The organism is Croceicoccus bisphenolivorans, assembly GCF_001634625.1.
Classification (GTDB): domain Bacteria; phylum Pseudomonadota; class Alphaproteobacteria; order Sphingomonadales; family Sphingomonadaceae; genus Croceicoccus; species Croceicoccus bisphenolivorans.
The window spans coordinates 1-55277 of the sequence record NZ_LRSE01000016.1; the positions used below are offsets into that span (position 1 = coordinate 1).

Consider the following 55277-nt stretch of genomic DNA (forward strand, 5'->3'; position numbering starts at 1 on the left):
CAATTATTCAGAGACCATCGCCTTCGACCAGAATGGCCCCGGCCAGATATGCAGGGGAATTGACGTTGATCTGCTGGTACCGACCACCATCGGCGTGCAACGCTGTCCGGTACGAATGATCAGCAAAGTTCCCGAAAGCGAATGACGTTCGTCGCGGCCTACTGGTGGCGGGTCAAGCCGGGAAAGGAAGAGCAGTTCCGAAAGGCCTGGTGTCGCGGAACCGAACATATCAGGCAGCGCTATGGCTCGCTAGGTTCACGCCTTCACCGAGACGATATGGGCCGCTTTATCGGTGTTGCCGAATGGCCCGACAGAGACACCTGGCAGCGGGCATACGACGCCAAGATGAAATACGATGACGCGGCAACGCGGGCGGCCTTCGTCGAGGCTCTCGAGGAGTGGGCCGATGAGCCCATTCTATTGATGGAAGTCACAGATGACCTGCTCGACCGCATCCGCAATGATCCGATCACATAATGGAGAGTCCTGGATGTCATTGCAGGTGAAGCCCGGCGAATTGTCTAATTTCGCCAACAGAGCCGACTTTTCCCGCTCTGCGGCTGATCCTCGAAATCTACCATTGATCCATCAAGCTGGCGAGCCAACCTCTACTTGCCTAGCCGCCAACAATGGCTAAGCGGGGGCATGACTGCCTCCGACCTCGAGCATCTGCTTATCACCCGCCTGATCCGGGAGAGAGGCGGCACTTCGCAGACATGGCGGCGGGCGCTTGGCAAGGTGATCGTACGCGACACGGAGACGCACGCCCACTGCAATTGGGATTTTATACTTAGTGGCAGCCAGGCGCAGCGCGCAGCGATCGAGCAGCTGCTCGACGATGTGCGCCTTGAACATTCGATCGTAACAGCCGGTTAACCCGACGGCAGGCAACTGCTGCCGACATTGTAGTCATTGCAGAGCTTTGAGACTTCGCTGAAAAGCTGACATTCAAATGCCCAGACCGGACACCTATTTTTCCGCAAACGCACGCTCGATCACGTAATCGCCAAGCTCGCCCGTGCCCGGAGAGATTTCGAAGCCCAGTTCGTCGAGTACGCCGGACATTTCACGCAGCATGGCTGCGCTGCCGCAGATCATCGCCCTGTCCAGCCGCGGATCGATCGCGGGCAGGCCAAGGTCGGCGACGAGCTTGCCGGTTTCGACTAGCTGTGTCAGCCGCCCAGTGTTGCGAAACGGCTCGCGCGTGACGGTGGGGTAGTAGTGCAATTTTCGGGAGACGAGTTCGCCAAGTAACGGGTGCTCGGGAAGTTCCCGGCTCAGGAAGTCCGAGTAGGCCAGTTCGCCGACCGTGCGCACGCCATGAGCGACCACCACGTTCTCGAACTTCTCGTAGGTGTCTGGATCCTGGACAATGCTGAGGAACGGCGCGAGCCCGGTTCCAGTCGCGAACAGGTACAGCGTCCGGCCGGGCCGAAGATCACGGATGACGAGCGTGCCGACCGGCTTGTTGCTGACGATGATGTCCTGACCCGGCTCGATATGCTGTAGCTGGGATGTCAGCGGGCCATCGGGCACCTTGATGCTGAAAAATTCCAGTTCGTCCGCATAGTGGGGGCTGGCTATGCTGAATGCGCGCATGAGGGGCTTGCCGCTCAGGTGCATGCCGAGCATCACGAAGTGGCCGCTCTCGAACCGGAACGAGGGATCACGCGTTGTTCGGAAGCTGAAAAGCCGGTCGTTCCAGTGGTTGACGCTCAGGACGCTTTCGGTGCGCAGACTTGCCATCTCATTTCTCCATGCGGGGCGCCCTCGCCCTAGGCCATCCTCCATTATCCAAAAAGCTGGTAATACTGATCGATTACATCTAAAAAATGGATATGCGGTTCAGCCTCCGACATCTCGAGATATTCGTCGCCGTCGCCCGCGCCGGGAGCATCTCGGTCGCCGCCACCAAACTTTCCATGTCGCAATCCGCGGCGAGCACGGCGCTCATCGAACTGGAACGGCGCTATGGCCGCTCACTGTTTGACCGTGCCGGAAAGCGATTGAAGATCAACGAAACGGGCCGTTCGCTTCTCGTGCCCGCCCTCGAATTGCTGGCGCGCGCCGAGGAGATCGACGGGCTCCTGTCGGGCCGGTCCGGTCCGGGGCCCCTGCATCTCGGCGCCACGCAGACGATCGGCAACTATATCGCCCCGGCTCTGATCAATGCCTACTCCGAGCGGTACAAGGGATGCGCGATCACGCTTGAAATCAGAAACACGGCGGAGATCGCAAGCAGGATCGCCGAATTCTCACTCGATCTGGCGTTGGTGGAAGGCGCCTATGTCCACCCCGACCTTGTCGTGAAGGAATGGCTTCATGACGAGCTGATCCTGATCTGCGGCGTGTCGCACCCACTTGCCGGACGACAAGCGTGGGGCATCGAAGATGTTCTGGCCGAGCGTTGGGTTGTCAGGGAAAAGGGATCGGGTACCCGGCAGACTCTCGACACTGCTATGCAACCTTACCTGAGCCGCTGGCGGATCGGTATGGAACTCCAGCAGATAGAGGCCATCCTTGAAATGGTGGCAGTCAGTCCGCTGATCGGGTGTGTCCCTCGCGTGGCAGCGCAGCATTTCATTTCGCAAGGCCGGCTCGTCGAAATCAAAGTCCCCGAGCTCGAATTGCAGCGTCGCTTCTACGTCATCACTCACAAGGCGAAGTACTTCACTGCCGGCATCCGCGCCTTTCTCGATATATGTGAACGCGCGTGATGGAGAGGCCCGGAATCCATTGCCGGTGAAGTCGAGCCAACTGTCTTAATTCGCCGACAAAGCGGCCGTTCTCTGCCACAATTTTGTTCGACGAAAGCTGCCATAAACTAGAGACTTGCGGACGACGACATTGGGCCGTGAGACGACCATCATCCGTATAGCTGGTGAACAACCGCCACTTGGCCAGCCTCTCTGCAGCCCATTACGTTTGATTTCCTCCTTCGCCGTCCATACGCTTCACCCGTAAACGACAGGGAGATCTCATGGCAGCGCATTACGCCCGGCTGAAACGCTTTGGGCCAGCGCTTGCGGGCGTTGCAACTCTCGCTTTCATCGTACTTTTGCAGTTTGCCGATCCCGCTCCGCTGCAGCGTGTGCGGATGCAGGTGTTCGATTTCTACCAGATTGCATCACCGCGTCTCGCTGCAGAAGATCGCGTGACGATCGTCGATATCGATGAGGATTCGATTGCACGGCTCGGCCAATGGCCCTGGCCCAGAACCGATCTTGCCGAACTCACGCGCCGGCTCGGCAATGCCGGCGCTGTGGTGATCGCCTACGATATCGTGTTCTCGGAGCCGGATCGGACTTCGATTTCGCAAGTTGCCACACGCTACGAACGATTGGGATATGGCAATACTCTTGCCGATCTTGCCGCCAAGGTCCCCGACAACGATGCGCTATTGGCGGAAAGTTTCGCCAAGGCGCCAGTGGTGACAGGCTTTTTCCTCGACCGGAACAAACGCGGGCGCAATTTCGAACCAAAGACCGGCTTCACGTTGCATGGGTCGCTGCCGACCGCGAAGGTCAACAGCTACGAGGGGGCATTGCTGCCGCTTCCCGGGTTGGAGGCTGCTGCGACAGGTAACGGTTTCGTCAGCCTTGAAGGCGACGCAGATGGATTGGTCCGCCGCGTCCCGCTCGTGGCGATTCACAGGGACAAGCTGATCCCTGCCCTCTCTCTGGAGGCCGTTCGTATCGCCCGCAGCGCCGGATCGCCCAGCCTGATGACAAGCGACGGCAGCGGAGAAACTGCCTCCGCACCCGGTTCGGCAGTTGCCGTTCGAATTGGCGGCGTCGAAGTCCCTGTGACCGACCGTGGGGAAATGTGGGTGCATTTTCCACCGCCAGAATCCCAGCGCATGCTTCCGGCATGGCCGATCATCACCGGCGCGATGTCGGACGACGATCTCGCGAAGGCGGTCAGGGGGAAAATCGTCTTCGTCGGTGGCAGCGCGGCAGGGTTGCAGGACCTGGTGTCTACCCCCACGCAAAAGCTGATCGCTGGCGTGACCGTTCACGCCGCGGCAGCGGAGCAAATGCTCGGCGGCGATTTTCTCGAACGACCCGATTGGGCATTCGGCCTTGAACTCGTGCTTACGCTCCTGCTTGGTGGCAGTCTGGCGCTGGTTCTTCCCAGGCTTGGCGCAGCATGGGGTGCGTTGTCTGCCTTGCTTGGCATTGCAGCAGTCGCTGCCGGAAGCTGGGCGGCGTTCACGCAGGCCAGCTACCTGCTCGATCCGACTTATCCGATCCTATCGCTGGTGATGGTGTACATCGTCCAGACCGTTGCGGTATTCTATCGCGAGGAACGCCAGCGCCGCTACATCCATTCCGCATTCGACCGCTACCTCTCGCCCGAAATGGTACGCAGGATCGCAGCCGATCCCGACAAGCTCGAACTCGGTGGCGAAGAGCGCGAGATGACCGTTCTGATGTGTGACATTCGTGGTTTTTCAAGAATTTCGGAAGGCTATTCACCGAAGGCGCTGATCTCGTTCCTCATCGATTTCCTGACGCCGCTCAGCGACATCCTGCTCGCCCGCAAGGCCACCATCGACAAATATATCGGCGATGCGGTGCTGGCGTTCTGGAATGCACCGCTTGATGACCCCGACCAGCATGAGAATGCCGCGCGAGCCGCGCTGGAGATGATTGCGAATACCGCTGAACTGAACCGCACGATGCCCGCCGTCGAAGGGGCGGCATGGCCTGGAAACGTGCGGATCGGCATCGGCCTCAACTCAGGAGTGTGCTGCGTCGGCAACATGGGCTCCCGGCAGCGGTTGTCCTATACGCTGATTGGGGACACCGTAAATCTGGCCTCCCGTCTTGAAGGCCTGACCAAGCAATACGGCGTACCCATCATTGCAGGCTACGCACTGGCCGAGCACCTGACCGAATTCGCATTGCTTGAGATTGATTACGTGCGTGTCGTGGGCCGCGATGCGCCAGAGCGGATCTTTGCACTGCTAGGAGACGAACTCGTCCGCGGACAGCCGGATTTCGAACGTCTGGCCAGGGTGCATGGCAGCATAATCGCGGCCTACCGTGAACAGCGCTGGGACGATGGGCTCGCGGCAATCAATCGCAGTGCAGCCGACTACGCTGCGTTCGAGATCGGTGGCCTGCGCAATCTCTATCTCGACCGCATCACCGCGCTTCGCACCGATCCGCCGGCCGATGATTGGGACGGCATATTCGTGGCAACCCTGAAATAGCGCCCACCGCGCCGATTAATTACCCGTACCATTCTGGTTGTTTGCCGTACCCGGGATTCCGTTCGCATCCTGGGCAGGCTGAGTCCGCACCGGCGCTTCGTCGTCACCACTCAGTATGGCACCTATGGCGACGGCCCCGACAACGGCGGGAATCAGCTTTTCGAGCAGCCCCCCGCCCTTCGCAGCACGTGCGACTTCGGGTGCAAGCTCGTCCTGCACCTGGGAAAGCGCCTTGTCCGAAATGGCAAACGGTCCGATCGGCGGGGCGCCGTTACGCGGAATATAGGCGGCGAGTCCCGGTCGATCGAGCAGGACGGTCACGCCTGCACCCGAGACTTCAGCTTGCCCCACCGTCAGTCCGCCTGCAGTTTGCGCGCCCGGACCACGCAGGATCACCAGCGTCGCCTCATCCTTCTTGCTGTCAACTTTTCCGACGAATTCCTCGCTCTCGGCGATGGTCTGGGCCTGCTTGCCGACCAGCAGGTCCAGCGCCGTACCGCGAATGCCGATGCGTCCGGCAGGGGTTCGGATTTCGGCGTTGTTCCCGTCCGCCTGACGACCGGAGAAGAACCGCAGGGCTCCCTTGATGAACGATGCGAAAACCGAACGCCCCGCATTCGGATCGTAGACGAACTTATCGATCTGCACGCGTGATTGCGCGCCGATCCCGAATGTCGAGCGATCCAGAAGCAGGATCTGCAATTGCGAGCGCTTGCCTGTGTCGATCAGGTCCCCCCAGGCGATGCGCTGCTTGCGCTCGATCTCTCGCGGCTTCTTGATCTGCGCGTTGCTCATCCGCACGTCGCCAACGACGGTCGCGGCATTACCAACCTCGACCGACTGAGCCACTGCAGGGTATGCAACACAAACCGACGAAAGTGCGGTACCGACTGCGAGCGACATCCAAAGCTTGTGCGATCGGCCCATCGTTCAGCCCTTCTCCGCCGGTTCGCACATGGCACGGGCTTCGTCGAGAAGACCGTCGCTGTAATATTTCTTCTTGAGCTTGGCGAGTTCGACACGGCCACCCTGCCGGTCGTCGATCCGGCAGAGATAGACAGCATGGATCAGGCGGGCTTCATGTGACTTCGGGTTGGCGGCAAGCACCCGTTCAAGCGTGGCCAGAGCGTCGAGATATTCCCCACGCTTCGCTTGCTCTTGCGCCATCGAAATGCCGGATGGCGCATCGGCCGATTGATCCGACAGTGCGTCGAGTTCTTCCAGTGTCTCGGCGCTTACGGGGAGCGAGACAAATAACCCGCAGAGAAGCAATGCGGGAGCCAAACCCCTTACGATGCGCGGACGGGCCATCTTCCTCTCCTCGCTGTCACCTGGGAAAAATTGTGCCACATGGGCGGCCAAAGTAGCAAGCACACGAGATAGCAGGAACGACACCCGAATTTTCCAACTCACTCATCGGGACTGGACCCATCGGCTGCAGCCACTGCCTTTCCAACCGAAAGTGGTCGGGGAAAAGGCAACTGCGGAAAAGTCGCACGACTGTTGAACTGGTGTTCAGCAGCCGCCGACAAGGCAGCCATTCGAGGCGCATTGGAGCCTCCTCGAAAGCGGTCCTACGTTCAACCGTCTCGCGCGCCGCGCCCGGGACACGGCGGTTTGGTGCCTGAAATGTCGGATTCCAGGCGAGATCGGAAACAAAAGACTTCGTGATTGTCGTCTACGCTCGGGCCGCAACGGTCAATGCTTTGGGAGACACGGACGGAAAGCCGGTCGCGGAAGTGCCGGCGGCCCGGGCCCGATCCGACTAAGTCATTGAATTCAGATTCATCTTAACATTTGAATCACAACGATTTTTCCAGTACCGTCGAGAGGACGAGCTACGCCGGAAACACCTTTCGCCTAAACGCCGCGCGTGGGAGGGCAGCTTCTGAGACGGTCGCCCGAAGGATGGCCACCTATCGCTCAGTTGAACGGAAGGCCGGGGCTCGTCACCCTTTCTCAAATTTATATCCGAAGTGCTCGAAGATGGGGCGATCTTCGAGAGGGATCGTGCCCTGATGCGCGAAAGGCAGGCGCAGCAGACTGAAATCGGCAATCCGCTTTGTCCTCGCGCACTTCGGGAAGACTGGCTTCAAGTTCTGAGCGGGCTTTAGGCAGTGCTTATTGCCGACTGAGCAAGCGGCCTGAAAGACTGCGCTTGCCGCGATATCTGCCAATTGCAGACCAGCAACGTCCGCATGGGGCCGCACTTGGCAATGGCTGCTAAAAATGATGCCAGGCGCCAGACCTCGCTTCTTCAGGACCAGCGTCTTGGTCAACGTCTGCGCCTCTAATCTGGTGAGGTAGTCGCGGAGCTCCTGGTAGTCGTGACCGCCGCGTTCCGAGAACATGATCTTTGCCGGCGCGACTGGCTCGTTGTCAGCGAGGCACTTACGATAGCACCATTCGGTCACGCGCTCTAGCAGCAGACGTAGACACCAGTTGTAGAATTCCTTGTCGTTCGCGCGGCCGAGCACGGGATTGTAATGGTCGCGCATAGTATCCTTGAGGGATGCTAACGCGAATATCCTGACTGGCTTGCGGCCAAGCATCCTGGTCACTCGTTCGCGATTGGACTCGCTGAGCGTCCTATAGTGAAGACCTTTGGTTCCATGGCTGCGAACAGCCTCGCGCATGTCCGCCACCCAATCGACAACTTCCAAATCTCGGGTGGCACGAACAACGACGGCGGAAAGCGAGAACCAGTCAGTCCAGAGCCTCTCGGCGGTCGATTTCGGCTTCACGCCCGGATCGCCGGCTTCATCGATATAAACGAGGAACTTAGGGTCCATCCCCATTTACTGCCCCGAAATCCCGAAATAATCGAGTCCGGCTTCCCACACCGCAGTTTCCGCCGACATAGCGGTCGTACGGCTTGTAAAGTCTGCCTTTCAAAACGAGCCGTCCGTTCATCACTGAAGGGCGTTCTGGAATTGGAATGAATTGAGTCCTTTACGGTCCGGCAGTTCCGACGGAGCCCTATCAATCCCAAAACTGGCTTTCGCCTCCCTAGCGGCAATGAAGTGATTATGACTTCCTCTAAATGATTGCCTATGGCATGTTCCCTATATGTTTTCAGAAATTCAACGGGAACTCTTGCGCATGCCCCAGCGCGCCGACTTCGTGATGGAGGCAGTCGATGTCGGTGAGGAAGGGCGCATCACCACAAAGATGCTGCCCGATCCACGCCGTTACGAGATAACGGAGAAGGACGGCGAGGTCCTTTATATCGACAAGTATCTCGGACATGCGTTTTCGTTGGACGCTATGGTCGCAGGGTTTGCCGGCGTCCCGATCTACGCGCTTTCTCCTCGCATCGATTCAACGCTGGAATACACGCAGTCCCGGCATGATGCGCTCAACAGCGAAATTGGTTCGGGTGAATATACGCCTCCCGCAGAAAGCCCGAATTTGCACCGCGAGCTGGATACGAGCGGCGAAGAAAGGCTTATCGGGTTTGTGTCAGTCGATATTTGCGGGGCAACCGCCATGCGCAGGCGCAACGCTGCTGCGTTCGACCGGGCATACGAGCTGTTCACGCGTGAGCTTGGCACCGTCGTCGGACAATTCAACGGGTCGATCCTCAAGACCAAAGGCGATGGCTTTATTGCCTTTATCGATCATCCATCCTTCACAAGGGTGTCCGACAACGTGGTGGATATGGGCCTCAGCCTTCTTGCGGTCCTGCATCGTTCGCTCAATCCCGCATTGGAGAAGGCGGGGATTGAGCCACTCAGCATTCGCGTCGGCGCCGACTTCGGAGAAGCCAAGATCAAGACGATATCCGTCCCCGCGACGGGCTTTGTCTGCCAAGAAGTTGTGAGCGATGCGCTCAACCGCGCCGTCAAGATCGAGGAAGCGTGCCAGCCCAACGAATTGCTAATCGGACGATGCCTCTATCAGCTCATCCATGTCGGGTGGTTAGAGCGCGCGACAGAGGTGAAATTTGACGGCGCACAGGTCGGCATGCCCGGCTATCAAACCTACCGGATCGTGTAATGCCCAACCCATCATCCAATGACCTCACTGCGACCTATTATCGCGCTCAGATCGATAGGATCGTAGCGACGCTCAACAAGATCACGGCTCGCCCTGCCGGTGTTGGGGCAGGCTATGTGGTCCCGAGCGCGGACAATATCGCGATCCATGATGGACGGCGAATCGAAGCGACGGTGATGTTTCTCGACATTTGCAAATTCTCGCAGCGCCCGTCCGAGAGTGCCGAAGAGCAAGCTTCTATTATGCAGGTGATCTCGCTCTTTTTCACCGAGATGATCCATATCATCGAGGACCATGGCGGCGTCGTCGAGAAGAACACGGGCGATGGCCTCATGGCCTATTTTGCCCGCAACGATCTCGCGGACATATCTATTCAACATCGCGCCGTGGCCTGCGCTCTGACGATGTTCGCAGCGGCGGACCTGATTAATCCGGTGCTACAACGTGCCGGGATTCCGCCCCTCGATTTTCGCATCTGTATGGATCACGGCTTCATCACGGTGGCTAAAGTCGGCGCGGCGCGCCGCTTCAATGGTATCGTAGCCGTCGGCACAACGGCCAACATCGCATCCAAGATGCTCTCCGTTGCAAAGGCGAACACCATTTTGCTCGGAGATCAGATGCTGAGCGGCCTTCCGACCTATTGGCTACAAAATTGGGTCAAGCTGGAAACCAAAGATACCGGCTGGCACTATCAGCAATCACAAACCCCATATCCATTTTGGCGTTACATCGGACGCTGGAAAGCGCCAATCCTATGAGCACCCAACGAGCCGAAGAACATGAAACCCCGGTCCTGTTGCCGCCCGAGATTGAGAACGCACCGGGAATGGCGGCCCCACCGACTGCGGCAGCAACAATAGAACCTGTACCGATGCTTGCGTTGGAGGGGTACCACAGTGAATTCGCGACGTTCCACGAGGGCTATGTTCGACATTATATTCAACTGGCCGATGCCAAAGCCGGTGTGGGCTTCGGTATTATCGCGGGGGTCCTAGCATACCTGCTTGGCAAAGATGCTGTCCGGAACATTTTGTTGCATCCGGCGCTCTCGGCAAGGTTCGGGTTCACTTTTGCAGCCATTTTCTTTCTGATCGCTTCGGCGACGTGCGCGTTTCTGGTGATCGCGCCCCGCCTGCGCTCATCGCCTGGAGAAGCAGGGTTAATATTTTTTGGTGATGTTGCAGAGCGAGCCTCGGACGATGAATATGTCAGCGATATTGCCTCCCGGTCACAATCCAACCTGACAGTGGCTCGGCTTCGCCATTGCTATGATGTGGCGAGCGTATGCTCGCGAAAATACGCCTTGCTGAAAAAGTCGATCTGGCTTGCACTTCCTGGGCTGGCGCTTGCGATGGCGATGTTCCTATTATTGTAGGATAGGGCTTGATGAACTGAGTCAGCCCGCTACGCGGCCCGATTGTGAACGAACTTAGGGAGCGGGCAGCTCTTCATTACTAGTATCGGCTGGCTCCAGCTTTTTATCGATGATCAGCCCGAGCAGGGTGTAAGGCACCTTGCTTCCAGTGCGCAGGGCTTCTTCATATTCCATGATCCGGGCAACGCCCGGCATCGCGCCCACAGCACGATCAGCGGCTTTAAGGGCCTCGTCGATTTGACCGGATTCTTCCAGCCGTTCGGCCACAAACATGGCCATTCCCGCTTCGACCTCCGGCGGGAAGCGAAGCGCGTTCTTCTGCTTACACGTCCGCCAATAGTCGCTTTCGACGGCCAGTACCGTTTCCAATGGCCAGTTTATTTTCCGTTCCATCAAGATCAGAAGAGCAAGGCTGACAGCGTGAGGCTCCGAGATGAACGCTTCATGCTTGCGCATGAAGGCTTCAGCGCCATCGAGCCTATGCGTGGATGAGGTGACATGGTGCCATAGATAATAAAGCCCGAGCATCGAGCGCTTCTCTTTGCTCGATGTGCCCGCCACAGACTTTTCGTAGAGTTCGAGAAGCGGTCTTAGGTCGGTCAACTCGGCATCTGGACGTCCGGCAAGAACTGGTAATAGCTGTTCTATGAACGCTGCAAGTCGTCCATGCGCCTGAACAGGCTGAAATCCGTCCGTTCGCCAAATCCAGTATTGCGGTGCGAGCCGCCCACGGATGATGCCGGGCAGTGCCTTCCGATAATTAAAGTCCTCATTCGTGCCCGGTTCCGCCCGGTCAAGCGCGGTCAAAATGACATGGCGGGTGAGGCGATGAAGGCCGGCGATGGTCAGGAGCGTCTTTCCCTCCACCCAAGCCGTCTCGTAGAACTTCCCAAGTGACGACATTTCCGGCGCCAGCGTGTGAAGCTGATGCATGGTACGGGAGCGGATCGCATAGGCTTCCGCCAGAGCGGGCGGGATGTCGATGGCTTTGATCGGCAACTGACCCTGCGTCGCGTCCTCACGATAAAATGATGGCTGGATATGGCCGAGCGTGAAATCGATAAATTTTCGGCTCAGCCCAAGATGCTCGTTCTGTAGGATCGCCGCGTGCACCGCGTCTTTTATAGGCTCCGATGCATCGGCCAACGCCTCGTCCACCCGGAGGCGCTTGTCCGCTGGATAATCTGCCCATTCCGCTGGCTTGGGCTCGGTCAGGTGGGCAAGTGACTCCAACGCGGCGACCATGAGCGTGTACGCTAGGCTGATATCGTCCGCCACGCGATGCGTAGCGATTACGCATCGCCTGATCGCCCGCATGAACCGCTCATAGGTGTTCCTGTCGAGCCCGACCAGTTTTGTAATGAGGTCATTTAAGACCTGCTCGTCGCCATCTTGCATGATGACCGATGAGTTGAAAGTCCTGGGAAGCTGGCGATCGCGCATCCGGCCAGCGTTGGCACTTACGCCCGGCGAAATGATTAGACGGTTGGCAAGATCATGGTTGGGGCTGCAAATCACATCGAATGCGAAGGCGAAGACATCCGCCACGTCGGCAATCAGGTCTTCGCCTGCGGTCGAGATGAGGACTTCCGGCTGGTTCGCCTCGGTGACGCTTTCAAGCTGCTCCAAGATTTCGGCGGTGATCGTGGCGAGGCCAGCGCTTGAAGTCGAGAAACGCAGTGTGCCGACAGGAATGGTCCAGACCGTATCCCGGAATATCCGATAATTGGTGTAGAGCGCGCGGCGATGCAGGGTCTCGTAAAGTTTTACGGGACGAAAGTATTTACCGGTGACGATCTGAAGCATAGCCCGCTCGAATTGCCATAAACGCTTGCGGAGTATCGGCATCTCAGAACAAACTGTCGATAGGCGCCATTGGGCAGAATTGCTGCGATGCCGCCAGCGGATTGGACGCGGAGGGGCGGTTGGATGAAGGCTTGATACATGGTCGGCAGCTTTGCCTAGCCCATGCAGCGGAGTTGATCGCCGCTGCCGCAAAGCTGCTCGAAGACAATGCGTACCCGCATCTATCCTATCACCTAAGCCTATTGGCCTTGGAGGAAATAGGGAAAGGGACGATGATCGCGGCCAAAGCGGTCGTCGGGAATGATCGTGACAACGGCTTGATGGACAAGTGGCTTTCGAGCCATAAGCGCAAGCTTCAATGGGCGGTGTGGTCGCCCATGCGGCAGATTGATCCTGCCGATTTCGAGGAGGCGCGGAAGTTTGCCGAAAGCGTCCATGCCCGGCGGCTAGCCTCGCTCTATGTCGATCCGAACGCGGATATGACCGATCTTCCGCCTCGGGAGAATGTGACGGTTGAAGATGCGGTGTCGGTGCTTGGGCTGGCGCGCACGCGGCTTGAACTTGAGCAAACGACTGGCGGCCCAATTGGCGAGACAGACGAAATCCTAGAATGGTTCCTAGAAACCGTTGATGACCCTGAGGCGGTCAAACGACTGTTCAGCAAGTCCTTTCTTGAGAAATATGCGGCGCTCGGCGATACGAGAGCGTGGGCTTTATGGGCGAAAGAGGAGTTCGCCAGGATTGCGGCGGAATCCTCGACCTTGCTCGCACAGGAACTGAGAAAGGGGGGCGGATCTGTCGAGACGGCGAAGCCGCGCTGGCAGGCGCAATCCATCATCTACACCCCGTCGCATTCGCTTAAGCCCAAAATCCTGAACTATTGGAACGACAGGATTGATATCCTGAAATTGCTGTGGACGGGGAAGAAGGACCAGCTCCTGCTGGAAATCACACTTCCTGATTCCGTGGGCATACAGGAAGTGCATGGCAAGGCCGTATCGCTGGCAAAGCTGGTATTGGCCTGCCTCAATATGGGCAGCATAGGCTATTTCTGGTTCGAGCCGCCCGGCTTTGAGGCAGAGTTGTTCCGCCAGTTCAAGGATTTCGAAAACCCCAAGTCCACCCTTCAAATCGGTCGCGCCGGAAGCTTTTGGGGGACGGGGCGTGCGGTGGCACTGGAGCCCCTGCACATGCAGCACGCGGTCGACTGCATGATGGCTTATGCGCCGCTTTCCGGAGAGGAGGCCGAGCCGATCTTCCGTCCCTATTTTGACGGACTGGCCTTCATTGCGAAATCGGACATCTATTATTCGTTCGATGAACTCGCCCGCCACGCTTTCGTACACGCGCTGGCGGGTGCCTTGCGCAAATATGGCGGGTGGGACGGTGACCCCCATACGTTCGAGCTGACGCTGCACAAGGCGTTCAAACCCTTCATGCCCGAACGCGAACACCGCGACACCGTCTTCGACGCTTTGAAGGCAAGCCCGGGCGAGGAGGACGCATCACTGCACAACCTCCGCAACGCAAAACAATTGGCTGACCTTTACCTTGTCCATGTCGCAAAGACGCGGTGGCGAGACATTTTGGAGAAAGCTCCGCGCCACAAAAGTGGATAGCTATTTACCTCCCGGAAACAGTCAGTCGACGCTGTCCAATGAAACTGCACGCAACACTCTACTCCCAAAGCAGATGCGCTACCGGAGTGAACGAATGGCCGTTTCAAGCTCCTGGGCTTCGGAACTTGCCGTTCCGGATCGTCCGACATAGCGGGCGATCCGGTCTAGTCAGTTCCACGTCACCTGTTGATCCTTCGGACGTTGATGGAAGTCTCCAAAGCCGGTGTGATGGAGGTTCATCGGAGCGGCCGAGATAAGGTGCCAACCATTTCTGAGAGTAGAGGGTGCAGAAAATCGGCGAACCTTCAAGGGCCGAATTTCCCCCTCCCAATCCCATTCTGTTTCCGCTATGTTCCAAGGAGTAGCCGGATGAACGCCCTGATGCCCAACTTCGATCTCGACCCCAGAAACAAGCCTCACGGCGAGGAATGGCAGGGCTTTGCCGAGGTCGACGAGGCCATCCGCGAAAATCGCCTCGTGGAATATCGTTTCCGCAAGTCCTGGGCCGATCCTTGGGGGCGCAAGATCACAATTCTTGCCGTTGGGCTGGTTGTCCTGACTTTTGCATTCCTTGCCGGTGCATCGTTCGGTCTTTGGTGAACCGCCGCTCCGTTACCACTTCTTCACATCATCGGCCGCGTCAGCGCTAGCTCCGCGAGCCTCTTTTGTGGACTGCCGTAGCGCATCGCGAACCTTGTCGACACGTTCGTCCCCGTTAGATTGCACGCGGCTGACTTCGTTTTGGATAGGCTCGAGGTTCGGAGCGTTCGGCACAGAACCACCGATAGTGCCGCCAACCGCTGATCGACGGCGTACATCAACCGGACCGGATATGTTCGGTTGGGCAACGGCTGAACCGGAGTTCAGCACGAGTTGATCCTCGATATTGTCGCGCAGGATATCGGCGTAGCTGTCGATAAAGCGGGTCTGCAGTGCCCGGCCTTCGGCGCCGAGCTGGAACGCAACATCATCGAAGCGTGCGTTGCCATAGAAGTCGCGGTTGCGGTCGATTTCCGCCATCCCCCATTCGCGATAGGCCTGCGACAGGTTGAGCGTGCCCGAGGCGCTGTTGCTGTCGAAGAGCGAGGCCTGCTGTTCGAGCCGATGGGCGATCTCTTCGGATCGCCGTGCTTCCCTCGTGTAGCTCTGGGCTTCAGTCAGCGATGCATTCATCCCGCTTGCGGACGTGGAAACGGATGAACTCGATTCCGTTCCGACGGTGCGAACAAAACCGTCGCGCGTGCTGATCCAGTTCCGGCTATCGGATATCTGCCGCAGGCTACCCAAAATTCGCGACCGGTCTTCTGACGCTATGCCGATATCGCTGTCGGTCCACGTTCGCGTGCCGCCAGCTTTCCCTCCACCTTTGATGCTCCCAATGCCGCTCGTAGCAGCGGCCTGCGCCCCAATCTCCCCACCGACAAACCACGCTGTCGTGATATCGTCGGCCGCCCGCCGCGACAGCCCGTACTGCCGCTGCAGGGCGAGTGATGCCTGGTCGACCTCGGAAAAGGCGGTCTGGATGCTGTCGGAATTCGACTGCCCAGTGGCGGTCTCGAAGGCGCGGCCCTGGCTGTACTGGTCGCGCAGTTCACGAAAGCGCGAGACGGCGCTGCTGGTCGACTGCGCGGCTATATTGGCAAGGCTTTCGGAATTCGCGCGGGCTTCGCTCGCCATGGTGGCAAGCCGGCTCGAGACTTCCTGGCCGACCGAGGGCGTGAACGGATAGCTCGAATTCGGGAGCTGGTCGTAGCTGGCTTCGGGATAGCTGGTCTCGACCGAACCTGTGGCACTGACGGTGCGGGTCTGCGCCGCGCCATAGGCAAACGAGGGTGCGACGGTGCCTTGCGCGAACTGGCGGGTGAGCACGTTCGAGTTCTCGAAGCTGGTATTGCCCAAGGCAACATTGCCGGTGCTGGCTTCGCGCGCGGCTTCCTCGGCCGCGTTCTGGCTGGGGTTCAGATAACTCGTGGCATGATGCGAGATCGCCATGGCGCCGCGCGCGACCCCGCCGGCGAGGAACGGCACCGAGGCGATAAGGTAACCGGCCAGAATTCCGATATCGCTGTTGACATCGGCCATGCCGGTAAAGCTCGCCAGCGTCAGGCCGCTGCCGCCTGCAACCGCGCTCATGTCGGCCGCGCCCTTGGCCATCAGCATCATGTGGAGGATGACGAAAAGCGGCCCCCAGGCCGCAAGGTAGAAGAAGCCGGTGACATAGCCTTTCAGGGCAACCGGTCCCGAACGCGGCATCAGGAACAGCGGGAAGAGCACGGGGAAAAGCGCGTAGAACAGGACAGTCAGCGCCACATTAAGCAGTGGCACCCATTTCATGGCATTGCTGGCGATCGAGGAATAGGTGCGCTCGGTCTGGATATCGGCGCGGGTCTGGGCATAGACATCGACGCTGCCGGCCCCGCTCGCCCCCGACATCGAATGCATGGCGCTTTCCATCGCGTTGATGGTCAGCGTCTGCTGGAAGATTTGGGTCGCATTGGCCGATACCCCGGCGAGATACTGGTAGGCGATGGGGAGGTCGGCAAAGAGCTTGGCCTTGGCGAGTGCTGCGGTCTGGTTGGGGTAGAGCTGGCGGCCGAAGACGGTGCCCATGTCGTCGACCAGGCCAGCCCATTGCGTGGAAAGCGTATTATAGGCATCGCGGCAGGTGACGATGTCCGAAGTGACCATGCCACTGCCGCTGTCGCGCACGAGAAAGCGCTGCGCACGTGCCTGGCTGCCCGGCGCGATCGTCGCCCAGATATCGCTGCTTTCAGAGAGGTCCTTCATCGACATGCGGCCGAGCAGTACGTCGTAGAACACGCATTGCTTGAAATGCTCGTCGAGATTGGCGGCAAATTCGGGATCGGAAATGCGCAGGGACCGCGTCGCATCGTAAAGCCGCGCGCCATAGATCATGCCGTTCTTCGAATAGTCGAGATCGCCGGGAAGGCCGAAGACGACTTCGGCGGAACCTGTCAGATAATCGCCGACCTGGCTGGTAAAACTCGCCATGAGCGCTAGACCCAGCGGCACATTGGCGACCTCTGCCGGCGCAAGGCCCGGATTGAGCCGGTCGGTGACATGGACGTCGATCCGCGGCACCATCAGGCAGGAATAGATGAGCGTGGCGCCCAGGAACCAGTTGATCCAGGCACGCCAGTCCTGGTTGAAGGCGAGGGTGAGGGCCGACAAACCCAGCCCCATGACCATGACAACCTGGATCAGGCTCTTGTAACCGCCGTTCCCGGTCCATGCGGCAACGGCCTGGAAGGTGCCGACGAGATAGTCGCCGCCGCCGATGGTGAAGATCTCGACCATGGGAAAATCCGATCAGTGGGTGAGCGCGCGGGTGCGCACGCCGCGCGACCAGTCGAGCGAGGCGGCCATTCCGGGCGACATCGAGGCGGCGAGCACGTTCTCGATAAAGGCGGTCTTCTCGATGATCTGCATGATCGCATTGACCCGCAGATGCGTATTGGCCTGCCGGTCGGCAAGCGCGGTGCGCACGTCGTTCACCTGGCGCTGCCACATCGCGAGCTTGGCCTCGTCGGCGCCGATGAAGCTGGTCATCGAGCGTCCGGCTTCGCCGGTGATGCGCTCGAGGATCGCGAAGAGGAGGTCGACGCTGGCGATCTCGGCAAGGGTCTCGCGGTCGTCGGTCGGCATGCCGCGGCCATAGGCGGCCTGGACGGTGAGGATCTTGTAGAGCGGGACCGAGGAAACCTGCAGCAGTTCCTTCTGCGCATCGGTGATCGCGCTATCGTCGCGGATCGCATCGACCATGCCGGTAATGAGCGCGGCAACGCGCGGGCGCAGCGCTTTCGAGGCGGGCAGATTCAGCGTCTTGAAGGTCGGGTTCAAACACTGGTCGGGCTCGTCGCAATCGAAGACGCGCACGTCGCCCGCCGCGGTGCCGTCGAGCAGCGCGGTGACGAGCGTCGAGGAGGCGTCGCCCGCAAAGGGCACGAACTTGCCGGGCTCGTCGTCCTTGGGCGGTATATAGATGACGGTGCCGATCAGCGTCATCGCATATTCGGCAAGCTCGCGATCGAAACTGCCGCCGGGATTGAAGAAGGCGCTCTTCTTGAGGATCGTCCAGGTGTAGTTGCGGGGCACGCCCGGATTGACGTCGTCGTACTTGCCCGCGCCTGCCGCGGTGGTGCTGGCGCGCTCGCCCTTCGTGCCGCAGCCGTGCTTCGCCGCGGCATAGTCGGTGAAGACGCCCTCGCTATTCCCGATCGCTTCGCAGATCGCCTTGTCGGCAAGGTCGCCCTTGGGCCAGACGCCGCCGACCAATCCTTGCGCCATTTCGCAGGAGCTGATGTTCAAGTTGTTCATCAGCTGCGCTTTTTGCGAAAACTCCTGCATGATCTTCGAGCATTCGGGGCAGACGGTGTCGATCGCGAGGGAGAAGGCAAAGCCGATCGAATTGTTGGCGACGGCCTTCAGCAGCGCGACGATCTCGCTGGCGTTGATGAAGGAGAAGGAGCCGGCGAAGATATCGATGCCGCCGCAGCCCGCGCGGGCGCGCGGCAATTGCAGGTTGCCTATATTGGTCGTCTTTTGCGGGAAACGCGTCCAGACATTGCCGAGACTGTAATAGCCTGCCGATTGGCCCTCGAAAGCGGTGGGACCGGTGACGTTGGACGCGCCGCCGAGATCGCCGAGGAAGGCATCCATCGACGAGCCGACATCGGCCAAGGCCGGAGCGGCAATCGTTGAACCGACGAGCGCGAGGGCGGCAAGCGCGCCTGTCCATGGCTTGCGGCTAAAAATCATGTCCGGCGTCCTTGCTGGTGAGAAGGTAGATGCGGTCCTGGAGTTCGTCGGCGCTCATCACGCCGTAGCCGATCGGAATGGCGCGCTGGTTCTTGGCGTCCCAGAGGACGACCGCCGGCGTGACCTTGGGCTCAAGGCCCATTCGGGCGCGCTGGTTGGTTTCGACGGTGTAGTCGGGAAACTGCTTCGAGGGTCCGCCATCGGTCGAGATCGCGCGCACGGTAATGTTCCAGGCGGAAGTTACCGATCGCACGATCGGGCTCATGACCTCGCAGGCGCCGCAGCTCTGCGCAAAGAAGTAGAACAGGCCATAGCGGGCTGACAGCGAGCGCATGGCGGCATCGCGGTCGGCTTTCCTCGCATCCTGCCATTGCCGCTTGCCCAGCGTCGAGACCGGGCGCTGGAGGGTATAATCGAGTTCGGGATCCTGCCAGATCGCGCGTTGCCAGACATCGGAGAAGAGCGCGGCTTGGTCGAGCTGGCGGCGCTGGAACCGGATATAGGCGGTGACATTGGCCGGCGTCGGCTCGATGATCGCGCGCGCCTTCAACTCGCGCAAGGTGGCGGTGATCGCATCGAGCTTTTCGACGGCGCTCGAAGCGGGCGGATCGGCAACGTCGTTGGTGTCGTCTTCCGCCTGTTCGGGCCGAGTGCAGTAGAACCAGTAGCCGAGGCGGCGCTCCTCGCAGTAGAAGGCGTCGGTGCCGTCGCCGGTTGCGACGAAGGGTGCGTTAGCCGGCTTGTCCGCCGGGCCATCCGCAGCCAGCGCAACCTTCGGTGCCCCGACTACGATCGCGGCGAGCAGCGTCAGGGCGACGGCAAGGCGGCGCCAGGTCTCAGGAGCCGGAACGGGCATAGTAGTCCTCGATTTTCTGCTGGATGTCGCTGGCGGCCTCAAGCTCGTCGGGAAGGCGCGCGGCGGCGGTGAACTCGGCGTAGACTTCGGAAAAATCCATTCGGCTCAGATCGAGCCGGGCGAACTCGTTGATGGTGAAGCCTCTACATTGCTCGTCCTTGGGCTTGTCCCAGGGCTTGTTCAGCTGCACCCGGCCCTGTTCCTGGAGGATCCGGGTGAGCTTCGATTCAAAGCAGCAATAGACCTTCTTCTTGGTGAGGCAGACGCCGAGGAAACTGTCCGAGCAGTAAGTCCCGACATAGGCGCAGAGGCCTTGCGCGTCGCGCTCGTGCAGCAGCACTTCCGCGCGGCTGCAGCCCAGCGAGACGAGGAGCTGCGATCCCGGTAGCAGCGGAAATCCCTTGCCCTTGCAGCAGTTGAGGACTCCGAAAACCTTGGACGAACAGGTATTGCGGGTACCTTCGAAGAGCCGCAGCGTCTCGGGATCGAACTCGCGCCGGGCCTGGTCCATGGCGTTCAAGGCCACGACCGCATCCTTGAATTCGTCGTTTGGGGTGCGCTCGATCGTTTCGCACGACCCGTCGATGCAATAGACATCGCCGTCGCAGATATACTGGGTGGTGCCGGTTTCTTCGTCGGGCAGCGGGCAGTCGTAGACGCGCTCCCAGGTCCGGCATGGTTCACCCGACAGGCAATCCTCGCGCACCAGCGTGCAGCCGGGCGTGGTCTCGAGCGTGCCGCAATCCTCGGCGGCTGCATAGCTGTTGCAGGTGTAGCTGCGTTCCCAGGCCCAGCAGGGTTTGGTCACCGATTGCCCATCGATGATCCGTGTCACCGGATCGGAGTCGGTGCAGGTTTCGACTTCGCGCGCGCAGGTGTCATCACCTTCGAGCCCGGCGCAGGCGCTCTCGTTGCGCGTGGTGACGAGGACATCCTCGAGGCTGGTCGCATAAGGCTCGAGCGGCGGGACGGTTGCGCTGCACGAGAGCACGTCGACGCGCAAGGTGCCGTAGCAACCCCAGTAGAAGCCCGACCAGTAGCCGCAGATTGGAAACGACTGCGTCACGGTGCAGGTGTCCGCCGAAAAATTGCCGCAATAGTAGGGGCTGGTGGGATCGATGCCCGACCCTTCGACACAGTAATACTGGTAGCGCTCCTGCTGCTCGATCCGCGCTTCCAGCGTAATCGGGCAGGTAAGCAGGTCCTGTGACGCTGTGTAGCCCGCGTTGCAGGTGGCGTAATAGCGGCCGGGCGACACAGTCCCGCCGGGGAGCGGAACGCAGGACCCCTGGCTGCCGGTAACCGACATGCCGCTGGTATAGGACAGAGGATCTGCGCTGATGGTCGTGCTGCGCGCGAGGACGGCCTCGATGTCCTCGGGATCGAACGTCGCGCGGCTCTCCATGCTTTCGCGCATGACGCGATAGCCGGTATGGGCGGGGGCTGCGCCGGCGGCGCGGGCCGTCAGGCTGTCGGGGTCATCGCCATAGGTAGTCTCGATCGGATCGGCATCGTAATTGGGGACGCGCGACGGATCGGGCGTCGTCGTGGCTGCCTCCTGCGCGCGGGTTGCCAGTGAACCGCCGAAGGCCTTGCCCTCGGCTTTCACGTCGTCGGTCGTGGTCTGGGCCATGCCGGGCTCGAGGGCGCCAAGACCCGAGACGAACACGACCGCCAGCGCGAGCGCGGCTACGGTTCCAGCGCGGATCATGGCCGCTCTCCATTCAGCTGGGCGAGGTGCTGCGCGGCGATCCACGCGCCGGGACCGTTGCCTTGCGCAAACGTCTCGAGGACATGGGCGAGCGTCACATTGCCGCTCATCCGGTCGTGCGGCGGAACAATGCTCGTGCAGTCGAACCCGTCGCAGAGCGCGAAGTCGCTCGCGGCGACGACGTAGGTCGGGACGGCCTCGACGTGGAAAGCGTGGAACAGGCGCGGGTCGATGCCGACATGCTCGAGGGCTTCGCTGTCCTGCGCAATCGGTGCGAGCGCAGCAGTCAGGCGTTTGGCGCTGCCTTGCGGGAATCCGCGCAGCACGACCACGCCGCCCGCCTTGCCGACGTCGGCGATCATCGCGGCGAGCGCGGCCCTGGGCATTGCCGTGCTGGCAAAGGCGATCAGCCGGGGCTGGCCCGCAAGCTCGGCCTCGGCCATCTCGCCCGCATCGGCAATCATCCGGTCGAAGTCGAAGGCCTGGCTGTCGTCGACATTGTTGGTACTGGCTCGGACGGCCGCGGTATAGCGCGCACCGTTGTCGGCACCGTCTTGCGCGGCTTGCTTGGCCTGCTCGGTGACTGCTTCGGCGCGGCGGCGCGCTTCGGCGGCGAGCGCTTCGGCATCGTTTGCCTGCTCTTTTGCCGCCGCGCGGATCTTGGCGAGATCGAGCTCGGGCTCGCTGACTTGCGCCGAGGCGGCGGCAAGGCCGGCGGTCATCGCAAGGCTGGCGAGCATGGCGAGGGAAAGTTTCGATTTCATAAGGCGCAGCAGTTTCTTTTGCGCCAGACGAGGTAGCCCATGTCCTCGCCGATGGCGGGATAGACCTGGCCTGCCGACATGAATGTCGTCGAGGCGCCGATGGGGGCGCAGGCATAGCGCCCGCTCGTCTGGGGGTTGGGATTGGTGGCCTGGAAGCGGTATTGCTGCTTTCGCATCACCGGCATCAGGTATTTGCCGCACAGGCCCTTCGAACCCATCGTGCCCCAGGCGGCGAGTTCGCGGTGGAGCTTGTAGGCAAAGCGTGAGAGGACGAGGCGCGAGGCCTGGACATGGCCGATCGTCGCCGAGACATTGCCATTCAGCGGATACATCGATCCCTGGCAGCCCGCGCACCAGAAGAGCTTGTCGCTCGGAAGCTTGCGGGTTGCCTCGACGCAATCGGCAGCGCAGGCGGCCAGCGCCAGCGGATTGGCGAAGAGCACCGCTTCGGGATTGATGATCGCGGTGAGTTCGGAATCCTGCCAGAGCGGATCGAGCTCGGAGATATAGAGAATGTCGACCGAGCCGGATTCCAGGCACAGGAAATCGGCGACGAGTTCCATCCAGTAGATCAGCGGATAGGCATACCAGTGGACGTGCCACTGCGAATGGTACTGCGTCGCGCCGCCGACGGCCGAAGGCCCGGCCATGGTCTTGAAGCCGATGTCGAAGCCGGGATCGAGTTTGAGACCACCAAGGTTCACGAAGCACCAGGGTTTCATCGAGACATCAGCGAGCCGCACGGGCTCCCAGAACCCCATGGCGATGCCGGGGCGAAGACCGCACAGGCACACCGGCAAATCGGGATTGTCGGGATCGGGCCGGTTCGAGGGCCAGATTTTCAATGATCCGACCGAGATCGGGAACAGGCACGACCAGCAGATATCGGTGATCGGGTTCACGAAACTCCCCGTGCAACGTCCCGGCCCGGCATCGGCGCGCGCCGGCGTAGCGGCGAGCGCAAGGCAGGCCAGAATGACGAACAGCAGCCGGACGATCAGAGCGAAGGGACGAGCCGTCATGGTTGCCGCTCCGGTTTGGAAGGCAGCGCGTGTTCGCGGACCTGGAGCTTGCGACCCTGCTGTTCGACGACGGCGGGGACGGCGCGAATGCCGAAGCGGCGCACCAGCTTGCCCTCCTGGTCGAACCAGAAGCGGCGCTGGCGGGCCTTCATCAGTTCGAGCGGCGCGCCTGCCACCAGGATCAATTTTGCCTTGGTGCTGGCGTAGGTCTTCGTTGCCCAGGCGAGTTGCTCGGGATCGTCGCCGTCGAGAAAGATGAGCGCCTGGCGTAGCGGCACGCTGTCCAGCGGATTGACCCGGGTGCCGGCGGCGATGATGACGCGGCCCTTGTCGTCGGTGATGTTTTCGCCGACCGCAATCGTCGGATCGAACAGCCATGTCCGCGGCGTTTCGGCGCGCGTGAGACCGGCGACCGCCGTCGGTCGATTGACGTGGGCGATCGTGCGCTGCTTCAGCCGTTCGTTGAGTCTTTTCGTCTCGCCGCTCGCCTCGAGCGCGGCGAGGCGAGCGTGGATCTGCGTGAGCAGGTCGGGTTCGGCGATGGCCCAGACCGTGCCCTGCTGGCCATAGTCGCGCGCGGTGGTGGGCGATGCCGCGGCAAGGCCGGCCAGCGCGATCGGCAACACGAGGGCGAGGCGGCGCGCACGGGTCACAGGATCGGCCTCCCGACCCCGAGGATGCGGTTCTCACAAATCCAGCCGATGGCGGCATAGCGGCTATCGAAGGAATCGGGATGGTCGGTGCCGACGTAATAACAGCCGGCAGGGATCGTGCCCGTCGGCCCGAGCGCGAGGGCCTCGCCCTTACGGCTTTTCGGCTTGGCCGTGGCGACGACCTCGCCGTTGATGGCGAAGGTTCGGCCTTGCCGCGTCACCACGTCGCCGGGCATGCCGAGCACGCGCTTGCCGAAAGGTTGCGGTTTCTCCCCGAAATGCGCAGAGAGGAGCTCGGACGGCGGCGGCGCGAACAGCACGATCATGCCGCGCGTCGGCGCGGTGTCCTTGTCCAGCCAGATCGCCCAATGCGGCAGCGAGGGGCTGGCATTGATCATCAGCGCATGGCTTTTGGCAAAGCCATGCAGCGCGGTGAGCGCCAGCGCGCCGGCGCCCAGACCTGCCAGCAGGGCGAGGCGCGGCCAGGTCCTGCGGGCACAGGGCTCGGGATGAGGGCGAAGACTATCAGCGTGCGGCATGGGCGAGTGCCTCCATTCGGCGCGCGACATCGGCGCGCACGATGGGCGTCATGTCGCGGGCCTGGCCCGCGAGCACGGCTTCGCCGACGAGCACGGTGCGACCATCGCGGCCCAGCGCATCGACCGAGGCGTCGATGGCTTGCAGATAGGCAGCAACGCGCCGCTGGCTTGCTGTGGGGTCGGCGCCGCTCCGCGCTTCGGCCTCGACGAAAGCGCCGATCAGCCCCGAGAGTTCGACGGTCACGACTTCGCGGCTTTGCAGCGCCAGCAGCGTGCGTGTCGCCCAGGCACCCCAGAGGAGAGCGGCGAGCAGCAGCACGCCAAGCCCGAGCGAGGCAAGCGGCACGCCGAACAATTGTCGGCGCGCACCCGATGGGATGAGGCTCGTGGTCATCGTGCGTCATCCCGCTGCACCGGGCTACCGGTGACGTCTGCCAGGAAGGCCGGCAGCCGCCACATCGCGATCAGCGTGGTGCTCGAAATCAGCACGACTTGAACCGTCTGCGAAAAGGCGATCTTGCGTGCCGCGTCGGCGGCGATCCAGCGCGCGGCAAGATTGTCCACCTGCCAGAACAGCACGTCGAGATTGCCGCCCGAGATCGCGAGGAAGAAGAGCAGTGGCAGCCCGAAGGCCATCAGCCAGCAGGTGCCGAGGAAGCCGCAGGCCTTGAGGCTGATGTAGGCAATATCGGCGCTATGCCGACGCCACCGCGCGAGGCGCTGCGGCAGGGTTGCGCCCGTATGTTTGTCCCGTGTGGGAGCTGCGGCCAGCGCGCGGTCGACGGGGGTGGAGATATGCATGTTCATGAGAAAAATCGGTCCTTCAATCGGGTGTCTGCGTATCGGGAAAGGCGATGCGTTCGATGGCATCGGCCAGCTGGTGACCGCGCGCGATCTCATGTTCGATCGCGGCGAATGTTCCGGGCGAGCTTGAAAACAGCGTCGCCGAAAAAGGATCGAGGACGAGGCGACCGATCGCCTCGGTCTCGGGCCCCTTGATGAAGACTTCGGAATAGTCGGTGCCCGAGCGCTTGAGGCTGCGGATCAGCGTCTCGGAGCGGTCGTCCATGTCGAGGCGCTTCGACGCCTTGAAATCGGCGATCGTCTCGCTCTTCTGCTGGAGGATCAGCATCCAGTCGCTGTTTTCGAGCGCCGCGGTCGCGCCGTCCGACTTGTAGTAGTCATTGAGCGACTGGGTCGCGGTGGCGAGCGCGCCGCCATATTTGCGGCAGGTGCGGGCATAAGTTTCGACGAACTCACCCATCGACCCGCCCTTGAGGAGACTCCAGGCCTCGTCGATCAGCAGCAGCTTCTTCACCGACCGGTCGCTGCGGGTCATCGCCTGGCTGGTCATGAACATGATCGCCGAGAGCACGACCGCGCGCAGTTCTTCGCGCGCGGCAAGATCGCTCATCTCGTAGACAATGAAGGGGGCACCGACCTCGAGGCTCGCCTGGCCCTCAAAGAAGGCCCCGTAGGTTCCCCCTCGCATGAAAGGCGCGAGCGCGGTCGCAAGATCGTGCGCGGCGGGCTTGTCGGATGCGGCGAGCGCCTCGCCGACCATAGTGACGCTGGCGGCGGATCCGTGCGCCGACCAGACCTCGTTCACCGCCTTGTCGATGAGGCCGCGCTCGGTGTCATTGAGCGGCGCGCTATAGCGCGCCATCTGGCCGATAATGGCTTTGACCATCGCGAAGCAGTCGAGCCGGTAATCCTCGTCGTCTTCGGCGCGCAGCGCATCGATCATCGAGAAGGGATTGAGGCAGAAGCCCGAGGCGAGCGTGAACTCGACGAAGCGGCCGCCCTGCAGTTTGACCGAATGCTCGAAGCTGCGCCCGTCGTCGATGACCACGACCTCGGCGCCCGCACCGCGCAGCGCCGCGCACATTTCCTGGAGCAGCACCGATTTCCCCGAACCCGACTTGCCGCAGATCGCGACATTGTGGTTGCCGGCCTCGTTTTCGAAGGGCGACCAGTAGAAGGGCTGGCCGCGCCGCCCGACCAGCAGGAGATGCGGCAGCGGGCCGCCCAAATACTCGCCCTGCATCGGCGCGATATGCGCCGCCGTTGTCGACAGGAGCGTGCGCATGCGCTTCAAACGCGCCATGTCGGTGGCAAGGCCATCGGCCAGCGTCAGCGGTAGCGCGGCGACGAGCCCCTGGATCTGCAGAAAGCGTTCGTCGGCAAGGTCCCATCCGGCCGCCTTGTAGATCGACTTGATCGCTCGCTCGTGCCGGTCGCCTTCGCCCAATGGCGAAAAGCTGGTGAGCCCATAGAAGACTTTCACGAGCCGCCGGCCTTCCTGGAGTTCGGCCTGGACATGCTGCCATTCGGCGGACTGCTCGGCAAGGCGGGGCAGGAAGCGCGCGCTTTTGGAACCCGCGAGTGTCGTCGTGCGCATGAACTTGTAGCCGGCCCTGGCTTCGGCGGCCTGGCGGTCGGGATAGACGAGGCAGAGCATCGTCGCGGCAGGACAGGGAAAGCGCAGCTTGTCGGTGAAGAGATCGCCGATAAGCCGCGCGCATTCCCAGGGCGCCCAGCGCGCAGGCATGTTGCGCACCGCGTAATGGCGCACATCGAACGCGTCGGGATAGACGGTGCCGATCTCGGGCACGCCGTCGTGCTCCTCGCCGGTCGCGCGGAAGCGCTCGGTCGCGAGCACGAGCCGGTCATCCTCGACCGTCAATTCGATATCGCGGCGCAGGATTTGGGCTGCAATCGGATCGTGCGGATTGTAGGCCAGCGCATCGTCCTGCGGCGCGGTCGTGGGCGAGGTGAGATCGTCGACCAGCGCGATCAGCGCTTCGGGACCCACTTCGTTGACCCCCAAGTTCAAGGACTTCAGCATCGAGACCAGCCCGTCGCGGGCCTGGGCGAGCTCGTCGCTTGGCACTTCGCTCTTCGACGGCACGCCGACCGAGATCACGACCTGGTGGTGGCGGGCATGGAACGGCGCATCGCTCGAGCCAGATTTCCAGACGAGGCCGTAGAGCCGGCGCGCGCGGTGACGCGCGATCGCTTCGTAGACCCCGCCCTGCAAATAGCGCGGCGCAAACCAGGGCGCGACGATCCGGCTGATGCGCGGGCTCGCGTAGTGCAGGATCTGGACGCAGGCGCCTTCGGGGAGGCCTTCGGAAAACCACGCGCCCAGGATCTCGCCAGTGCGCTCGTCGGCGCTGATCAGCGGCGTGACGGCGAGGACAAAGCCTTTCGAGCGAGCGTTGATATAGAGCCGGCTTGCGGGATCGAAGACCCGGTAAGGGAGCCAGTCCGAGAGCATGTCGAGCATGAGCGCGGGCCTCGCGGCTTCGCCATGTTCGGCGTCGCCGAGGAGGCCGGTGAGCACGCGGTCGGCCAGTGTTCCGATCGAGAGCGCCATTTATCTGGACTCCTTTTGTTCTTCTGCGCTTTGCGCGGCGACGACAGCATCGAGGGTCGGGAAGCCGGGACGGATCACCTGCGCCGGCGCAGACGCGGGTGAGGGAACAAATTGCCGGGAGACCCGATCGGGCGGGACGGTGCCGTCTCGAGGTCCCCCGGCTGCCGGCAGGGGTGGGCCGGCATCTGCCTCGCGCGCCTCGGAGGGGACCGGGGGAGGAAGCGGCGAGGTAGCGGTAAAAGGTTGTGCGACGAACGGATCGCCTGCTGGCGGCGCTGCGACGTCGGCGCGGGCATTGGCACTGGGATCAGCACTATCTTCGGCATCACGGATCTGGCGCCTGATCGCGCGCAGCAGCGTTGCCGGGCGGCCCCTGGCGGTATTGCCCTGAAGCTCGGCGGCCCAGCGCGGGGTCTCGACGACAATCCAGGCGACGGCTTCTTCGTGGAGCGTGCCCGAAGCATCGACATGCGCGGGAAAGATGACTTTCAACCGCCGCTCGGCAGTGCGCGAGCTATCGCCGGGCGTGAGCGGACCGGCGGCGAGAGCGCGTGATACCGGCTCCGGTTCGGCACTGGCGATCCCGGCGACGGCGTCCTTGTCGGTGACGGCGGTCGGCGCGCAGGTGCCCTTGAGCGCCCGGCAGGAAAAGTCGCCTTCGATATTGGTGCCAAGCCCGACGCAGCCACTGGCGGCGAGGACAACGGGCAGGAGCACGAGGGGGCGGAGAAAATGGGTCATGGGTCGGGTTCCTCAGCGCGTCTTCGGGGTGGCGGTGAGAAAGGCGCGCAGCGCTTCGGCGGGGCGATAGCCCTCGAGCACCGCGCCGTCGGAGGGCCGGACGAGTACCGGCGTGCCGCCAAACCCGTGCGCCCTGGCAAAAGCCTCGTTTTCGTCGAGACCGGAGACATCGCAAGGTTGGGATGTGGCCAGCGCAACCCCGGCATAGGCCATGCGCAGCGAGACGTCGGGCCGCCGCGCGCAGAGCACCTGTTCGGCCAACTTGCGGCTTTCGGCGCCGAAGATCGAGATCGGGCGTTCCTCAACGCGCGCGCCGATCGCTTTCAGTTCGGCTTCGAGCTTTTTGCAGTAGCCGCAGTGGAAATCGGAGAAGACCATGACGCGCGGGCCGTCCTTCGGACCCCAATGGATCGCACCCTTGTCGGACAGTTTGGACAAGTCGACGTTGGCAGCAGCTGCAGCGCGCGTCGGTGCTGACGAATTGTCGCTGTCCGCTTCGCTGCGCCGCGCCGCGCCCGCGGCGAGCAGGTCGGGATTGAGCTCGAGCAGCCTCGCGGCGGTCAGATCCTGCCGGGTCTCCATGTCGTAGACCCGGCCGATCACCAGATATCGTGCGGTCTTGTCGACATAGAACAGCGTCTGCTTCGAGGCGACTTCGCACAGACCGCCAAGCCCCTTGCAGACGATCGCATCGATTGCGGTCTTCGGCAGACGGACTTTCAGCGCTTCCTTGACGGCCTCTGTCGTTGCGGCACTCGTCCCTTGCGCGAAACTCGCGACGCCCCATCCGGTTGCGCCCGAAAGCGCGAGGACGGCGAGCGTGGCCGCGGTGGGTTTGGTCCAGCGGGAGCCGCCGAGCATTCGGACGCGGGTGCGCAGGCGTTCGGTAAAGTGGGGCTTCGGGGTCATTGGGCATTCCTCACGAAGGCGCCGTCGAGAAACACGATCTCGACTTCGATGCCGGTCGGCATCTCGACGACGGGTTGGTATTGTTCGGCGCGTTCGATGAGATATTTGCTCACCGTATCGGCGGCATCGCCCGCGCCCTGGCCGAGACCGCCGGCGAGGATGTCGGTGCCCGAGAGTTTCGAGCGCGTGCCGTCGGAATTGGCGGTGATCCCGGAAAACACCGAATTGGCATTGGCGGAAAAGCCCCGCCCGAACCCGCCGACGATGCCGGCAAGCAGCGCCTGGCTGATCAGCGATCCCTCGCGGCTGACGACCCGGCCGCGCACGCCCGACTTGCCGGCAAAGGCGATGAAGCCCTTGACCTCGGAGACCGCGACGCGGCCCCCGGGCTGGTCGCAGGTCATGCGTGCCAGCATGACGTAGACCTTTTCCGAGGAGAGGTCGCCGCGCGCCGCGCCATTGACCACGCAGCCCTCGATCCGGGTGGTGAGCACGCGCCCATCCTGCAGCACCGAGCGGGCCGGGCCGGTAATGCGCAGCACGACGGGCAGCGGATCGGTTTGCGAGGCAACGCCTGCCGAGGCGTCGACCCCGACAATGACGCGCGCCGGCGCATAGGAATTGGGCGGCAGGTATTCGGGCGAATCCTCGATCACCAGCGGCGGCGCTTCGGCGCGGCGCAGCGAGGCGCCGGCAGGACTCTTGTCCGACGCGAAATTGAGCAGCCGGACACCGGCAGGCGCATTGCCATCAAGACCCGTCGCAGCGCCGGATGGCGTCGGACCGGTCGGAGAGCCCAGGCCGCGCGCATCATAGCCGCCCGCCTGCGGGCCATAGGCCGGTGGCGGCGGTGTCGTAGTTGCTGCGGTCTCGGCTGTTGCAAGCCGGGTTTTGAGGTCCGCGTTCTCCGCCGAAATCGCGTCGATCGCCGCTTCTCCATCGGCGCGCATCATTTCGTTCTCGGCGCGGATCGCCTGGAGCTGGGCTTCAAGCTCGCTGCGCGGCAGCTGGTTTTCGGCGAGCTTCTTCTGCTGCTGCTCGACATTGCCGACGCGGTTGTCGAAGACCGAGACGAACTCGCGGTTGGCTAGGTCACGATTGACAAGACCGGCGGTCTCGATCGTGCGCGCGCCATCGGCATCGCCGGAATTGCCATCCTCGCCCCCGAAGATGATCCAGCTGCCACCCAATAGCGCAACGGCGCCAATCGAAGCGAAGAGCATCTTCTGCCGGCGTTGGGTGCGCTCGTTGATATTGCTGGCGGCGGCGGCCTTGCCCGGCGCGGCTGCGCTGGGCACCTTGGTAGCGTCGGCCTTGGGAGCGCTGTTTTGCGGCTTCGTCGCATCAGTCATGAGAAAAGGCTCCTGCGCCGGTGACGAGATAGGCGCTGGTCGCTTCGCCGGGCGCGAGGTCGTCCTTGCCGAAGGCGAGGGCGAGCGTGCCTGCCGGTGCCAGCGCATCGGGATCGAGCGTGACCGGTTCGCTGGTGCGGTTGGCGATCCGCAGCACTTTGCCGGTGAAGGCCGCGCCCCGGTAATCGCTGACCAGCTGGATATCTAAATCGCCGACGCGCGCCGGCAGTCCGCCAAGGCTGCGGATCTCGTAGCCTTCGATCAGTTCATCGCTTGCCATCGCGCGGATCAGCCGCACGGCTGTCTCTTCGGGTGCGGTCGCCTTCTCGAAACGCGCGGCGGCACTTTGCCCGAGCGCGGGATTGGTGATGAAGACCTGCTGCGCGCCAATCGCCTCGATGCGGCAGGCGAACTTGTAGACCTGGCCTTTCTTCGTCGTCGCAAAGAAGCTGATCGAGCGGGCGGCGAATGTCTCGGGGATCGAGACATAGATATCGCCGCGCAGCGGTTCGTTGCTCACCGCGAAATCGCTGTAGGGATAGCCGCTCGAGATCTTCGAGACACTGGCGAACTGGTCCTCGACCAGGGCGAAGCGTGTGAGCTCACGCTGCGACACGGTGCAGTCGATCGCCGCACCGTCGGCGGCCTGCTTGAACTGGTCGGCCGAAGCGGGCGTGGCGCCGGCAAGTCCGACGGCGATCGCAAGGCCCGCGAGCGGCGGATGCGAAATGGAATTGGGCCAGAGCATCATCCAGCCTCCTTCTGGTCTTTGTCCGTGGAAATCTGGGCGAACCCGGCAAGCGCGAGCCTGAGACCCCGATAGGTCCAGGTCAGGCGGAACTGGCGCTCGTCGCTCGCGATCACTTGCGAGCCGACGAAGGTCTTGAGCTTTCCCGAAACCTCGGACGTCAGTCTTTTCGGATCGACGGTCATCCGGGTGATGACGAAGGCCTGGCTGACGTCGGAACCGCGCTGTTCGGCAACGATCTTGACGAGGTCGGCTTTCAGTTTGCCGCGATGCGCGGGATCGGCGACATCGAGGATCGTTTCCATCCAGTAGTCGAGCCCTTCCGGGCTGCGATTGAGGAGCATCAGCGCGACGTCGCGGGTGACGAGTTCGAGATAGTCGCCTTCGACCCCTGCGCTCGAGACCGTCAGCGGGCGCTCGAGCGTCGGCAGCAGCACGACCTCGCGGGCGCGGGTCATGGCCAAACCCGTGGTGACGACGAGCGCGACGGCGAGCCCGGCGCTGGCAAGCGCGAACATGTTGCGCTGGCGCAGCAGCACCTGCTGGCGCTCGTGAGCAAAATCATGGAGCATGGCTTTTCCTCCTCAGCCTGCCAGGCGGCGGCAGTGGGAGGGCGGCGTTGCGACAAGGCCGGTAAAGCCTGCCGGCAGATACCAATAGGCGGCATGGAGAAGCCAGGAGCTTGTGCGTCCTGCCTTTGCCTTTCGCAGAGCGAACCAGGCTCCCATGGCAAGCGCAATGCCGATCAGTATGTGCTGGGCAAGGATCCCCCAGGCGAAGGGGATGATCATCCCGGCGAACTCGTCGATGGTCCAGAAGCCGATCAGCTCCGGATCGTCGAGACGCCTTGGGATCATGTACCGGTCTGCCATCGTGGCCGCCCTCCCGTCGTGACCGCAAGCGGCGTCAGATCACCGCGGTCACGACAGAGGTGACAATGGGAACGCCCGTGCCGACGCCAATCCCGACGCCGACCGGAACCGCGACCTGGCCCAGCGCAAAGCGGCCCGAGGCAAGCGCAATCAGGCCGCCGGCGAGACTGAGGACGGTGATGATCTTGCCGCCCGAACCTTCGAGGAAGTCGGTGAACATGGTGAGCGCCGGATTGAAGGTGGTGTCGGCGCCGGCATAGGCCGTGCCGCCCACAAGGGCTGCGAGCGCGATCGGCAGGGCGAGGTTTGCCGCCTTGCCAAGTACAATCCTGCCATGGGCATTTTTGGACTTTACGGCGGGAAGGGAAGGGGTGTGCATGAAGGAAACTCCGGTTCGTTGAGCGTCTTGAGCCAGCGGTCGACCCGCTGTGTGATCCTTCATGCGGCTAGGAAGTCGGTGTAGGAAAGAGGAATGTGTGATCCGGGCAATGCCGCGGACGGATATGGACCATCACTGGAGTTGGTGACGGAGTTCGGTGATGACGATGTATGCTGAAATCGACTGCAATTCCGCAGAATCACGCGCCTTCTGTCGACGAATCACGACAACGCTTTCGCTCTCGTCATCGATCAACGAAAAACCAGATGTTCCATGAATGTTCTTTCTTGTTTCCTACAGACTGTTGGGTCGCTATGTCTGCGAGTCGCAATAACGACAGCGAGGCAGGACGATGAACAGGCAGGCGAAAGATCGAGGTGCGCACAACGACCGGATCGCGCGCGTTCTGGCCCACGCCGTCGATAGCGCCGGGCGTTCGCGCGCTGACCTTGCTGCCGAGGCCGGCATGCACCGCGAAACCCTGACCCGCCTTATTCGCGGCGAGCGGCCGATCAAGCTCGAGGATGCCGCGCGGATCCTGTCGGTTTGCGGCGTGCCCGTCCGTTCGACGCTGATCCTCGCGCTGAGCGGAGAGGACGAACGCGCCTGTCAGTGGATGCGGCACGATGTCGGTGCGTTTCTGGAAGAGTTCCTGGTGACGCTGCCGGGTGCCCTCGAAACCACGCTGGGTGAGCGCTGCGACGAATTGCGGCCGCGCTGGGCGAAAGGGACCTCGCAGCTCGTCGCGCGCATGCTCGCCAATCATATCGACGACTTTGCTGCGCGCGATGTGACGGCGCAGCTGGCGCGATGACTTGGGGCTCAGCCCGTTTTGGAGGGGACCGTCTTCAAACGAGGTGAATTGTGATGACGACGAACGATATTGCGAAAATTGAGGATGATGATGTGCAGGTTTCTGCCGCTCGGCCGCAGCGGTTGTTGCGGCTGCCCGAGGTCATGCACCGCGTCGGGCTCAAGCGTTCGGCGATCTACCAACGCATGAGCGAGGGGCGGTTTCCGAAGTCGCGGTCGCTTGGACCGAAGTGCGCGGTGTGGGTAGAGAGTGAGGTGGAGGAGTGGATTAAGATTGTGTCATTCAAGAATGACTAGATTGGAGTTGTCGTCGAAATTCCAATTGACCGTAAAAAAATATGGTAATTGCTAAAGATCAGAAATTTTTAGAGCGCCAATGGGGTTTTTGGTCATTGGATGGCATTTGACGCGGTGACTATCGTACGCAGCGCAAATCTGATGGTAACCACACTCACGCCTTCAACCCGGGTCAGGCGATTACCGCCGCACACGCACGCCTTTCATCATGACAAAAGGCGACCCATGCTACGTGAGCTATTTGAAAGTGAAAAAAGAGTTCACTTTTCGGTCGGTCAGTTGAAAACGCTTCTTTCAATCGTTCCAGCCCGTTCCCCCCGTTGGATGATCGCAAATCCAAGCGGCGGAAGCTCGATACCATGCTTGGATTTCTTGGCGACGCAACCGTCCAGATCAATAAGTTCGTCACTGTCGTCAGTCGGAAACCATCGCTGATCGAGACTTACGTTGACAACGAAGGTCAGGCAGCGGGCATCATCAAAGCGATCATAGGCAATCACCGGGGCAACATCGACATCGTAGACCAGTTCATCCCCGCGACGGATCAAAGGCTCATTCCGCCGCCACGCCATCAGTGATCGAAAAAAATTCAGGACCGAATTTTCGTCTGAGTTTTGCGCCGATACAGAGAGGCAAGAGTGCTCTGGCGGTACGGGCAGCCACGCCTTTTTGGCGGTGGTAAAGCCGGCCTTGGTCTTCGATCGGGTCCAGGGGATCGGCGTGCGCACGCCATCGCGGCCCGCGAAATCTGGCCAGAGGTTCTTACCCCATGGGTCTTGCAAATCCTCGTACTCCAGTTCAGGTTGCGGCAGGCCCAGCTCTTCCCCCTGGAAAATAATTCCGCCTCCCAGCAGGGTCGACTGCATGAAGAGCAGCAGCTTTGCAGCGGCCGCGCGATCGCCTTCTTCTTCGGCGAACAGCGTGAGATTGGAAACCGACCTGACGGAATCGTGGTTGGTGAAGACATTCATCATCCAGCCCGATGCCATGAAACGCGCACGGATGCTGAGCAGTTCGCGCCAGTCGTCAAGCGATTTGGCGCCATTGATCAGATCGAAATCGTACACTGCGTGCAGGCGCTCTCCACGCAGCGTATATTTCACCGCCATACGGCTGGAATCGACATCGGCCAGTTCGCCGATCAGTACGCGCTCGGGCTCGTATTTCCGCACTGCATCGCGCATCGCTTCCAGGATGGGGATCGCTTCGGGGACATCGCGATCGAACAAGTGCAATTGTTTGCGGAATGGATTGTTGGGACCGCCACCGACCATGATATTCGCTTCTCCCCCGGGCGCCGAGGGATTGGGCCTGAGCCAGGGATCGCAGCATAGACACTGGATGGCATCGAGCCTGAAGCCATCCACGCCGCGGTCCATCCAGTATTCGAACACGCCGATTATCGCCCTCAGCACCTCGGGGTTGCGCAGGTTCAATGCCGGCTGACAGGTCAGAAAGGGATGGTAGTAATATTGTGAGCGGCGCGGATCCCATTCCCAGGCCGAACCGCCGAAACTGGAAAGCCAGTTGTTGGGCGGCCCACCATCCGGCGCGCTGTCCGCCCAGATGTACCAATCGGCTTTGGCGTTATCCTGACCTGATCGGCTTTCCAGAAACCAGGGATGCTCTTCCGAGGTGTGGCACGGCACCAGATCGATCAGCAACTTCAGATTTCTGTCATGAACCGCTCCAATCAAATCCAGGAAATCTCCCATCGATCCGAACATTGGATCGACGTTGCAAAAGTCGGTGATATCGTAGCCGAAATCTTTTTGAGGTGAGGGATAGAAAGGCGACAGCCACAGGCCATCCACCCCCAGACTCTCAACGTAATCGAGCTTGTCCAGCACGCCCTTAAGGTCGCCGATCCCGTCGCCGTCGCTGTCCTTGAAGCTGCGAAGATAGATTTCGTAGAACATCGCACCGCGCCACCACTCTGCATCAGCGTGGCTCGATCTCGGATCGTGCAACATCGCTTCCGCGATCAACGCTTCGCGGCCGGGCCGCATCAGCTAGCGGCTCCGAACCAGGCGCCGTGGGCGGGAAGGACAAGAACCTCGTCTTCCAATACGGCGGCAAAGCCGTGCCCATGTAGCTGTTCGCCGCAGTCAATCAAATCCAGCGAGACCGGAACGTCAGTCGCCGAAAGATTGAACAAGCAGCATATATTTTGCCCATCGTATGTCCGGACAAAACCAAGTACGTCTTGGGGAACGTCGAGGAAGCGCATTTCACCTAGGCGAAGAGCAGGCATTTCCCGGCGCCAGTTCAAAAAACGGCGCATCCGATTAAGGGTCGATCCGGGTAAAGTTTCCTGTTGCCGCACCGATAGTCGACGATGGGGTTCGGTGACGGGTAGCCATGGTTTTGCCTCGCTAAAGCCAGCATGGGGTTTTTCTGCATCCCACGGCATCGGCGTGCGCGCACCGTCGCGACCGATGAAGGAGGGATAGAACTCTCGGCCGTAAGGATCGAGAAGATCTTCATAAGGGACATCGGCGTTCGGGAGGCCGAGTTCGGACCCCTGATACAGGCAGGTTGCGCCACGCATGCAGGTTAGGGCGATCAGTGCGATAAGGGCTGCGTCGGGGTTTTCTTCCACGCCCAGACGTGAGACCGCACGATGAAAATCATGATTGTCCAGCGCCCAGCAAGGCCATCCATCATCAGGGCCGAAGCGCAAGTCCGTGGCAATCTGGCGAATTGTTTCCGCGTTTAGTTCGTCGGCACCAAGCAACCAGTAGCCATAGGCGAGTTGCAGGCGATCCGGGCCAGTATAGGCGTGATGGAGCGCCTCGCCATCGCTTTGATGCAATTCGCCAAGGAGCACACGATCGTCGTATTCGTCGGTCAGCGCCCGCAGCTTTTCAAGGAACTGCAGGTTGTCTGGTTGCGCGATGTCGTGACGATGTTCCTGCAACGAATAGGGGTTGAACATGAAGTGCGACCCTTGCGGCGCTTGCGCCGGCGGATTGTCGCTTAGCGAAGGGTCATGAAAATAAAATGCGCAGACGTCGAGGCGAAAACCGTCGACACCCATTTCAAGCCAGAACCGGCACACGTCCAGCACAGCCCGTTGCACATCCTCGCAATGATAGTTGAGATCGGGCTGTTCGCGCAGGAAATTGTGCAGATAGTATTGCCCCCGGCGCGGCTCCCATTGCCAAGACGATCCGCCGAAAACGGATAGCCAGTTGTTGGGCGGCGCACCGCCCGGTGCCGGGTCGGACCAGACGTACCAGTCCGCCTTGGCGTTGCCCCGCCCCTCCCGGCTTTCCAGAAACCACGGATGTTCACTGGAAGTATGCGACAGAACCTGATCCATCATTACTTTCAAACCGCGATCATGCGCGGCCTTCAGCAGAGACTGGAAATCCTCCAAGCTGCCGAAAAGCGGGTCGACCGAGAGATAGTCTGAAACGTCGTAGCCGAAATCACGCATCGGCGATTTGGCGAAGGGTGAAATCCAAATGGCATCAACACCCAGCTGCGCGATGTAATCCAGCCGCTGTTCTATCCCTCGAAGATCGCCGATCCCGTTCCCCGTGGAGTCCTGAAAACTGCGCGGATAAATGTGGTAGATGATTGCTCCCTGCCACCATTCCGCGCTTTCATCTGCCATTCGTACCTCGCTTCGTTGCATGTCATGAAACCCAACCGGATGAGGCAGGGCGGGTTCCGCACCGAACTGGAAAACGGCGCACGAAACCTCAAAGCTTGGGTCAGCCGTTCACGATTACGCCGCCGTTTGGGTGCAGCACCTGACCGCTCATGTAGCTTGCATCTTCGCAGGCGAGGAACAGGAAGGCCGGCGCCACCTCGTTGGGCTGGCCGGGCCTGCCCATTGGCGTCGATTCCCCGAAATGCTCCAGCTTTTCCTCATCCGCACCTCCGCACGGCTTCAGCGGCGTCCAGATCGGACCGGGCGCAACCGCGTTCACACGAATGCCATCACCCACGAGATTCTCGCTGAGCGATCTGGTGAATGCGGTGATTGCGCCCTTTGTCGAACTGTAATCGAGCAAGGATGCACTACCCTGATACATCGTAACGCTGGTACAATTGATGATACTCGCACTTTCTCCGAGATGCGGACGGACTGCTTGGGTAAGAAAAAACATGCCAAAAATGTTTGTTTGAAAAGTGCGCCGCAATTGCTCTTCGGTGATATCTACTATGTCGTCGTCGGGATGCTGCTCCCCTGCATTGTTGACGAGAATGTCGATCTTGCCGAACGCTTCCAGAGTTTTGTCGACGATGGTATTGCATGCGTCTTTTGATCCAATGTCCGCCTTGATGCAGATCGCTTCGCTGCCCTCGTCCTTCACGATCGCTCTGGTCTTTTCGGCGTCGTCGTCTTCAAGAAGGTAGACGATTGCAATCTTCGCGCCTTCACGAGCGTAAAGAGCCGCCACGGCTCGGCCGATGCCACTGTCCGCTCCGGTTACGATAGCCACTTTGCCTTTTAGGCGGCCGGACCCCGGATAGCGCGGCTGCCAATCCGGTTTGGGTTCCAAGGCGCTTTCGTGGCCGGGAAGCGCGTCCTCGTGGATCATATCGATGGTTTCGGTCATGGCTAGCTCCTTCGAGATTACAACGAAACCATCGCCTTGATGGTCCTCGCTCTACCCGAGAAACAGGTCAGCTACCCCTTGCCGCGCGACGGAATGTGAAAAAGAGGCTAGTCTGAGGCGGGAACGAGCACCCCGATTAATGTTTTCATTCCCTGAACTCGGTTGCCGAAAAAGGAATGCGCTTGCCTGCCTGGATCCCTTATTGTGGAGCCGCACCTGTGCCTTCGGCATTGCTCGAACGCTGGAACCTCGATCCCGTTCTTCTGATCGCGCTAGGGTTGGCGGCTCTGGCCTTGCATATCTTTCGTACAAAAGTCAGGCTCAGCTACGCCATGTCAGGGCTCGGTTTGGTAGTGGTCCTTTACGTCAGTCCGTTTTGTGCTCTCGGTTCGGTTTTTTTCTCTGTACGGGTTATCCATGACGTCATACTGGCAGCACTGCTGGCTCCACTATCGGTGGCGGCACTCGGGCTCGACAAAGCGCGTCTGAGTGTCGGCCTTCCGACCATAACCGCAATTCACGCGCTGACCTTCTGGCTGTGGCACGCGCCCCCGGCCTATGCCGCTGCGATGAGCAACGATGCGGTGTTCTGGGCGATGCAACTGACGATCGTGGGGACCGCGACGATCTGGTGGGCGAGGGTCTTGCAGGCGGCCGCACCTGCGGCGGTGTTGTCGCTCTTGGCAACGATGGTCGCGATGGGTGCGCTGGGCGCGTTGCTGACTTTTGCCCCCAATGCCATGTACGCGCCGCACTGGCTCACCACGCAGACATGGGGATGGAGCCCGCTAGACGATCAGCAGATGGCGGGCATCATCATGTGGGCACCCGCCAGCGCCATCTACCTGCTGGCTGCGCTTGCCTTGCTGTACCGCATGTTCGGCGACAAGGCGATCCATGAAGCTGCATAACCTTATCCGGAAATGGGCGGTCAGCTACACGAATGCGGGCAAGTATTCTCCCATTGGGGTCTGGTTCCACTGGATAATGGCCGCGCTTGTCCTGTTTCAGCTCGGTCTGGGCTGGATGATGACGCGCAGGCCCGTCGGCGGCGACAAATTAGCGGCTTACGAACTGCATAGCGACATCGGTCTTTCGATCCTACTGCTTGCCATCCTCCGCTTTGGCTGGCGGCTGTTTATCCCGGATCCAATTAACGATGCCGATGCGCCTCGCTGGCAAAGCAAGGCTGCGCATCTGACCCACTACCTGTTTTACGGCCTTTTCGCCTTGCTACCGCTAAGTGGGTGGGCGATGTGGTCGGCAATCCAGCCGGTGGAACCGCTGCGTCTCGCGGGCATCGTGCCGATCCCACCCATGCCATTTCATACCCTGTCGCCGGGATGGCAGTATCGCGTTCTGGATTGGGCAGAATGGTTGCACGTTCTGGGTGTGATTGGTCTGGCCGCGCTGGTTCCGCTTCACGTCGGTGCAGCGTTAAAACATCACTTCTGGGACCGCGACGATACCGTCATTGGCATTGTTCCTGAAATTCGAGACGATCCGCGGGCACCGGACCACCGGCAATATAATCCGACAGGGGTCTGATTTCATTTTCGCGCAAACCGGCAGCTGCCTTTTGCATCGCCCCCATCGCATCGCCATAGCGGCGACCGTCTCGCCATCGTTGCAATTGCTCTGCGATATAACGCGCACTCTGATTCGTCAGAGACGGATTTCCGGGGCCGACGCCTTGGCCTCGCGATCCATGACAACTTGCGCACGCTTGCAAGCCGCGATCCGGGTCACCGTCCTGATAAAGCTTTGCCATGTATTCGAAACAGCTAGGCGCTGAACTCTCCCATCGCTCGGGCGGTGATCGCATCTGTGCGTAATAGTTAGCGACCGCGACTCGTTCCGCGCTGTCCAACCTGCTGGCCAGCCACGACATCTGCGGATGCCTGCGCTGACCATCGGCGTAAAAGCCCAGTTGGCGGACGATATATCCCACGTCCAGGCCAGCTATCCGCGGCGCCAGCGCGCCATCGCCGCTGCCATCCAACCCGTGACAGGTATGGCACGCGGCTTCCGGCCCGGCATCGGCACCGGATAGGGCAACCAACTCTCCCGTATCGTCAAATGGGTCGGCAACGGGCGCGGCACCGCATGCGGCAAGGCAAGCCAATGGCCCAAACGCCACCGATCTAAGGGTCGAGCTGTAAACACTGCGCATGAACCTTGGGAACGGAGAGGCGAATGACCAGTTCCAGCTTGATGGCGGGTTTGCGGGATCACCCCAACGAAATCGATCGAATGGGCCGCTTTGCAGCGATGAAAAGGGTGGGTGTGGCAAGTGCGATAGTTCTGGGTCTGCTTTCCGCCTGTAAGAACCCGATCGGCTCGCGTTACGAGCCGGACGATGCCGCACAGGAACGTGGGTTGTTGGCGATTAACGAGGCGGGGTGCGCCGCTTGTCACGAGATTCCGGGCGTCGCATGGCCCAAGGGACGGCTCGGCCCATCGCTTGATGGCTTCGACGATGTTGGGATGATCGCCGGGCAATTGCCCAATCGCCCTGATCTGCTGGCCGTCTTTATCCGCAATGCCCCATCTGTAAAGCGCCACACTACCATGCCCGCTATGCCTGTGACGCAAAGCGAAGCGGCCGATATCGCCGCCTATCTTTACGGCCTGGACGATGATTGACGCGCTGTGGGGTTGGCCTCCGCCGGTCCTCGATCCGGCTGGCCCTTACGCCGACAAGGTGACGACGCTGGCCTGGGCGCTGTTCGGCATGGGCGTGGTGGTTACGGCCATTGTCTGCGCCGCGCTGTGGCTCGCGGTGCGGGGATCGCCCCGGATGAAGGCATTAATCGGCGGAGAGCGCACGATCTGGATCGGCGGGATTGCCTTTCCGGGCGTGGTCCTGCTGGGGCTGCTCGTCTGGGGTCTTACCCTGACCGCAAGTCTTACCCAGCCGATCCGAGGCGATGAAATGCGCATCCGCATAACGGGTGAGATGTGGTGGTTTCGGGTGCAATACCTGAACGCCGACGGCGACATTGTCATGGAAGACGCCAACGAACTTCATCTACCCGTCGGGGTGCCCGTTGTGCTGGAGCTGGAAGGGGCGGACGTGATCCACAGTTTCTGGGTGCCGCATCTGTCGGGTAAGAAAGACATGATCCCGGGTCGGCGCACCTTGCTCCGAGTGCAAGCCGACCGCCCGGGCGAGTTCGGCGGTCTGTGCGCCGAATATTGCGGAAGTCAACATGCGCTGATGGGCTTTGTCGCGATCGCGCACAAAGAGTCGGATTGGCAAACGTGGTTCGACGATCGCACCACGCGGGTCGCCCGCACAGAGATGCTTGCCGAAACTGCCCCGCCTGACGCGATGCCCTATCCCGGCGATGCAGCGGCTTATCCCATGGAACTGGGAACGTTGGAAAGATATGATGCGCGGCGCGGCATGCGGCTGTTCATGGAGAGTGGCTGCGCAGCTTGTCACCGCATCGCCGGGACCGAGGCTAACGGACTTGCCGGTCCCGATCTTACGCATGTTGGTTCTCGCCGCTCGCTTGGCGCGGGCATCTTGCCGAACAATCGGGGCACGATGATGGGCTGGATCGGCGACAGCCAGTCGATCAAGCCGGGCAATCGCATGCCGAGCTATGACGTTCTGTCGGCAGAGGATATTGGCCACATCGCCGCGTTTCTGGAACTGCAGAAGTGAAGTCGGAGACCGGGTTCGACCACGCGCTCTACGATCGGTTTCCGACCGAGGCCCGGCCCGATGGCGAAGTGCGCGATCTGGAGCGGATCTGGGCCTCGCCCAAGGGCTGGCGGCGGCTGACAGCCGTAAACAACAACTACGTCGGATTCTGGTACATCGTTACAGCCTTCGGGTTTTTCCTGGCGGCGGGGGTGCTGGCGCTGGGCATGCGGATTCAGCTAGCCGCGCCGATGCAGGATGTTCTGGGCGTCGACACCTACAACCAGTTCTTCACCATGCATGGCACGGTGATGATGTTCCTGTTCGCAGTTCCCGCGGTAGAGGCGATCGGGATCATGCTCTTGCCACAGATGCTGGCTGCCCGCGATCTGCCATTTCCCCGGCTTTCGGCCTATGCCTATTGGGCGTATTTCGTCGGCGGAACGATGTTCTTCCTCTCGCTGTTCGTCGGACTTGCTCCGGATGGCGGGTGGTTCATGTACCCCCCGCTGACGTCGATTGCCTTCAGCCCCGGCATCAACACCGACTTCTGGCTGCTGGGTATCGGATTTATCGAGATTTCGGCCATTGCAGGGGCCATAGAAATCATCGTCGGGGTGCTCCGCACCCGCGCACCGGGCATGACGCTCGACAAGATGCCAATGTTCGCATGGGCCATGCTGGTCTTTGCCGTGATGATCGTCGTGGCCTTTCCCAGCGTCATCCTCTGCACGATGCTGCTGGAGATCGAGCGGGCCTTCAACTGGCCGTTCTTCGATGCGACGCGAGGCGGCGACCCGCTGTTATGGCAGCACCTGTTCTGGTTTTTTGGTCATCCGGAAGTCTACATCATCTTCATTCCCGCCGCGGGTTTGATGAGCATGATGGTCGCCACGGTCGCCCAAACTGAACTGGTCGGCTATCGCCTGAATGTGCTCGCGCTGGTCGCCACCGGCTTCATCAGTTTCGGCGTGTGGGCGCACCATATGTTCGCCACGGACATGCCGCGCGTTTCGGCGGGCTATTTCTCTGCGGCCAGCATGGCAGTCAGCCTGCCCGCAGGTATTCAGGTCTTCTGCTGGATTGCAACGCTGGCCAGTGGCAAAATACGCTGGAGCACGCCTGCGCTGTTCGTAGTAGGCAGCGTGGTGATCTTTACCATGGGCGGCCTGACCGGGGTCATGGTCGGAATGGTGCCTTTCGACTGGCAGGCACACGATACGTACTTCATCGTTGCCCACCTGCATTACGTTTTGATGGGCGGCATGGTATTTCCGATGTTTGCCGCCTTTTACCACTGGCACGGCATGACCAGCAGCCGCGCCCTGTCCGACCATGTGGGAAGGTGGGTTTTTTGGTTGATGTTCGCTGGGCTGCACATAACCTTTTTCCCCATGCACCTGTCCGGTCTGATGGGCATGCCGCGCCGCATTTATACCTATATGCCCGGTCGCGATCTGGATCTGCTCAACCTGATTTCCACGATCGGCGCGTTTATCATGGCGGCGGGCATCCTTTTGTTTCTGATCGATTGCACCCGCCGCTTTCGCTTTACGGTCGATAACGATGTAGGGAATCTATATGGGGGCGGCACGCTGGAATGGTTGCCGACAGGCCTTTATTCAACCCGATCGATCCCCGTCATCACCTCGCGTGAGCCGCTATGGGATCGCCCGGATTTGCCGCGCGAAGTTGCCGAAGGGCGATACTTCCTGCCAAATTCCGCAACTGGGCATCGCGAAACGCTGATCACCTCCCCGCTTTTTGCAGAGCCGCAATATGTGCAGTTGATGCCGGGCCCGTCGGCATGGCCGCTGTCGGCGGCAATCTTCACGGCCGGATTTTTTCTTTCGCTGACAGTGCAGGCTTATGCTTTCGCCATCTTTTGTGGCCTTGTTGCCGTGGTCAGCACGCTGCGTTGGGTCTGGGAAACCGATCGGCCTATCAAGCAGGACAGGGCGGATATCGGGGCTGGCATCGAAATGCCTATAGCGATTACCGGTCCCCAGAGCCACGGCTGGTGGGCACTCAACACGCTGCTGGTCGTCGTCGGGATGATCGGGTTCATGGCGCTATTCGCCTATTTCTATCTCTCCGGGATTAATGGCGAGGTCTGGCAGACTCCGCCGCCATTGGGCGAAACCGTTGTCATATTGGGGGTAGAAGCCTTGGCGCTCCTTGGCGCGTGGGGCGGCAGGCGGGTGCTGGCATTGCGCAGTGGCCGGATGGCAGAGGACCTTCCGTGGATCATACAGGCTGCTGCCGCCGCGCTTTTGACCGGCGCGCTCTGGCTGGACGTCACCGGCTGGCTTGAAAGCGGGCTGCATCCGACCGAAAGCGGGATGGGCGCGACAGTTTTCATGTTGTCCGTGCTTCAGGGGCAGGTCGTGGCGGTGGCTATCGTCATGGCCATTTATCTCGCCTTTCGCGAGGCGCGCGGCATCATGACCACGCCGACAAATGTGACTATGGACATCGTCGGACGCTTCATAGGGTATTGCGCGATACAGGGCATGGTTTTCACACTCGTCCCCCGGATATTTCCCGGTGGCTGATCGCTATCATTCGCACGATCGGCTGATCTATCGGACGATGCTCCTGGCCTTCGCGATTTGGGGAGGGCACTTCATCCTCGCCTATGGCGCGGCGCTCGTCTTTCCCGGAACGGCGACTGCCAATGGAATCGCGCTGATCGCTGCCTGCCTTGCCGTGGTTGCCATCGGCATACTGGCCTTTCGGCTGCCTCGGCCACGACCGACTATAGCGTTCGGCTCTCTCGGCCTCTCGCTTGCCGCAATTGTTTTCGGCACTTTACCCGCAGTCGTGGGTTAGAGGGTGAGAGGGGGATAATCGTCTCATCCAGAATGGATGCGGGGGGACAGGAGAAGAGGCAACCGATGGACCACACCGTCAACCTGCAAAAACAGCCCTTTACCAATCCGCTGCATGCCATCGTTCTGGCTTTCCCGGTGGCGCTCTATCCTTCCGCATGGCTCGCGGATATCGCCTATTACAACACCGCCGTAATCCAGTGGACGAACTTTGCATCGTGGCTGATTGCCGGGGCCGATCTTTTTGCCGGGATCCTGCTGCTCTTCGCGGTGCTGGGCCTCTTTTTCGGACATGCTCGGCACGCGCGGGGGCGCGGATTGCTCTATCTCATCGTGGTCGCGGTGATGTTCGCAACCGGCGTCGTGAACGCTTTTCATCATGCGCGAGACGGTTGGCATTCAGTGGGGATGACCGGGCTGGTCCTTTCCGCTGCATGCACGGTGCTTGCCTTGATTGCAGCCGTGATCGCCTACGGCAGTATCAAGCACCGGGAGGAGCGCCCGTGAACAAGATTTTTCTCCTTGCCTTGCCCTTGGCAATGACCGTTGGCGGATGTGGTTCGTCCAGCGATCCCTCGCTTGATCAGACTGGTGCGAATCCGGACCTTCCCGGACAGAACGATGCGCTGCTTCCTGCAATGGAAATTCCGACACCTGTCGGATGGAATGGCGAACTGCCTACCGTTCCCGATGGGTTCACAATTACGCCGATCGCAGAAAATCTGAAAATCCCCCGTCAGCTGCTGATCTTGCCGAACGGCGACATTCTGGTCGCGGAAGGGTCGGGCGGGAAGGCGCCGAAGGTCCGCCCCAAAGACGTCATTGCCGGGTGGATCAAAGGCCAAGGCAAAAGTCCGGTGGAGGGCGGCGATCGTCTTACCCTGCTGCGCGATACCGATGGCGATGGGCAGACCGACTTGCAAACGACTTTCGCCGAAGGATTGGATGCGCCCTACGGACTCGAGTTTGTGGATGGTTCGATCTTTGTCGCCAATCAGGGAAATTTGGTTCGGTTCGAATACACTGATGGCATGATACAGGCATCTGGCCCCCCGATTGAGGTGACGAAGCTGCCCGCAGTGATCAATCATCACTGGACGAAGGCAATGACGGCCAGTTCGAACGGTTCGAAACTGTATGTTGGCATCGGATCGAACAGCAACGTCGGCGAACGCGGTATGGATGTGGAGGAAGATCGTGCCGTTATTTGGGAAATCGATCCCGAAACCGGCGCAAGTCGCATCTTCGCATCCGGCCTGCGCAATCCGACCGCTCTTGCGATCAATCCGTGGACCGATGCGCTGTGGACTGTCGTTAACGAACGCGACGAACTGGGCCCGCAGCTCGTGCCGGATTACATGACCTCGGTGAAGGAAGGCGCGTTCTACGGTTGGCCCTACAGCTATTATGGGCAGCATGTTGACCCTCGAATTCAGCCTCAACGTCCTGATCTCGTGCAAAAGGCGATCCGCCCGGATTATGCGCTTGGCTCTCATGTGGCAGCACTAGGATTGAGCTTCGCAACGAGTGGCGGGCTGGGCGGGCGATTTACCGAAGGCGCTTTCGTCGGCCAGCATGGCAGTTGGAACCGCAAGGATCCGTCGGGATACAGGGTGGTCTTTGTGCCTTTCAAGAATGGCAGGCCATCGGGCAAACCCATCGATGTAGCCACCGGGTTTCTCAAGGACGGATATGCAAGAGGGCGACCTGTGGGCGTAGCCTATGATCGGGAGAGACGCGCCTTGTTTATTGCCGACGATGTTTCCAACACCGTCTGGCGCATTGACCCGACTGTGACAACAGAACCACAAGCGACCGAACCAATCCGGCGGTCTAATTCGGACTGACGGCGCTGGCGCATACCCTATAGATAGTGCGAGGCACCTTGGAGGCTGCCGGGGTAGGGCTAATTGGTAGCGCGGGGCAGATATGTTGATTGATGGATGTTGGAAAATCCAGGCAAACTCGAAACAATTCATGCCCAAGTGCGTTGAAATATTATCGTCCAAATATCTCTTAAAAGGGACGAAATATGTCGATCACAATTATTGGAATTGCAGCTGCGGCCAGTTTCGTCGCTTCGGTGTCGGCCGGTTTCTGGCTCATGCTTCACCTGAACAGCGTTGCATCAGCCTTTGAGGGCAAAGCAGGCCTGGTCGCCTCTGACACGCGCGCGCGCCATTCAAAGCAAGAAGTGCTGGTCGCGATTGCTGTCCTGCTTGGAGGTGCGGCGCTGTGCATTGCGTTGACGATGAGTGTGATCGTGGCCTGATAATAGAGATCGAAACCAAGCGCATTTCTTGTGCAACCGAATTGTCGACGAAGCGCGTTTTGGCCCTTTGTCGGCAGGGAAGGAAAACCAATGACATCCCCCGCCAAACTCCCGCTCGCCACCGCCATTGCCAGTTCCTTGGCGGTGGTCGCACTGTCCGGCTGTGCGACTTCCACCATAGGGGCTAGTGCCGAGAGGGGCGAGGCTCGCCTCGCCGAGATGCTCGCTGGGCGAACTGCTGGCGAGCCGCAAAGCTGCATTGCTGCCTTTGCCGACAATCGCCTCACGGTGATCGACGAAACCGCCGTCGTCTACGATGCGGGCAACACGATCTATGTCGCGCGACCCGACAACCCGCGTTCGCTCGATACCCAGGATGTGCTCGTCATCGAGCGCACAGGTGGCCAGTTGTGCAAGCAGGATTTCGTGCGGACCGTGGACAGGACCCTTGGCTTCACAACCGGTGTCGTTTTCCTTGGCGATTTCGTGCCCTACCGCTGATCAAGGGATGGGACCATTCGTCGCCACATACTGCTGGGAAGTTCAGCCCGGGAAGGAAGAGCAATTCCGTTCGGCATGGCGGCGTGGGACCAAGCTGATCAGGCGTAGGTATGGAAGCCTCGGTTCGCGGCTTCATCGCGCGGTCCGGGATGATGACAAGATTTGCTTCGTCGGTGTAGGCGAATGGCCGGACGAGGGCCAGGTGGCGCGAGGCATTCGATGCCGGCATGGCCTATGACGAGCCTGCCACGCGCAAATCCTTCCTCGATGCGATCTGCGCCGCGCGGGAGGTGATCCGATGCTGATGGAAGTAACCGACGAGCTACTTGAGGCCGATGATAGCGAGAACACCTGATTTGCATTCGCCGATTCAGGTCATGTATTCCGGCCGCACCAGCCGATCGAAAGTCGCTTCGTCCACCAGCCCGAGTTCCAGCGCCGCCTCGCGCAGGGTGAGCTCCTCGGCATGAGCGTGGGAGGCGATTTTCGCCGCGCTGTCATAGCCGATTTCGGGCGCCAGCGCGGTTACAAGCATCAGGGACTGGTCGACTAGCTGCGCGATCCGTGCACGGTTAGGCTCGATCCCCTCGACGCAGCGCTCGGCAAAACTTTCCATGCCGGTGGCGAGCAGGTCTATCGCGCGGATGACTGCAGCTCCGATCATCGGTTTGAACACGTTGAGTTCGAACGCCCCCTGCATGCCGCCGATAGTGATTGCGTGCTGGTTGCCGATCACCTGCGCCGCTACCATGGTTAGCATCTCGCACTGCGACGGGTTGACCTTGCCCGGCATGATCGAGCTTCCTGGCTCGTTGGCCGGCAGGTTCAGTTCGCCTAGTCCCGAACGGGGGCCGGAGGCGAGCCAACGGATGTCGTTGGCGATCTTGGTCAGCGAAACGGCAAGGGCGCCAAGCGCGCCCGACAGCCGCACCAGAGCATCGTTCGAAGCGAGCGCCTCGAACGGGTTTGGAGCCGGCGCGAAGTCATATCCCGTCAGGCGCGACAGTTCGGTAGCCATGGCCTTACCGAATCCATCGGGGGCATTGAGACCCGTTCCGACCGCGGTACCGCCCTGCGCCAGCAAACTGACATCACCGGCGACGAAATCGATGGCCGCGCGATTGGCGTCGAGCTGCGCAACATAGCCGGAAAATTCCTGCCCGAGGGTGAGCGGGGTTGCATCCTGAAGATGCGTTCGGCCGATCTTGACGATGGTGTCCCAGCTCCGTGCCTTGGCATCCAGCGCCGTGCGCAGCCGATCCAGGGCAGGAAGCAGCCGTTCCGCGAGCGCCCGGGTAGTGGCAATATGCAGAGCGGTCGGGAAACTGTCGTTAGATGACTGGCTCTTGTTCACATGGTCGTTGGGGTGGACGGGGCGCTTGCCGCCGCGGCTTCCGACGAGGATTTCGTTGGCGCGACCAGCGATCACCTCATTAACATTCATGTTGCTGTGCGTGCCGCTGCCAGTCTGCCAGGTCGCCAGCGGGAACTGGTCGTCATGTCGCCCCTCGATCACCTCTAGAGCAGCGGTTTCGATGGCATCGGCCAGTTCAGCGGACAAGCCATACGCGCGGTTAACCCGCGATGCGGCCAGTTTGACGTTCGCCAACGCGTGAATGATCTCCAGCGGCATCCGTTCGTGCCTGGCAAAGGGAAAATTGTTCAGGCTGCGCTGCGTCTGAGCGCCCCAATAGCAGTTGCCCGGCACGTCGACCGGGCCGAGGCTGTCGCTTTCGGTTCGCATTCCCTGCATGCCAATCCTCTCGCGACCCGTTCGTGTCAACCGGGGTAGGGAGACTGCTCCAGCAGCCCGGCGAGATGCGCCGCATTTCCTGCGACCATTGCGGCGGTTTGCGTAACCTTGTCGGGCACGGCGTCGAGATCCTTGAAATCGACCGATCCCATTGCTTCCCCTACCCAGTAGCACGCGGCGACGGCAGGAATGGTGAAGCCGACATCATTGAGCGACTGGAACAATTGCGCAGAGGAGAAATGCGCACCGTCCTCGTTGCCCACAATCGCGGCGACCGCCACCATCGAATAACTGGGCATGCGCCCCTGATCGTCGGTCTCGCCGAGAAAGGCATCAAGCCGTTCGAGCACGCGTTTGGCAACGCTGCTAACCTGGCCCATCCAGATCGGCCCGCCGAAAATCAGGATATCATGATCGAGCAATTGGTTGCGCAAGGTAAGCCAGTCATCGTCTTCGCCTTCATCCGATGCAACACCCGGCTTGATGTTTAGCGAAGCCACGCGGATGGTGCGGGTGACTACGACCTCGTGCTGTTCGAATGCGTCCTTGAGCACCGAGATCATGGCATCGGTGGAGGACTCGTCATCCGGGTCGGACTTGAGCGAGCAGTTGAGGGCAAGAGCTTTAAGTGTCATTCGATATTAACGGGGCCCGGGCCGCCGTGTTCCGAGATTCGGACAAAGATGCGGCCTATCTATCCCGAACGCGGGGACGCAAAAATGATGACCCCGCTGCTCGAACGGCTCACCGATCACTGCCACATCCTCGAGACTGGAAATGACAACTTCCGCTTCCGGGCCAGTTTGGCAGCGCCCAAATCCAGAAAGGAAAAATCACCCGATTTACCCACCGCCCGCACAGCGGGACATAATACCCACCCGGGTCAATTCTCGATGGCAAGCCCGGGTCAGCTTTCAGTGGAAATTAATACACTGGATCATTCTCGGCGTTGCCGTGGCAGTTTTCGCTGGAGCTTTGTTCCTGGTGCGTAGCCAGGTCAGCGTCACCGACTGCGAGTACATGTCAGCCATGATCCCGCATCACTCGATCGCAGTGCTCACCAGTGAGAGGACGCAAATCAAGGACGCATGCGCGCGCGAACTGGCTAACGGCATCATTCGCGCCCAGCGCAAGGAAATCGCCGAGATAAAATGGCTGGTCAACGACATAGGCGCCAATGGCATGGCGGCTTCGACGGAGGCCGCGAAAGCGCGTCCGGTGCCCGAATTCGAAGGATATTTGAATGAGGGCGACTGAACCCCCCGCCTGACGACAGAATAACGGTTAGCGTTTGCCAGTCAGGCGAAGTGTGGGGTCCTTCGTTTGAGCCTGAATCGAGCCCTGTCTGTCCCGTTCGCCAGTTGCGCGGTGCAACGATTATCTACGAGGCCGTTGTTTTAATGAGACTGAGCGAGCGTCAGAGAACCTGTTGGCTCGCGGATGTCCCAGAAAAACGGAGAAGATTAATGCAAACCCAGACCCAAAATTCGCAAGACTGCATTTCAAGCGATCGCGTGGAAGGGACGTCGGTCTACGGCTCAGATGGTGACAAGATCGGATCGGTCGACTGCATCATGATCGAAAAGCGAAGCGGTCAAGCGCGCGAAGCGATCCTCGACGTTGGTAGCTTTCTTGGCATGGGCGGTAGTCGTCATGCCGTGCCTTGGCAGAAGCTCGAATACGACGTCGACAAGGGCGGATATAGGCTCGACGTGACTGAGGAACAGTTAAAAGAAGCCCCATCTTTCCAAGAAAGCGATCGTGAGCGGACCATTTCGGACCAAAGGCATCGTACGGCGGTGTATGATTACTACTCTACACCTGTGTACTGGTAGGTAGGCCAACGGCCGGATCCCTCTCACGGGATCCGGTACGCTTCGTCTCTTGGCTCAGGACCCATTGATTGGGTGGCCTCGATGTGATTGTGCTTTGCGCGCCTTCGACTTCAGGCTCCGCGAGAAGACTGATTATGAGTGACCTCTATTGGCTGACTGCCGAGCAGATGGCGCGGCTGGTGCCGTATTTCCCAAGAGCCACGGCAAGTCCCGGGTTGATGACCGGCGCGCACTGAGCGGGATCATCTTCGTCAATCGCAATGGGCTACGCTGGAGCGATGCGCGCATACCTCTTCCCTTGTCCTCATGCAGGCTAAATTGAATTTCTAATCGGTTTCAGGGGGAGACAAAGATCGCTGCATATTGCTCCCTAGGTGAGCAATTTGCCCGTTTCGGTGAGCGCTAAAAAGAAGCGATGCAATGATTGCGGCAGAGCCGATACCGGTATTCGATACCCTGGCGCGGTTAGGGAATGCGGTTCCACTAGAAGCTTTTCTCATCGGATCATCCTAATTCTGGGAGTCTGACTTTTGAGACATGTGTCCTGCAATCGGAGGACGCGTGGAAGGGAGGCAAGTTTCCTTTGGACGTTGTAAATTTGCCTGATTTGCGACCATTCGATGGTTCTCTGCGATGAGTCTTGGGACGGCTTCGTCAGGGCACCTTTGTCTGAGCGAATGAGGGCCCGACTCCGCGATCCCATGTTAACTTGCCGGGCCCACAGCATTCCACTCCGCAATGCGCGGTCTCTGGAAAGTCGCATTGTGTTTCGAGAGACTGAGTGGCGCTGGATATTGAACGTATTGTAGATTGCTGAGTGGGTGGAGACGAACCGTTGGGCCTGCCCCTGGGGTTTGAACCGCTGCATCGTTCGTTCTCGTCGTCGGACGAGAAGATGTGAATTTTCCGCGCAGTTGTTGTCTCGCAATCGACTGGGTTGATGTCGGTCGATACAGCCGAGGACTTTCATGGCTGCTGGATATGATCTCAGCCCATCGGTAACGATGGCTTCGGGGACCGCACCTTGGTTCTTGAGCAGTTTTCTGGGCAATTTCAGTGCTGCTGTTTTGTTCCATCGCTTCTGCACGAGGACATCGAGAACCTTGCCTTCCTTGTCGACGGCTCGCCACATGTACATCCGCTGGCCATTGATCCGGACGACCGTCTCGTCGAGATGCCATACGGAATCTGTCCGTCCGCGCTTCCGCCGAATGTTGGCAGCCATCGCTGGGCCGAACTTGTTCGCCCTGCACCGGACCGTTTCGTGGCTGACGGAATGGATGCGGCCTATCCCAGAAGCCACATCGCCGCGCACAGCGCGGCCGTCCCGGTCGCGAGCGACCAGGCGAGGACGCGAAAAGGCACCTTCCGGCGCGAAACCATGTCATGCAGATCGATCTCGTCCAGGCGTTCGCGTGCCCGCTGCTCGGCGGAGACGAATATGAAGATTGCCACCACGAGAAAAATCGAGGCGATGGCCTTCGCGATCCAGTCGGGTTCCAGCATGCGGAAGAAGGCGCCGAAACCGAGCCCAACCCCGACTGAGCCGAGACCCGTCCGCAGCCAGCTGGCGAAACTGCGCTCCTGCGCCAGGACAGTCCGATCTTCTGCGAGATCGGTTCGGTCCTGCGCAAGATTTTCGCGGTCATCCTGCGCCATTAGGTCGCTCGTCTCGTGGAAAGGCCGAACACAACCCCACCGAAGACTTCGGCACCACGCTAAGGCTGCCGTCCGTTTCAAGCACGACCATGGCGGCAAGTTCAAACGAACCGAGACCGGAGCTTCGCAGCGCGGACTTCACCTCGTCGGCGGTAACCCGCTCACGCCGGAGTGTGTCCTCGACGAGTTTGCCATCGCGCAGCAGCACAGCAGGTTCCGCCTTGGCAAGGCGCTCGATCGACGAGTAACGCACCGAAAGCCACGCGATGGCGTATTGCAGTAATACCAAGGCGATCAATGCCAGCACGCCCTGCGCCAGCGTTACATCCTTGTTGAGCAGGATCGTCGCCAAGGTCGAACCGAGTGCCACAGTCACGACGAGATCGAAGGCGTTCATTTTGGCAAGTGTGCGCTTGCCACTCAAACGCAAGACCAGAATCAGCGAGCCATAAGCGCCCATACTGAGGAGCAGCGTGCGCAACAGGTTGGCAGAATCCTCAAATAGCATGGCGTCTGGCAACGAGGGCCATGGCCATCGCTAAGTTCGATTGCTGCTGGAAGCGCGTGTTTCCGGCTCGCTTCCGCGCGGCAGATCCCTTCCCTTGGGCTCATGCCCGCTGCGCTGTGGCACACTGCCCTTTGCCGGATCGGTCTGATTGGTAGGTTTGCGGGTTTCTTCTTCGCGCGGGCCGGTATGCTCCGGTTCGATTGGCAAATCAGACTTTTCTCGGGTGATGTCGCGCGAATCTTCGGGTTCATATTCGCCCATGATGGTCTCTCCTGCATTATAGGTTGGCGTTCTTTAAAGACGCATGGAACCTGGCCAGCGTTCCTCCGCTCATCGTGAAGGCGAAACTCCAAGACGATCGGGCCGGACCTCGTCCGGTCCACGATCAGGCTCGTCGATATCGGGCGGGACCGGATCGATCTCATGGGGACGGGAGGGAAGCGGCTCCTGCGGTGCCGGCGGCGTCTCCGGCGCATTGTCGGCTGGGAGTATTTCGGGCTCAGGCGATTGATTGGTGCTCATGCCGATCTAACGCCCGACCCGGCGCTTGGTTCAATCGCCTCACCTTTCCCACGGAACCGATGGCCCGCTTCGCACGCTTCTATCGGAAGCAAGCAGGAGAGTAGGGCTAATGGCTGCGCGTGCATATTGGCAGGGCCAGATCAGGCTGGCGCTGGTTTCGATCCCGGTGGAGATCTATTCGGCCAGCAAGACGGGCGCGAAGATCAGCTTCAACCAGATCCACGAGCCAAGCGGCAAGCGCATCTCGTATGAGAAAGTCGTGCCGGGCGTGGGTCCGGTAGATCGCGACGAGATCATCAAGGGTTACGAAATTTCCAAGGGCGAATACGTCCTGCTGGAAGACGAGGAAATCGAAGCGGTCAGGATCGAGAGCCGCAAGACGCTCGAACTGGTACAGTTCGTCGACACTTGCGAGATCGACCCGCTCTATTTCGAGAAACCCTATTATGTCGCGCCGAAAGATGACCTGGCCGAAGAGGCCTTCATCGTGCTGCGCGAGGCACTGCGAAAAGCGAAGAAGGTCGCATTGGGCCAACTGTCGGTGCGCGGAAGCGAGAAACTGGTCGCGCTGAAACCATGCGGGAAGGGTCTGTTGCTCGAAACCCTGCGCTATGCCGACGAGGTGCGCCAGGGGCAGGCCTTCTTCTCCGACATTGACGATGCCAAACCGAAGAAGGAACTGCTCGACCTCGCCACTACGCTGATTGAACAGAAAAGCGCCCCCTTCGACGCTAGCGAATTCGAGGATCGTTATGTCGAGGCGCTGCGCAAACTGATCGAAAAGAAGGCTAAATCGAAGAGCGGCAAGGCGATTATCGAGGATGTCGACGAACCCGGCACCTCCGGCGGCAATGTGATCGATCTGATGGCGGCGCTGAAGAAGTCGGTGGGCGGGCAGAAGCCGGCGACTAGGAGCAAGAAGAGCGCGTGATGCTATGGAACTCAACGAACCGGTAATCAGCCATTGGTTCGATCTTGACCTGCTTTCCCGGCTGGTCGTCGCTGCCATCCTGGGCTTGCTGCTGGGGCTGGATCGCGAACTGCGCGGCCATGCTGCGGGCATGCGCACTCACGGGCTGATCTGCTTTGCCGCCGCGGCGATGACCGTCTCGATCATAGCACTTTATCAGCAGCTAGGCGGGCAGCGGATGGACCCGCTGCGCGTCTATGAGGCGGCCGGTGCCTTTATCGGCATTATCGGTGCCGGGCTGATCGTGTTCAGCAAGGGGCAGGTCCACAATTTGACCACGGCTGCGCATCTTTGGCTGGCAGCGGTGATCGGTATCGCCTGCGGGGCAGCGCAATGGCCGCTCGTGGCGATTGCGGCAGTTATCAG

At 60.7% G+C, this 55277-nt stretch carries 58 protein-coding genes and 3 pseudogenes (1 of these 61 running past the window's edge); 28 read left to right on the forward strand and 33 right to left on the reverse strand.

What is annotated here, in order from left to right:
* Nucleotides 1–141 precede the first annotated feature (141 nt).
* Together A7A77_RS14470 and A7A77_RS14475 are read left to right on the forward strand one after the other, a co-directional pair.
* Nucleotides 142–477: a putative quinol monooxygenase gene (locus A7A77_RS14470; RefSeq protein WP_066559905.1), complete on the forward strand. Its 336-nt coding sequence runs from the start codon at nucleotides 142–144 to the stop codon at nucleotides 475–477.
* A 168-nt stretch (nucleotides 478–645) separates the two neighbouring features.
* Entirely contained in the window at nucleotides 646–876 is a 231-nt protein-coding gene (locus A7A77_RS14475; RefSeq protein WP_066559907.1) for a hypothetical protein, read from the forward strand.
* A gap of 93 nt (nucleotides 877–969) precedes the next feature.
* Here A7A77_RS14475 and A7A77_RS14480 read toward each other — a convergent pair whose 3' ends face one another.
* Entirely contained in the window at nucleotides 970–1746 is a 777-nt protein-coding gene (locus A7A77_RS14480; RefSeq protein WP_066559910.1) for a ferredoxin--NADP reductase, read from the reverse strand.
* Between the two features lie 92 nt (nucleotides 1747–1838).
* Here A7A77_RS14480 and A7A77_RS14485 point away from each other — a divergent pair, with 92 nt between their 5' ends.
* The gene (locus A7A77_RS14485) at nucleotides 1839–2717 is read left to right on the forward strand and encodes a LysR substrate-binding domain-containing protein (RefSeq protein ID WP_066560100.1); all 879 of its coding nucleotides are present in this window, start codon (nucleotides 1839–1841) and stop codon (nucleotides 2715–2717) included.
* A 263-nt stretch (nucleotides 2718–2980) separates the two neighbouring features.
* Nucleotides 2981–5218, forward strand: coding sequence for a CHASE2 domain-containing protein (locus tag A7A77_RS14490; protein WP_066559912.1), 2238 nt, complete (start codon nucleotides 2981–2983; stop codon nucleotides 5216–5218).
* A gap of 15 nt (nucleotides 5219–5233) precedes the next feature.
* Here A7A77_RS14490 and A7A77_RS14495 read toward each other — a convergent pair whose 3' ends face one another.
* The 3 genes from A7A77_RS14495 to A7A77_RS14505 form a co-directional block, all read right to left on the reverse strand.
* Nucleotides 5234–6067 (reverse strand): FecR family protein, encoded by an 834-nt coding sequence (locus A7A77_RS14495; RefSeq protein ID WP_066559914.1) that lies wholly within the window; start codon nucleotides 6065–6067, stop codon nucleotides 5234–5236.
* Between the two features lie 81 nt (nucleotides 6068–6148).
* The gene (locus A7A77_RS14500) at nucleotides 6149–6529 is read right to left on the reverse strand and encodes a hypothetical protein (protein WP_066559917.1); all 381 of its coding nucleotides are present in this window, start codon (nucleotides 6527–6529) and stop codon (nucleotides 6149–6151) included.
* 638 nt (nucleotides 6530–7167) lie between these two features.
* The gene (locus tag A7A77_RS14505; protein WP_172799921.1) at nucleotides 7168–8010 is read right to left on the reverse strand and encodes a DUF3800 domain-containing protein; all 843 of its coding nucleotides are present in this window, start codon (nucleotides 8008–8010) and stop codon (nucleotides 7168–7170) included.
* A 310-nt stretch (nucleotides 8011–8320) separates the two neighbouring features.
* On the opposite strand from A7A77_RS14505, the gene A7A77_RS14510 reads away from it, so the two are divergent.
* The 3 genes from A7A77_RS14510 to A7A77_RS14520 are packed head-to-tail and all read left to right on the forward strand — an operon-like array spanning nucleotide 8321 to nucleotide 10595.
* Nucleotides 8321–9217: an adenylate/guanylate cyclase domain-containing protein gene (locus A7A77_RS14510; RefSeq protein WP_066559932.1), complete on the forward strand. Its 897-nt coding sequence runs from the start codon at nucleotides 8321–8323 to the stop codon at nucleotides 9215–9217.
* Nucleotides 9217–9978 carry an adenylate/guanylate cyclase domain-containing protein gene (locus A7A77_RS14515; RefSeq protein ID WP_066559934.1) on the forward strand — a complete coding sequence of 254 codons (762 nt, stop codon included), beginning with the start codon at nucleotides 9217–9219 and terminating at the stop codon, nucleotides 9976–9978. Before A7A77_RS14510 ends, A7A77_RS14515 begins: the two co-directional genes overlap by 1 nt.
* A complete protein-coding gene (locus tag A7A77_RS14520; RefSeq protein ID WP_156500591.1) occupies nucleotides 9975–10595 on the forward strand; it encodes a Pycsar system effector family protein in 621 nt (206 codons plus the stop codon). Before A7A77_RS14515 ends, A7A77_RS14520 begins: the two co-directional genes overlap by 4 nt.
* Before the next feature lie 54 nt (nucleotides 10596–10649).
* Here A7A77_RS14520 and A7A77_RS14525 read toward each other — a convergent pair whose 3' ends face one another.
* The gene (locus A7A77_RS14525; RefSeq protein WP_156500592.1) at nucleotides 10650–12401 is read right to left on the reverse strand and encodes a hypothetical protein; all 1752 of its coding nucleotides are present in this window, start codon (nucleotides 12399–12401) and stop codon (nucleotides 10650–10652) included.
* A 131-nt stretch (nucleotides 12402–12532) separates the two neighbouring features.
* Between A7A77_RS14525 and A7A77_RS14530 the strand changes: the two genes are divergently transcribed.
* Both A7A77_RS14530 and A7A77_RS14535 read left to right on the forward strand, forming a co-directional pair.
* Complete coding sequence (locus tag A7A77_RS14530) at nucleotides 12533–14020, forward strand: AbiV family abortive infection protein (RefSeq protein WP_281180036.1); 1488 nt, start codon at nucleotides 12533–12535, stop codon at nucleotides 14018–14020.
* A 369-nt stretch (nucleotides 14021–14389) separates the two neighbouring features.
* Nucleotides 14390–14620: a hypothetical protein gene (locus A7A77_RS14535; RefSeq protein ID WP_066559943.1), complete on the forward strand. Its 231-nt coding sequence runs from the start codon at nucleotides 14390–14392 to the stop codon at nucleotides 14618–14620.
* A gap of 12 nt (nucleotides 14621–14632) precedes the next feature.
* On the opposite strand, the gene A7A77_RS14540 is transcribed toward A7A77_RS14535, so the two are convergent.
* The 18 genes from A7A77_RS14540 to A7A77_RS14625 form a co-directional block, all read right to left on the reverse strand.
* Nucleotides 14633–17338, reverse strand: a complete 2706-nt coding sequence (locus tag A7A77_RS14540) for a conjugal transfer protein TraG N-terminal domain-containing protein (protein WP_066559946.1) — start codon at nucleotides 17336–17338, stop codon at nucleotides 14633–14635.
* 12 nt (nucleotides 17339–17350) lie between these two features.
* Entirely contained in the window at nucleotides 17351–18799 is a 1449-nt protein-coding gene (locus A7A77_RS14545; protein WP_066559948.1) for a conjugal transfer protein TraH, read from the reverse strand.
* Entirely contained in the window at nucleotides 18789–19655 is an 867-nt protein-coding gene (locus tag A7A77_RS14550) for a conjugal transfer protein TraF (protein ID WP_066559952.1), read from the reverse strand. Before A7A77_RS14550 ends, A7A77_RS14545 begins: the two co-directional genes overlap by 11 nt.
* Nucleotides 19636–21288: a conjugal transfer protein TraN gene (locus tag A7A77_RS14555; RefSeq protein WP_172799924.1), complete on the reverse strand. Its 1653-nt coding sequence runs from the start codon at nucleotides 21286–21288 to the stop codon at nucleotides 19636–19638. The genes A7A77_RS14550 and A7A77_RS14555 overlap by 20 nt, the downstream gene beginning before the upstream one ends.
* 74 nt (nucleotides 21289–21362) lie before the next feature.
* Nucleotides 21363–22106, reverse strand: a complete 744-nt coding sequence (trbC, locus tag A7A77_RS14560; RefSeq protein WP_245638499.1) for a type-F conjugative transfer system pilin assembly protein TrbC — start codon at nucleotides 22104–22106, stop codon at nucleotides 21363–21365.
* Between the two features lie 20 nt (nucleotides 22107–22126).
* Nucleotides 22127–23152 (reverse strand): conjugal transfer pilus assembly protein TraU, encoded by a 1026-nt coding sequence (gene traU / locus A7A77_RS14565; RefSeq protein ID WP_066559957.1) that lies wholly within the window; start codon nucleotides 23150–23152, stop codon nucleotides 22127–22129.
* Nucleotides 23149–23805, reverse strand: coding sequence for a type-F conjugative transfer system protein TraW (traW, locus tag A7A77_RS14570; protein WP_425388579.1), 657 nt, complete (start codon nucleotides 23803–23805; stop codon nucleotides 23149–23151). The genes traU and traW overlap by 4 nt, the downstream gene beginning before the upstream one ends.
* Nucleotides 23802–24344: a S26 family signal peptidase gene (locus tag A7A77_RS14575; RefSeq protein ID WP_066559959.1), complete on the reverse strand. Its 543-nt coding sequence runs from the start codon at nucleotides 24342–24344 to the stop codon at nucleotides 23802–23804. The genes traW and A7A77_RS14575 overlap by 4 nt, the downstream gene beginning before the upstream one ends.
* Nucleotides 24331–24738, reverse strand: coding sequence for a TrbI F-type domain-containing protein (locus tag A7A77_RS14580; RefSeq protein ID WP_066559961.1), 408 nt, complete (start codon nucleotides 24736–24738; stop codon nucleotides 24331–24333). The genes A7A77_RS14575 and A7A77_RS14580 overlap by 14 nt, the downstream gene beginning before the upstream one ends.
* Entirely contained in the window at nucleotides 24735–25151 is a 417-nt protein-coding gene (locus A7A77_RS14585; RefSeq protein ID WP_066559974.1) for a hypothetical protein, read from the reverse strand. The genes A7A77_RS14580 and A7A77_RS14585 overlap by 4 nt, the downstream gene beginning before the upstream one ends.
* A 16-nt stretch (nucleotides 25152–25167) precedes the next feature.
* Nucleotides 25168–27723, reverse strand: a complete 2556-nt coding sequence (traC, locus tag A7A77_RS14590) for a type IV secretion system protein TraC (RefSeq protein ID WP_066559976.1) — start codon at nucleotides 27721–27723, stop codon at nucleotides 25168–25170.
* Nucleotides 27724–28464, reverse strand: a complete 741-nt coding sequence (locus tag A7A77_RS14595; RefSeq protein WP_066559979.1) for a hypothetical protein — start codon at nucleotides 28462–28464, stop codon at nucleotides 27724–27726.
* Nucleotides 28465–28476: 12 nt separating this feature from the next.
* Nucleotides 28477–29325 carry a DsbC family protein gene (locus tag A7A77_RS14600; RefSeq protein WP_066560103.1) on the reverse strand — a complete coding sequence of 283 codons (849 nt, stop codon included), beginning with the start codon at nucleotides 29323–29325 and terminating at the stop codon, nucleotides 28477–28479.
* A 44-nt stretch (nucleotides 29326–29369) separates the two neighbouring features.
* Nucleotides 29370–30725: a TraB/TrbI/VirB10 family type IV secretion system protein gene (locus tag A7A77_RS14605; protein ID WP_082836162.1), complete on the reverse strand. Its 1356-nt coding sequence runs from the start codon at nucleotides 30723–30725 to the stop codon at nucleotides 29370–29372.
* The gene (locus A7A77_RS14610; RefSeq protein WP_156500593.1) at nucleotides 30718–31476 is read right to left on the reverse strand and encodes a type-F conjugative transfer system secretin TraK; all 759 of its coding nucleotides are present in this window, start codon (nucleotides 31474–31476) and stop codon (nucleotides 30718–30720) included. Before A7A77_RS14610 ends, A7A77_RS14605 begins: the two co-directional genes overlap by 8 nt.
* The gene (locus A7A77_RS14615; protein ID WP_066559981.1) at nucleotides 31473–32045 is read right to left on the reverse strand and encodes a type IV conjugative transfer system protein TraE; all 573 of its coding nucleotides are present in this window, start codon (nucleotides 32043–32045) and stop codon (nucleotides 31473–31475) included. The genes A7A77_RS14610 and A7A77_RS14615 overlap by 4 nt, the downstream gene beginning before the upstream one ends.
* Before the next feature lie 12 nt (nucleotides 32046–32057).
* The gene (gene traL, locus A7A77_RS14620; protein ID WP_066559984.1) at nucleotides 32058–32345 is read right to left on the reverse strand and encodes a type IV conjugative transfer system protein TraL; all 288 of its coding nucleotides are present in this window, start codon (nucleotides 32343–32345) and stop codon (nucleotides 32058–32060) included.
* Nucleotides 32346–32379: 34 nt separating this feature from the next.
* Nucleotides 32380–32724 carry a hypothetical protein gene (locus tag A7A77_RS14625; protein ID WP_066559987.1) on the reverse strand — a complete coding sequence of 115 codons (345 nt, stop codon included), beginning with the start codon at nucleotides 32722–32724 and terminating at the stop codon, nucleotides 32380–32382.
* 352 nt (nucleotides 32725–33076) lie between these two features.
* Between A7A77_RS14625 and A7A77_RS14630 the strand changes: the two genes are divergently transcribed.
* Together A7A77_RS14630 and A7A77_RS14635 are read left to right on the forward strand one after the other, a co-directional pair.
* The gene (locus A7A77_RS14630) at nucleotides 33077–33538 is read left to right on the forward strand and encodes a helix-turn-helix domain-containing protein (RefSeq protein WP_066559990.1); all 462 of its coding nucleotides are present in this window, start codon (nucleotides 33077–33079) and stop codon (nucleotides 33536–33538) included.
* Between the two features lie 53 nt (nucleotides 33539–33591).
* Nucleotides 33592–33834, forward strand: coding sequence for a helix-turn-helix transcriptional regulator (locus A7A77_RS14635; protein WP_066559996.1), 243 nt, complete (start codon nucleotides 33592–33594; stop codon nucleotides 33832–33834).
* A 275-nt stretch (nucleotides 33835–34109) separates the two neighbouring features.
* On the opposite strand, the gene A7A77_RS14640 is transcribed toward A7A77_RS14635, so the two are convergent.
* The 3 genes from A7A77_RS14640 to A7A77_RS14650 form a co-directional block, all read right to left on the reverse strand.
* A complete protein-coding gene (locus A7A77_RS14640) occupies nucleotides 34110–35843 on the reverse strand; it encodes an alpha-amylase family glycosyl hydrolase (protein WP_082836163.1) in 1734 nt (577 codons plus the stop codon).
* Entirely contained in the window at nucleotides 35843–37456 is a 1614-nt protein-coding gene (locus A7A77_RS14645; RefSeq protein ID WP_066559998.1) for an alpha-glucosidase family protein, read from the reverse strand. The genes A7A77_RS14640 and A7A77_RS14645 overlap by 1 nt, the downstream gene beginning before the upstream one ends.
* A 100-nt stretch (nucleotides 37457–37556) precedes the next feature.
* Nucleotides 37557–38408 (reverse strand): glucose 1-dehydrogenase, encoded by an 852-nt coding sequence (locus A7A77_RS14650; RefSeq protein ID WP_066560003.1) that lies wholly within the window; start codon nucleotides 38406–38408, stop codon nucleotides 37557–37559.
* A 176-nt stretch (nucleotides 38409–38584) separates the two neighbouring features.
* Between A7A77_RS14650 and A7A77_RS14655 the strand changes: the two genes are divergently transcribed.
* Entirely contained in the window at nucleotides 38585–39319 is a 735-nt protein-coding gene (locus A7A77_RS14655; protein ID WP_066560010.1) for a cytochrome c oxidase assembly protein, read from the forward strand.
* Nucleotides 39306–39956, forward strand: a complete 651-nt coding sequence (locus A7A77_RS14660; RefSeq protein ID WP_066560012.1) for a cytochrome b — start codon at nucleotides 39306–39308, stop codon at nucleotides 39954–39956. The genes A7A77_RS14655 and A7A77_RS14660 overlap by 14 nt, the downstream gene beginning before the upstream one ends.
* Here the strand turns inward: A7A77_RS14660 and A7A77_RS18590 are convergent.
* Nucleotides 39880–40581 carry a c-type cytochrome gene (locus A7A77_RS18590; protein ID WP_082836164.1) on the reverse strand — a complete coding sequence of 234 codons (702 nt, stop codon included), beginning with the start codon at nucleotides 40579–40581 and terminating at the stop codon, nucleotides 39880–39882. The genes A7A77_RS14660 and A7A77_RS18590 overlap by 77 nt on opposite strands.
* A gap of 23 nt (nucleotides 40582–40604) precedes the next feature.
* On the opposite strand from A7A77_RS18590, the gene A7A77_RS14665 reads away from it, so the two are divergent.
* The 9 genes and pseudogenes from A7A77_RS14665 (at nucleotide 40605) to A7A77_RS18360 (ending at nucleotide 48019) form a co-directional block, all read left to right on the forward strand.
* On the forward strand, nucleotides 40605–41054 hold the full coding sequence (locus tag A7A77_RS14665; RefSeq protein ID WP_245638500.1) for a c-type cytochrome: 450 nt from the start codon (nucleotides 40605–40607) through the stop codon (nucleotides 41052–41054).
* Nucleotides 41047–42081, forward strand: a complete 1035-nt coding sequence (locus tag A7A77_RS14670; RefSeq protein ID WP_066560016.1) for a cytochrome c oxidase subunit II — start codon at nucleotides 41047–41049, stop codon at nucleotides 42079–42081. Before A7A77_RS14665 ends, A7A77_RS14670 begins: the two co-directional genes overlap by 8 nt.
* Entirely contained in the window at nucleotides 42078–44615 is a 2538-nt protein-coding gene (locus tag A7A77_RS14675; RefSeq protein WP_066560018.1) for a cbb3-type cytochrome c oxidase subunit I, read from the forward strand. Before A7A77_RS14670 ends, A7A77_RS14675 begins: the two co-directional genes overlap by 4 nt.
* The gene (locus A7A77_RS14680) at nucleotides 44608–44892 is read left to right on the forward strand and encodes a hypothetical protein (RefSeq protein ID WP_066560023.1); all 285 of its coding nucleotides are present in this window, start codon (nucleotides 44608–44610) and stop codon (nucleotides 44890–44892) included. Before A7A77_RS14675 ends, A7A77_RS14680 begins: the two co-directional genes overlap by 8 nt.
* Before the next feature lie 65 nt (nucleotides 44893–44957).
* Nucleotides 44958–45398, forward strand: a complete 441-nt coding sequence (locus tag A7A77_RS17950) for a DUF2231 domain-containing protein (RefSeq protein WP_066560025.1) — start codon at nucleotides 44958–44960, stop codon at nucleotides 45396–45398.
* Nucleotides 45399–45430: 32 nt separating this feature from the next.
* A complete protein-coding gene (locus A7A77_RS14690) occupies nucleotides 45431–46738 on the forward strand; it encodes a PQQ-dependent sugar dehydrogenase (protein ID WP_066560027.1) in 1308 nt (435 codons plus the stop codon).
* Nucleotides 46739–46923: 185 nt separating this feature from the next.
* Nucleotides 46924–47163 carry a hypothetical protein gene (locus tag A7A77_RS14695; protein ID WP_066560029.1) on the forward strand — a complete coding sequence of 80 codons (240 nt, stop codon included), beginning with the start codon at nucleotides 46924–46926 and terminating at the stop codon, nucleotides 47161–47163.
* A 90-nt stretch (nucleotides 47164–47253) separates the two neighbouring features.
* Entirely contained in the window at nucleotides 47254–47664 is a 411-nt protein-coding gene (locus tag A7A77_RS14700; RefSeq protein ID WP_066560032.1) for a hypothetical protein, read from the forward strand.
* 7 nt (nucleotides 47665–47671) lie between these two features.
* Nucleotides 47672–48019: pseudogene (locus A7A77_RS18360) on the forward strand (antibiotic biosynthesis monooxygenase family protein).
* A 15-nt stretch (nucleotides 48020–48034) separates the two neighbouring features.
* Here the strand turns inward: A7A77_RS18360 and fumC are convergent.
* Nucleotides 48035–49417 (reverse strand): class II fumarate hydratase, encoded by a 1383-nt coding sequence (gene fumC / locus A7A77_RS14705; RefSeq protein WP_066560035.1) that lies wholly within the window; start codon nucleotides 49415–49417, stop codon nucleotides 48035–48037.
* A 26-nt stretch (nucleotides 49418–49443) separates the two neighbouring features.
* Nucleotides 49444–50052: a flavodoxin family protein gene (locus A7A77_RS14710; RefSeq protein WP_066560046.1), complete on the reverse strand. Its 609-nt coding sequence runs from the start codon at nucleotides 50050–50052 to the stop codon at nucleotides 49444–49446.
* Between the two features lie 72 nt (nucleotides 50053–50124).
* On the opposite strand from A7A77_RS14710, the pseudogene A7A77_RS17955 reads away from it, so the two are divergent.
* The 4 genes and pseudogenes from A7A77_RS17955 to A7A77_RS17565 all read left to right on the forward strand — a co-directional run.
* Nucleotides 50125–50244 (forward strand): annotated as a pseudogene (locus tag A7A77_RS17955) (ATP-binding protein); the annotation flags it as partial.
* 157 nt (nucleotides 50245–50401) lie between these two features.
* Entirely contained in the window at nucleotides 50402–50674 is a 273-nt protein-coding gene (locus tag A7A77_RS17555) for a DUF305 domain-containing protein (protein WP_425388580.1), read from the forward strand.
* Between the two features lie 209 nt (nucleotides 50675–50883).
* Nucleotides 50884–51252: a PRC-barrel domain-containing protein gene (locus A7A77_RS17560; protein ID WP_082836167.1), complete on the forward strand. Its 369-nt coding sequence runs from the start codon at nucleotides 50884–50886 to the stop codon at nucleotides 51250–51252.
* Nucleotides 51253–51386: 134 nt separating this feature from the next.
* Nucleotides 51387–51535: pseudogene (locus tag A7A77_RS17565) on the forward strand (transposase); the annotation flags it as partial.
* 213 nt (nucleotides 51536–51748) lie between these two features.
* On the opposite strand, the gene A7A77_RS18495 reads toward A7A77_RS17565, so the two are convergent.
* From A7A77_RS18495 to A7A77_RS14730, 4 genes are read right to left on the reverse strand one after another with little or no spacing between them, the layout of a single operon-like run.
* A complete protein-coding gene (locus A7A77_RS18495; protein ID WP_172799923.1) occupies nucleotides 51749–52567 on the reverse strand; it encodes an IS6 family transposase in 819 nt (272 codons plus the stop codon).
* Complete coding sequence (locus A7A77_RS14720; protein WP_066560050.1) at nucleotides 52540–52911, reverse strand: DUF202 domain-containing protein; 372 nt, start codon at nucleotides 52909–52911, stop codon at nucleotides 52540–52542. Before A7A77_RS14720 ends, A7A77_RS18495 begins: the two co-directional genes overlap by 28 nt.
* A complete protein-coding gene (locus A7A77_RS14725; RefSeq protein WP_245638502.1) occupies nucleotides 52898–53392 on the reverse strand; it encodes a DUF421 domain-containing protein in 495 nt (164 codons plus the stop codon). The genes A7A77_RS14720 and A7A77_RS14725 overlap by 14 nt, the downstream gene beginning before the upstream one ends.
* A 57-nt stretch (nucleotides 53393–53449) precedes the next feature.
* Entirely contained in the window at nucleotides 53450–53680 is a 231-nt protein-coding gene (locus tag A7A77_RS14730) for a hypothetical protein (protein WP_066560055.1), read from the reverse strand.
* A 370-nt stretch (nucleotides 53681–54050) separates the two neighbouring features.
* Here A7A77_RS14730 and ku point away from each other — a divergent pair, with 370 nt between their 5' ends.
* Complete coding sequence (ku, locus tag A7A77_RS14735) at nucleotides 54051–54872, forward strand: non-homologous end joining protein Ku (protein WP_066560057.1); 822 nt, start codon at nucleotides 54051–54053, stop codon at nucleotides 54870–54872.
* A gap of 4 nt (nucleotides 54873–54876) precedes the next feature.
* Nucleotides 54877–55277, forward strand: the 5' portion of a protein-coding gene (locus A7A77_RS14740; protein WP_066560059.1) for an MgtC/SapB family protein. Its footprint extends 76 nt past the window's final position; 401 of the gene's 477 nt are visible here — the first part of the coding sequence; it begins with the start codon at nucleotides 54877–54879; its stop codon lies beyond the right edge, outside the window.

Coding starts and splice junctions, on each gene's coding strand:
- A7A77_RS14470 (WP_066559905.1), top strand. CDS start 142: ATGACGTTCGTCGCGGCCTACTGGTGGCGGGTCAAGCCGGGAAAGGAA.
- A7A77_RS14475 (WP_066559907.1), top strand. CDS start 646: ATGACTGCCTCCGACCTCGAGCATCTGCTTATCACCCGCCTGATCCGG.
- A7A77_RS14480 (WP_066559910.1), bottom strand. CDS start 1,746: ATGGCAAGTCTGCGCACCGAAAGCGTCCTGAGCGTCAACCACTGGAAC.
- A7A77_RS14485 (WP_066560100.1), top strand. CDS start 1,839: ATGCGGTTCAGCCTCCGACATCTCGAGATATTCGTCGCCGTCGCCCGC.
- A7A77_RS14490 (WP_066559912.1), top strand. CDS start 2,981: ATGGCAGCGCATTACGCCCGGCTGAAACGCTTTGGGCCAGCGCTTGCG.
- A7A77_RS14500 (WP_066559917.1), bottom strand. CDS start 6,529: ATGGCCCGTCCGCGCATCGTAAGGGGTTTGGCTCCCGCATTGCTTCTC.
- A7A77_RS14505 (WP_172799921.1), bottom strand. CDS start 8,010: ATGGACCCTAAGTTCCTCGTTTATATCGATGAAGCCGGCGATCCGGGC.
- A7A77_RS14510 (WP_066559932.1), top strand. CDS start 8,321: ATGCCCCAGCGCGCCGACTTCGTGATGGAGGCAGTCGATGTCGGTGAG.
- A7A77_RS14515 (WP_066559934.1), top strand. CDS start 9,217: ATGCCCAACCCATCATCCAATGACCTCACTGCGACCTATTATCGCGCT.
- A7A77_RS14520 (WP_156500591.1), top strand. CDS start 9,975: ATGAGCACCCAACGAGCCGAAGAACATGAAACCCCGGTCCTGTTGCCG.
- A7A77_RS14525 (WP_156500592.1), bottom strand. CDS start 12,401: ATGCTTCAGATCGTCACCGGTAAATACTTTCGTCCCGTAAAACTTTAC.
- A7A77_RS14535 (WP_066559943.1), top strand. CDS start 14,390: ATGAACGCCCTGATGCCCAACTTCGATCTCGACCCCAGAAACAAGCCT.
- A7A77_RS14540 (WP_066559946.1), bottom strand. CDS start 17,338: ATGGTCGAGATCTTCACCATCGGCGGCGGCGACTATCTCGTCGGCACC.
- A7A77_RS14545 (WP_066559948.1), bottom strand. CDS start 18,799: ATGATTTTTAGCCGCAAGCCATGGACAGGCGCGCTTGCCGCCCTCGCG.
- A7A77_RS14550 (WP_066559952.1), bottom strand. CDS start 19,655: ATGCCCGTTCCGGCTCCTGAGACCTGGCGCCGCCTTGCCGTCGCCCTG.
- A7A77_RS14555 (WP_172799924.1), bottom strand. CDS start 21,288: ATGGCCCAGACCACGACCGACGACGTGAAAGCCGAGGGCAAGGCCTTC.
- trbC (WP_245638499.1), bottom strand. CDS start 22,106: ATGCTCGCCAGCCTTGCGATGACCGCCGGCCTTGCCGCCGCCTCGGCG.
- traU (WP_066559957.1), bottom strand. CDS start 23,152: ATGACGGCTCGTCCCTTCGCTCTGATCGTCCGGCTGCTGTTCGTCATT.
- A7A77_RS14575 (WP_066559959.1), bottom strand. CDS start 24,344: ATGCCGCACGCTGATAGTCTTCGCCCTCATCCCGAGCCCTGTGCCCGC.
- A7A77_RS14580 (WP_066559961.1), bottom strand. CDS start 24,738: ATGACCACGAGCCTCATCCCATCGGGTGCGCGCCGACAATTGTTCGGC.
- A7A77_RS14585 (WP_066559974.1), bottom strand. CDS start 25,151: ATGAACATGCATATCTCCACCCCCGTCGACCGCGCGCTGGCCGCAGCT.
- traC (WP_066559976.1), bottom strand. CDS start 27,723: ATGGCGCTCTCGATCGGAACACTGGCCGACCGCGTGCTCACCGGCCTC.
- A7A77_RS14595 (WP_066559979.1), bottom strand. CDS start 28,464: ATGACCCATTTTCTCCGCCCCCTCGTGCTCCTGCCCGTTGTCCTCGCC.
- A7A77_RS14600 (WP_066560103.1), bottom strand. CDS start 29,325: ATGCTCGGCGGCTCCCGCTGGACCAAACCCACCGCGGCCACGCTCGCC.
- A7A77_RS14605 (WP_082836162.1), bottom strand. CDS start 30,725: ATGACTGATGCGACGAAGCCGCAAAACAGCGCTCCCAAGGCCGACGCT.
- A7A77_RS14610 (WP_156500593.1), bottom strand. CDS start 31,476: ATGATGCTCTGGCCCAATTCCATTTCGCATCCGCCGCTCGCGGGCCTT.
- A7A77_RS14615 (WP_066559981.1), bottom strand. CDS start 32,045: ATGCTCCATGATTTTGCTCACGAGCGCCAGCAGGTGCTGCTGCGCCAG.
- traL (WP_066559984.1), bottom strand. CDS start 32,345: ATGGCAGACCGGTACATGATCCCAAGGCGTCTCGACGATCCGGAGCTG.
- A7A77_RS14625 (WP_066559987.1), bottom strand. CDS start 32,724: ATGCACACCCCTTCCCTTCCCGCCGTAAAGTCCAAAAATGCCCATGGC.
- A7A77_RS14630 (WP_066559990.1), top strand. CDS start 33,077: ATGAACAGGCAGGCGAAAGATCGAGGTGCGCACAACGACCGGATCGCG.
- A7A77_RS14635 (WP_066559996.1), top strand. CDS start 33,592: ATGACGACGAACGATATTGCGAAAATTGAGGATGATGATGTGCAGGTT.
- A7A77_RS14640 (WP_082836163.1), bottom strand. CDS start 35,843: ATGCGGCCCGGCCGCGAAGCGTTGATCGCGGAAGCGATGTTGCACGAT.
- A7A77_RS14645 (WP_066559998.1), bottom strand. CDS start 37,456: ATGGCAGATGAAAGCGCGGAATGGTGGCAGGGAGCAATCATCTACCAC.
- A7A77_RS14650 (WP_066560003.1), bottom strand. CDS start 38,408: ATGACCGAAACCATCGATATGATCCACGAGGACGCGCTTCCCGGCCAC.
- A7A77_RS14655 (WP_066560010.1), top strand. CDS start 38,585: ATGCGCTTGCCTGCCTGGATCCCTTATTGTGGAGCCGCACCTGTGCCT.
- A7A77_RS14660 (WP_066560012.1), top strand. CDS start 39,306: ATGAAGCTGCATAACCTTATCCGGAAATGGGCGGTCAGCTACACGAAT.
- A7A77_RS18590 (WP_082836164.1), bottom strand. CDS start 40,581: ATGCGCAGTGTTTACAGCTCGACCCTTAGATCGGTGGCGTTTGGGCCA.
- A7A77_RS14665 (WP_245638500.1), top strand. CDS start 40,605: ATGACCAGTTCCAGCTTGATGGCGGGTTTGCGGGATCACCCCAACGAA.
- A7A77_RS14670 (WP_066560016.1), top strand. CDS start 41,047: ATGATTGACGCGCTGTGGGGTTGGCCTCCGCCGGTCCTCGATCCGGCT.
- A7A77_RS17950 (WP_066560025.1), top strand. CDS start 44,958: ATGGACCACACCGTCAACCTGCAAAAACAGCCCTTTACCAATCCGCTG.
- A7A77_RS14690 (WP_066560027.1), top strand. CDS start 45,431: ATGACCGTTGGCGGATGTGGTTCGTCCAGCGATCCCTCGCTTGATCAG.
- A7A77_RS14695 (WP_066560029.1), top strand. CDS start 46,924: ATGTCGATCACAATTATTGGAATTGCAGCTGCGGCCAGTTTCGTCGCT.
- A7A77_RS14700 (WP_066560032.1), top strand. CDS start 47,254: ATGACATCCCCCGCCAAACTCCCGCTCGCCACCGCCATTGCCAGTTCC.
- fumC (WP_066560035.1), bottom strand. CDS start 49,417: ATGCAGGGAATGCGAACCGAAAGCGACAGCCTCGGCCCGGTCGACGTG.
- A7A77_RS14710 (WP_066560046.1), bottom strand. CDS start 50,052: ATGACACTTAAAGCTCTTGCCCTCAACTGCTCGCTCAAGTCCGACCCG.
- A7A77_RS17560 (WP_082836167.1), top strand. CDS start 50,884: ATGCAAACCCAGACCCAAAATTCGCAAGACTGCATTTCAAGCGATCGC.
- A7A77_RS14720 (WP_066560050.1), bottom strand. CDS start 52,911: ATGGCGCAGGATGACCGCGAAAATCTTGCGCAGGACCGAACCGATCTC.
- A7A77_RS14730 (WP_066560055.1), bottom strand. CDS start 53,680: ATGGGCGAATATGAACCCGAAGATTCGCGCGACATCACCCGAGAAAAG.
- ku (WP_066560057.1), top strand. CDS start 54,051: ATGGCTGCGCGTGCATATTGGCAGGGCCAGATCAGGCTGGCGCTGGTT.